Consider the following 56738-nt stretch of genomic DNA (forward strand, 5'->3'; position numbering starts at 1 on the left):
AATCGCGCGGGATTGACCAATCCGGTGAGGGCGTCGCTGTGCGCCTGGAAGGCGTGTTTGAAGACGGAGGAAAAATTGAACAACAAGTCAAACCGAATTGCGCCGGATGGCAAGCTGTTTCACGCTGACGTTGCCATTGTAGGCGGCGGTCCGGTCGGAACCCTTCTGACAATTCTTCTGGGCAAGGCCGGGAGGAAAGTCGCGCTGATCGAGCGGTGGACGGAGACTTATGGCCGCCCGCGCGCCGTTACTTACGACCATGAAATCGCCCGCATACTTGCGGTGCTGGGCATCGACAGCGAAAACGATCCGGCAATCAACTATCACGACGAGCTATATTACTGGAAGGACGCCAAGGGCGAGAACATCCAGATCGTCGACTGGCAGAGCACTTCGGCATCAGGCTGGCGTGTCCGCTACTGGTTCAACCAGCCGGACCTCGAGAAGCGCCTGACGGGGATTTCGGCGCAATATCCTGATATCACGCATATCAATGGTTTCGAGGCCTGCGGTCTCGTCCAGCACGAAAATGGTGTCACGCTGGACCTGCAGCGCAATCCCGTCGAGGATGCGGAAAGCACGGCAAAGCTGACGATTCAGGCGAAGTATGTCGTGGGCGCCGATGGTGCGAACAGCTTCGTCCGGCAGGCGCTCGGCATCGAGAACGAGGACAAGGGCTATTTCTTCGACTGGCTGATCCTCGACATGATCCCTCATGGCGAATACGTCATGCAGCCCGCCCAGTGGCAGCTCTGCGATCCACGCCGGCCGACGACGATCGTTCCCGGCGGTCCCGGGCGCCGACGTTGGGAATATATGGTGCTTCCCGGCGAAAACCCGGCCGAACTCGCGCTTGAGGACAATGCCTGGAAGCTCTTGGAGCCCTGGGGGCTGACGCGGGAAAACGCGACGCTGGAACGCAGCGCCGTCTACCGCTTCCAGGCGCGTTGGGCAAAGCAGTGGAACATGGGGCGTTGCGCGATTGCGGGCGATGCCGCGCACCTGATGCCGCCCTTCGCAGGCGAAGGCATGTGCGCCGGCTTGCGCGATGCCTTCGCGCTTGGATGGCGCCTGAACGGGATTCTGGACGGCACGCTGTCGGACAAGGTTCTCGACAGCTACACGACGGAGCGTCTGGAACACGCCAAGCACTATATCGACTTTAGCCAGCAGCTCGGCAAGATCATCTGCATCTCCGATCCTGAAGAGGCGGCCGAGCGTGACCGCCAGATGAAGGCCGAGCTGGAAGCGCGGAACTTCAAGCCACTCCCGACCGATATCTGTCAGCTTGGGGCGGGCGTTTGGTTGCCGGAATCCCATCATGCGGGCGAACTTTCGGTGCAGGGCGTGGTCGAGGCGAATGGGAAGAAGGACCGCTTTGACCAGGCGGTCGGCTTCGGCTGGATGGTGCTGGGACTCGATGCAGACCCCGCAAGTGCACTTCATCCAGATCAACTGCGAAACCTGCATAGGCTCGGCGGCCGCACCGTTCGCATCGGTGCAGCGGGAGCAGATTGCGACGCTGTCGACAGTGAAGGAACCTATGCCAAGTGGCTGAAAAGCATCGGCGCAAGCTACGTCCTTCTCCGTCCAGATTTCTACGTCGCCGCGACCGCCTCCACGCCGGAGGAGCTTCGTCATCGGTTTGAAAGTGTGCTGGAGCGCGCCTGCCTGAATGAAGTGGCGGAACGGGCGGTGGCCTGACGAGCGCGGGAGCCTAACCGTAGCCGGTCAGGCCCCTCAAGACACTTGCCGAAAGGATAAGGTCGTGGACCAGTCATTCATCTATACGGGAAATCCGGCACGGATTCTATTCGGTGCGGGCAAAAGGGCCGAGCTTGGCGCGGAAATTCGCCGCTTGGGCTGCAGCCGCGCTCTGCTGTTGTCGACTCCTTTTCAGAAGTCTGATGTCGAGGCGATAGCGGCAGGCCTTGGCGATCTTGCTGCTGGCGTTTTCGCCAATGCGGCCATGCACACCCCGGTCGAGGTGACTGAAAAAGCAATGGCCGCCTACGCCGCTGCGGGGGCGGATTGCGTGGTCGCCTTTGGTGGCGGCTCGACGATCGGGCTCGGCAAGGCCATTGCCTACCGCAACGACGCGCCGCAGATCGTCATTGCCACCACCTATGCCGGATCGGAGGTCACGCCCATTCTCGGGCAGACCGAGAATGGTGTGAAGACGACGGTCCGCGGTCCGTCGATCCTGCCGGAAACGGTCATCTACGATCCGGATCTCACGCATGCGCTTCCGGTCGCGATGAGCGTCACCTCGGGGCTTAATGCGATCGCGCATGCCGCCGAAGGTCTTTATGCGCAGGACCGCAATCCCATTGCGTCGATGATGGCGATCGAAGGTATTCGCGCCTTGAAGGCGGCTTTGCCTGATATAGTCCCCAATCCGGGCGACGCCGTGGCGCGGTCGAACGCACTCTATGGCTCCTGGCTGTGCGGCAGCGTGCTCGGCATGGTCGGAATGGCGCTGCATCACAAGATTTGTCACACGCTCGGCGGCACGTTCGACCTGCCGCATGCGGAAACGCACGCAGTCATGCTACCGCATACGGTCGCCTATACGGAAACGGCGGTTCCCGAACTGCTTTTGCCGGTGGCCGGAATTTTCGGGACGTCCACCGCGGCCAGCGGATTGTTCGACTTTTCAGCAGCCCTTGGCGCGCCGACGAGCCTGAAGGCGCTCGGTCTTGGAGCCGACGATCTCGATCGCGCCGCCGAGCTTACGACCACCAATTCCTATTGGAACCCCCGCCCCATCGAGAAGCAGGCGATCCGTGATCTCCTGCAACGCGCATGGAGCGGTTCACGACCCGAGTAATTGGCACGAAACGGGAGGAGAATGCGATGTTTACCAGAAGACAACTGCTGAAAACCACTGCCGCCGCCTATGCGGCCAGCTTCGCCATGCCGGCGCTTGCCAGCGGTACGAAGATCAAGATCGGCTATGTGACGCCTCAGTCCGGCCCACTTTCGGCCTTCGCCCAGGCGGACAGCTATATGGTCGCGAAATTCCTCGAGAGCGCCAAGGGGTTAGGCCTTAACGTCGAGGTCATCGTCAAGGACAGCCAGTCCAACCCGAACCGGACAGCCGAAGTCGCCAAGGAACTGATCAGCCGCGACGAAGTGAACCTGATCCTCGTTGCCTCGACGCCGGAAACCACCAATCCGGTCTGCGCCATCGGCGAAAGCGAGGAAGTGCCGGTCATCTCCTCCGTTGCGCCGTGGCAGCCCTGGTTCATCGGGCAGCAGGGAAATCCTGCCGATCCGGTAAGCTGGCAGGAGTTCGATTACGCCTATCACTTCTTCTGGGGACTGGAAGACAACGTTTCCGTCTTCCTCAAGATGTGGAACAGCCTCGACACCACCAAGAAGATTGGCGCACTGTGGCCGAACGACGGGGACGGCAATGCCTGGGCCTCGGATGTCGGCATGCCACCGGCGGCTAAGGCTGCGGGATATGAACTGACCGACCCGGGCCGCTACCAGAATCTGACGGATGACTTCAGCGCCCAGATCAACGCTTTCAAGCAGGCAGGCTGCGATATCTTCACCGGCATACCGATCCCGCCCGATTTCACGACCTTCTGGACGCAGGCGGCCCAGCAGGGGTTCAAGCCCAAGATCGTCTCGATTGCCAAGGCATTGCTGTTCCCGGAGAGCGTGGTAGCGCTGGGCGATCTTGGCCACAACCTGACGGCGGAAATCTACTGGTCGCCGGCATTCCCCTACAAGTCGTCTCTGACAGGCGAAAGCTCGGCTGAACTGGCCGATGGCTTCTCGAAAGCGGCCAAGCGGCAATGGACACAACCTGTTGGCTTTACCCACGCGCTATTCGAGCTTGCAGCCGATGTCTTGAAGCGAGCGTCTGACCCGACCGACAGCGAAGCGGTCGTGGAAGCCATCTCCGCCACCAACCTCGATACCGTTGTGGGCAACATCAAATGGGGCAAGGACAACCTGCCACCCTTTGCTCGCAAGAACGTGGCGAAAACACCGCTGGTCGGCGGGCAGTGGCGCCGAAAGAGCGACGGCACCTTTGATCTGGTCATCGTTGAAAACGCCAATGCGCCGGAGATTCCGCTCGGCGGCAAGCTGGAACTGCTTGCTTAACGGAGCTACCAGCCGGCTCGATCGCGCCGGCTGGCCACTCCAAGCGTCTGACGATTTATCGGAGCGAGCATGCCCATCCTAACTCTCAAAGCCGTATCGAAATCCTTCGGCGCGTTGAAGGTGACAGACGATGTCAGCTTCGATCTCAGCGACGGCGAAGCGCTCGGCATCATCGGTCCGAACGGTGCGGGAAAATCGACCCTCTTCAATCTCATCACGGGGAACTTCGCTGCCGATAGTGGCCAGATCTTTCTCGACGGGCGCGATGTAACCCGCGACAGCGCGATGAAGCGCTGCGAAAGCGGCGTCGGCCGGTCGTTCCAGATTCCGCAGCCGTTCGGCCGGCTGTCCGTTTATGAAAATCTCCTGGTCGCCGCACGGTTCGGCGGGACCGTTTCCGCCGCTGACGCGCCTGATTTCTGCATGGACATTCTCGAGCGTACCTGCTTGGCACCGCAGGCCGACCGGGAGGCCGTCGGCCTGCCCCTGCTTCAGCGCAAGCGGCTGGAACTGGCACGGGCGATGGCAACCAGGCCGCGCATCATTCTGCTCGACGAGATCGCGGGCGGGCTGACGGAGCCGGAGTGTCGGGAACTGGTCGCAACCATCGGGAAATTCACACTGCCGGCACGGCGATCATCTGGATCGAGCACGTACTGCATGCCCTCAACAGCGTCGTCGAGCGCTTGATGGTGCTGAATTTCGGCCGTGTTCTCATGGCCGGCCCGCCGGACGACGTCATGGCGTCGCGGGAGGTTCGTGAGATCTATCTGGGGATCGAGGCATGAGTGGGCATTTTCTCGAAATGAGGGGCCTCACGGCCTTTTACGGTGATTTCGAGGCGCTGTTCGGCATCGACCTGCATCTCGATGCCGGCGAGACGGTCGCGATGATCGGGGCAAACGGTGCGGGCAAGAGCACGTTGATGCGTGCGCTGACCGGGATCGTCAAGATCGGTTCCGGAGAGGTGGCGCTTGAGGGTGAGCGCATCGATCATCTGGATGCTCCAGACATTCTCCTCAAGGGCATCGCCACCGTGCCGGAAGGGCGCCGCCTGTTTCCGTCCCTGACCGTGGAGGAAAACCTGCTGATCGGCGCCCATGCCCGCAAGGGCGATGGACCCTGGAATCTGCAGAGCCTCTATGAACTTTTCCCGATCCTTCACGAACGCCGGCGCAGCCCCGGTACCGCGCTTTCCGGCGGACAGCAGCAGATGGTGGCCATCGGCCGCGCACTGATGAGCAATCCGCGCGTCCTGCTTTGCGACGAGATCTCGCTTGGTCTCGCACCTGTCGTCATCAAGGACATTTACGCGGCCGTTCCTCGCATCAAGGCGGTCGGAACGTCGATCCTCGTGGTCGAGCAGGATATCGGCCAGGCACTAAAGGTCGCGGATCGCGTCTACTGCATGGCGGAGGGCCGGATCACGCTTGAGGGGCGTCCTGATGACCTTTCCAGAGACGCCATCCATGACGCCTATTTCGGAGTGCACGCATGATAACCCTCGATACGATCATGCAGGGCATCCTGCTCGGTGGACTTTATGCCCTCTTCGCCGCCGGTCTCAGCCTCGTCTTCGGGATCATGCGGCTCGTCAACCTGGCCCACGGCGATCTGATCGTGTTGGCGGCTTATCTTATTCTCGTCATCGCCAGCGTCCTCGGATTGCATCCGTTTCTTGCTGTTCTGGTGGCCGCACCGGTGATGTTTGCCGTCGGCTGGCTGTTGCAGACCCATGTACTGAACAGGGTGCTCGGCGATGACCTACTGCCACCGCTGCTGGTAACGTTTGGCCTGTCCGTCGTCATTCAGAATGCGCTGCTGGAGGGCTTTTCTGCAAACAGCCAGAAGCTTGCCGCCGGTACCGTCGAGACGCAATCACTGCAGATCGGGTCCCTGATGGTCGGCGTGATGCCGCTGCTGACCCTTGCGACCGCCGCGATCGTCATATTCGCGCTGAACCGCCTCTTCTATACCACCGCTCTCGGCCGGGCGTTTCGAGCAACATCTGACGATGCCGTCACGGCCCGCCTGATGGGTATCCGGCCGAACCGGATCTTTGCCATCGCAACCGGACTCGCGCTCGTCGTTGCCAGCATTGCCGCTGTCTATCTAGGCATGCGCGCCAACTTCGATCCGTCGATCGGACCAGCACGCCTGCTCTACGCCTTCGAAGCAGTCATTATCGGCGGCCTCGGCAGTCTCTGGGGCACGCTTGCCGGCGGCATTGTCATCGGTCTCGCACAGACCATGGGTGCCGCGGTCAATCCGGAATGGCAGATACTGACGGGGCATATCGCCTTCGTCCTCGTTCTTCTCATCCGTCCCCGCGGCCTCTTTCCGCGCGCAAACGACTGAGGTCTGAAGCCATGAACCTTTCTTCTCTTGCAACCGGCCGTTCTTCGGTGATGATCCTGTCGGTGGTGATCGTTGCCACGCTGTTTGCGTTGCCGTTCTTCGCTCCCCGGACTGTCATCCAGGATCTGTTTGGTGTTCTGACACTGCTGGTTCTTGCCATGAACTGGAACATGCTTGCCGGATTCGCGGGTCTCGTTTCGGTCGGCCAGCAGGCATTCGTCGGCATCGGTGCCTACGCGATATTTGCAGCGGTCATTCTCTGGGGACTTGACCCACTGGTCGGCATTCTGATCGGCGGTCTCGTCGCAGCGCTGTTCGCGGTTCCGATGGCGTTTTTCACCTTCCGGCTGAACGGCGCCTACTTTGCCATCGGTACCTGGGTTGTGGCGGATATCGCCCGGTTGGCCGCCGGCCAGTGGAAGGCTCTCGGCGGCGGAACAGGTACTTCGCTGCCAAAAGGCACGACCAAGGACATGTTCGGCGTGGACGCGATCAAGCATTTGCTCGATGTCAGCACCGCCGCTGCCACCGATGCTCTGACTTATTGGATAGCCTTGGTGCTCGCCCTTGTTCTGTTCGTGGCGTCTTACCTTTTCCTGCGCTCGCGGATCGGGTTGGGGCTTCAAGCCATTCGCGACAATGCTAATGCCGCCCGTTCTGTGGGTGTCGATCCGGTTCGCATCAAAGCCGCCATCTTCATTCTATCGGGATTGGGGATCGGTTTGTGCGGTGCGCTGATGTTCCTCCAGATCACGCGCGTTACACCGGATGCTGCATTCTCAGTCATCGACTGGACGGCATTTGTAATCTTCGTCGTGGTCATCGGCGGGATCGGGACCTTGCCCGGGCCGATTGTCGGTGTTGCGGTGTTTTACTGCCTGCAGCGGCTCATGGCCGACTACGGAACGGTCTACCTCATCATCCTCGGCCTACTTGGCATCGGGATCATGCTGTTTGCGCGACGCGGGCTTTGGGGAACCTTCGTTGATCGCACCGGCCTCGATCTTCTACCTCTGCGCCACATGGCGCCAACAAGAAGTGGTCCGAGTGCCCTCCCGCCGTTGCCCGCAACGCAAACGCTCGCCTGAGACAGACGGCCCACTTCATTCATTCAGGAGTTAGTTAAGATGACCCAATATTTTACCGAAGAAGGTTCAGCCGAGGCGGTGAATGCCCGCATGGGGGCGGAAACGAACCCGCGGCTTGCCGAAGTCATGGCGTGTCTGGTCAAGCATCTCCATGCCTTCGCGAAGGAAATTCAACTGACCCAGGAAGAGTGGGAGGTCGGCATCGATTTCCTGACGAAAACCGGTCAGATCTGTAGCGGTGAACGGCAGGAGTTCATCCTCCTGTCCGACACGCTCGGCTTTTCCATGCTCGTCGATGCCATCAACAACCGTAGGCCCGCGGGGGCGACGGAAAACACTGTCTTCGGACCATTCCATGTTGTCGGTGCGCCGGTGCGGGCGATGGGCGATAGCATATCACTCGATGGCAAGGGCGAAAGCTGTCTCTTCGAAGGACGAGTCGTTGATCTTGAAGGAAACCCGATCGAAGGCGCGCGCATCGACGTCTGGTCGGACAACGCCGACGGCTTCTACGACGTCCAGCAACCCGATATCCAGCCAAAGTGGAACAATCGCGGTATCTTCGTTACCGGTCCCGATGGTCGCTACAGCTTTGTCGGGATCAAGCCGGTTTCCTACCCCATACCGGATGACGGGCCGGTTGGCCAGATGTTGGGGCATCTCGGGCGCCATCCCTATCGTCCCGCACATATGCATTACATGGTCACGGCGGACGGGTATCAGAAGCTCGTCACGCACACTTTCGTCGGCGATGACCCCTATCTGCAGTCCGACACGGTTTTCGGTGTGAAAACCACGCTTGTTGCCCCTTACGAACGCCTCAGCGACGCAGAGACGCTCTGGCGCTCGCCTTTCGAATTTGTGCTCTGCCCCATTGCGAGATAACCCATGCCCAATATGAAAATCTACGTGGACGAGACGCTTCCCGAAGCGTCCGTAACTTCCCTGAAGTCAGCTCTGTTACCCATACGGGAAATGCTGTGCGTCGAACTCAAGGTCGACACCAGCGGGTGCCAGTTCGCGGTCCTTCGGGTCGCGGGTTTGAGTGACCAGCCGCAGGTGAACGTCGAGTTGATGATCCTGCCCAAGCCCGACCGGACGCAGGAGACTATCAGAGACGTCTGCCGAAAGCTGCGCGAGATGGTCGCCGAGGCTTCCGGCCTGCGAGTCGCAGTCCGCGCCGCCGCCCTTGATCCTCAGACATACATCGCACTGAAATGATACGCTACCGTCTGAGCGCGTCCGTGAGGCAGCGCCAGATAGGCGCTCGCAAGGTCCGCAGGAAGATCCACAGGCTTCGAAGTCATGAAGCCATTCGGTCAGATTCATTCAATATTTGCAATGCGATAATGCTATCCGACCCGTAGGTTGCGATAGCCGTTCCCCCAGGTCTCTTTACGACCACAGGTCTGCCGCAGTTAGCAGGAGCGCAACTGCCAGAGTGATACCCAGGACCATCATGGTTCCGGCCGGGCCCGCGGCCTCGAGCTGGAGCGCTGCGATAGGGAGAACCGCAAGAATCGTCAAGTTGTTGAAGCTTTCGGAAACTGCCAGGACCTGACCCTTATCGTCTTCGCTGCGCCTGGCGAGCACAGATGTGCTGGTTGGAGCCGCTAACCCCAGCGAAAAGCCCCAAACTATCAAGCACACCAAGGCTCCCGCGAGCGGTAAGGGGGCGATCATAAATGTGCCAACCGATACGCACAAAAGCAGAAGTGCCGCCATCAGGGTCCGTTCGTCACCCCGAAAACGGCGGACGGCCCAACCAACACTAAGGTTTCCGACTAGAAGTCCGAGGCCAAATGCGAAGAGAATGGTGCCGACGATCCCGACGCTGAGGTCGTGACGTTGTCGCAGAACCTCACCGGCAAGAAGAAAGCCGGCAACAGCGGTTCCGTTCCAGAGGCCCTTTGCGACCCAAAAGCGTACAATGCTTCCTTTGGCGAGCCAACCAAACCGCCGCATGTTGGTTTCGGTACGGCGAGTCGTGCTCTGCGGGATCACACGATGAGCGACGGCGAATGTCAGTAGGCAGCCCACTGCGGTTACGAGGAAAGGAACGCGCCAGTCTAACGCCTCTGTCAAAATGCCAGCAATTACCGGACCAGCGATTATTCCGAACGTCATCCCCACCATGACAGCCCCCATGGCAGCAGATTGTCGGTTCGCGGGCATGATATCGGATATCAACGCAAACGCTGTTGGTATCAGCGCTGCCGATGCCAAGCCACCAAATATCCGCAGCGCAATGGCAACTGAGAAGCTTGGGGCTATTGTCAATGCGAAACCATCGATCGCGAACAAGACAAGCGACGCCAGCAAGAGGCGGCGGCGATCGATGCGGTCAGACAGGAACCCAAAGATCGGCGCTGCCACTGCATAGGAGAAGGCATAACTGGATACGAGCCAGGACGCGTGTGCTGGCGTTGTATCAAACGCCGATGCCAGAGGTGAGAGCATTGTAGAGAGCATGAATTCGGTTGCTCCTACGAAAAAGACCGCCAGAGCGAAGGTCGGCAACATTAAGCGGGACACGATTGTCCTCCGTAAATAAGGGAAGTTTGAAGTACCGACGTGCGAAATTGACGAACGCACACGCGACGTCGGAGCGAGTTGGTTTACTTTGGGGGAGAAGCGCCCCTTTGGACGTAGGAGCGGTGCGGGGTTCTGACCGGCGCAGCGCGACGCAAGTCGCGTCAGGTCGGACTGTGCTGCTCAGGCTCGGGTAGCAGGGAGGCCGAACAGTCTCCTGGGCTTTTGCGCTACTGCGCAATCACGAAGCCCAAACCTCATGCGAAAATGTATCTCGCTGTCATGCAAACTCAACTCCGATCGTAGAAGCCTCTGCCGGAAACGTCCCTTCGTTTTGAGGTTGCATGCGCGCGAGACTTACGCTGCCGGTTCAACTATCGGAACATGATCGGATAAAGAGATACTACCAGCAAAGCCGCCATGGTCAGGTTGAACACACGCAATTGGGCAGGCTTCGTTAGGAATTGCCGGATGCCGACGCCGAACGCCGCCCAGATCCCGACACACGGGGCGTTGATCACTGCCATCAACAGGGCAATAGCCACTACGGATGCCAGCGAGGGATGCGTCGGCAAGTAGGCGGCCACGGCCCCGAGCGCCATAACCCAGGCTTTCGGATTAACCCACTGAAAAGCCGCGGCCCCCAGGAAGCCCAGCGGCACACCCCTTGCGCTGTCAGGCTTGTTCGGCGCATCCGATCCGGCGATCTTGTAGGCGAGATACAAGAGATAGGCTGCGCCGACCCAGCGCAATAGGGTGTTGAGAAGGGGGTAGAGCTCAAACACTGCACCCAGGCCGATGCCAACAACAACGATCATCCCCGCAAAGCCAAAGCTGATACCGAGGATATGCGGCAGCGTTCGTCGAAGGCCGTAATTCACACCGGATGCCAGCACCATCATGTTGTTGGGCCCAGGCGTAATTGACGTCACGACCGTATACAAGATTAAGGCCAAGACGGTCTGAAGCAGTCCAAGGGAGCCTGTGGTTCCTACCAACGTGGGTGTCACGAGCAGTCCTTCATCGATTGCCGAGCGGAAAAGGTGGGTTTGGCATCTATTTTTGACACTTCATCGTAGTCTATGCGACACTTCAGGGGCTAGTGTTAAAGTGTCTCAAGACACTATTAAGGAGCGAGATGCGTGAACAGTCCCCATGGCAACCGAGAATGGCCGACGGCGCAACCCATCCTGCTGAGCGTTTGATGCAGGCGATGAGCGAGGATATCCTCGAGGGGCGCCTTTCCAGCGGCGAACGGCTGCCTGCCCATCGTGATCTGGCCTGGAGGCTTGGTATCGGCGTTGGCACGGTCACCAAGGCCTACGCCATGCTCGAGCGCCAGGGCCTGACGCGCAGCGTTAAAGGGCGAGGAACCTTCGTTGCGATGGGGATGGCACGATCGGGGCCGCTCATTGATCTTTCGATCAATACGCCACCGGCGATGATCGGTGATCGGCTATTGGCGCGTACGCTCGCGACTATCGCACGCAAGATCGACGCGACCCAACTTAACCTCTATGCGCCTTTAGCCGGCCACGAGGAACACCGGCGGCTGCTGGCCCGTTGGTTGGAGACCTTTTCGCTTGCCGTCGATCCGCGACTAATCATCCCTACCGCCGGTGCGCAACAGGCGATTTCGCTGGCTTTCGACCTCGCATGCGGGCGCGACGGTGTAATTCTCACCGAACGACTGACCTATCCTGGTGCCATCGCATTGGCGCGCCATAAAGGCTATCGCCTGCGCGGGATCGAACTCGACGAGGAAGGCATGATGCCGGACTCGTTGGCGGCAGTTCTGGATGAAGAAACCTCTGTCCCTCGCAGAGCGGTCTATGTCACGCCAACCCTGCACAATCCTACCACTGCCACAATGGGGCGTGACCGACGGCAGGTCATCGTCGAAATTTGCCGCATGCGGAATGCCGTCATTATTGAGGACGGGGTGTATGCGATGGACGACGATAGGGAGCGGCCCACCTTCGCAACCCTTTCGCCGGAGCGTGTGATCCATGTCAGCAGCCTTTCCAAGACCCTCAGCCCAGGCCTGAGGGTCGGCGTCCTCACGCTTCCGTCTGGAATGGAAGAACGGGCGGCGTCAGCATTGATGGCGCTGCCGATGGCACCTTCACCGCTATCCATGTTGGTGATGGAGGATTGGCTGGTCAATGGCGTGGTCGCGTCTGTCAGGCAGGCGATCGGCGTCGAGGCTCGCCGTCGTTCAGCGCTTGCCGTGTCTCTGCTGGGCAAGGATGCTGGCCGTTTTCATCCTGCAGCATTTCACGCCTGGCTACCCATGTCTCGCAGCAAGGCCGGGCATTTTGCGGCAGCGGCCACCGCACTCGGCGTCGCGGTGACTGCACCGGAAAGTGTTGCCGTCGATCCCCATGACGACGCGAGCGGAATTCGTCTATGTCTCGGGGGGCCTTCGCAGGATGATCTGAAAAAGGCGTTGGGCACACTGGCTGACCTAATCGGCTCCGTGGCACCCATCGCCTCTCTCTCCAGCAGCCAGAAACCGCCTTGTTGACTGGAGCCGCCGCATATACTTCCATACGTTATGGCGAACCTTCATGCAGACGATATGCGTGGATTTCAAATGGACGGCGTCACCGTGACAGGGGTTTCCTGCCGGTGTTGCAGAATACGGTCGATCAGGCCCCAATCAAGCGCTTCTTCCGCCGTCATGAAACGATCGCGATCCATCGCGCGTTCGAATTCCTCGTAGCTGCGCCCACAGTGTTCGGCGTAAAGCCGGGTCATCCGTTGTTTGGTTTTCAGGATTTCTTCGGCATGGATGAGCATGTCCGACGCTTGTCCCTGGAAACCGCCAGACGGCTGGTGGACGAGTATGCTGGCATTGGGCAAAGCAGCGCGTTGGCCGGGTTCGCCCGCCATCAACAGAAACGATCCCATCGAGCGGGCCGTTCCCATGCAAAGCGTATGCACCGGCGCGCGGATGTAGCGCATAGTGTCATACATCGCCAAGCCGGAGGTTACGACGCCACCCGGTGAGTTGATGTAGAGATGAATCGGCTTCTGCGGATTGTCCGCCTCAAGAAACAACAATTGCGCGCACACCAGAGCAGAAACGGCATCGTTCACCTCGCCGTTGAGGAATATGATGCGCTCGCGGAGAAGCCGGGAGTAGATGTCGAATGACCGCTCCCCTCTGCTGGATTGTTCTATGACCATAGGGACGAGTTGCATCGTTTCGCGCATCGGCGAGCTCCAATCTTTTCAGAATTTGTTCGGTGATATCGAGGCGTCAGGCGGCGAGCATGAAGAACGGGCTGTTGTTATTGGCCGCAGCTGTCGCGTTCTGCGCGAAGCTTGCGTTTCTCAGTTCGTGGATGATCCGCAAACTGGTTCCGCCGGCCGCGTTTGGGACGATCCTGAAGGTCACTGTACTTTCAAGGAATGGCGGTGTGCTGTCGCGCATCCTGTAGCGGACTTCCTCGCCGGGCGTGACAGAGGTCGCCTCGGGATCGGCCAACGCTTCCTTCGGCAGCCAGTTTTCCCGAAACTCCGGAATGCTGATCGCGCGCCAGACCTTTTGCGGCGGCTCAGCGAGTTCATACTCGAGTTCGATGCCGTTCTTCTGCTCTTCGTTCTTTACGTCGTTCATCGGTCCATATCCTTCAGCAAGATCTTGAGAGCTTCGATGCGCTGCGGCCAGTAGGCGCGATACTTGGCCAGCCATTGCGCGATGAGAGCGAGCCCTTCGGGATCGATCTCATAGTTCACGAAACGCCCATGACGCTCCTCACGCACCAGTTTCGCGCTCCGAAGAACTGAGAGGTGCTGAGACATCGCCGGCTGGCTGATCTCTATCCCCTCACGCAAGGCGCTGGCGTTCATGCCGCCTGCCGCCAGCTTCTCGTAGATGGCGCGGCGAGTCGGGTCGGCCAAAGCTCGGAATATGTCGTTCTCGGTCATGCCAACACATAAGCGTACACTTATGCGATTCGCAAGGCGCTTTTTGCTTCAAATTCCAAAACGCGCGGCTTTATGGGGTTGGTTCGTCGCGTGCAGTGGCTCCCGCTTCACCGCGCTGATGGCTCCGCGGTGGCACTTGCACTGACTGTTGCTGCCATTTGTCATGCTTTCGCGGCGGTCATCACACGAAGCAAATGTGCAGACGAACCCCCGAATGGCGATTGGCCTAAAAGATAGGCCCGTCACGTCACATGCCGCGGCGCAGATTCCATTCATCTTTACCAAGCATCTACTCGCGCAGAGATTTCAGGGCCATCTCTGCGAGGATGTCTGCAATTTGCTCGGCGTCCTCGACTAGGATCGAATGCCTCTGAGCGCGGCGCAGATAGGAATTTTGCGCAACCGCGAACGCCAGAACCTGACCGATAATAGCGTGCGCCTTGACGACAGATTTCTTGTCGTCAGCGCTGACCTCGTTCAGCCGTGCAACCAGAGAACTCACCCTACTGTGCAGGGGCTCAATGAAAATTTCATACAAAATGCTAAAGTTCTCGGTTGGTTGAAGCTGCTCCCTGACTATCAGAGCAGTGCGCTCTCTCGGTCTTCCCGGAGCGAGGATCATCAGCGCAAAAGCCCGCATCAGCGCCTGCAGATGGTCCCTGCAAAACAGCGGGGACATTGTACTGATGTCGCCGGCAGTTACGGCCATCAGGCCGCTGTCATCCAGACCCTGTTTCATTTCCCTGGCTGTTTCCGCTATCACGGCGGAATACACTCCTTCCTTGCCTCCGAAGTGGTAGGGAATTGCAGCTTGGTTGACGCCTGCTTCATGTGCCAGGACACGAGTACGCACACCGTCAATCCCGAATTGAGCAAAGAGTCGCAAACCTGCGTCAATCAGCTTAATTCGCGTGGTTTCCGAAGAGGTCGCAGAAGGAAGGTCAATATTATTGTTCATGCAGTTCGCCAGCGTTGGTGAGAAAACGTGTAGCGGAATTTCCGCTACACGTTTAGTATTCCTATCAACCCGCTCGCATAACATTGGTCGTGTTAGAGTTGAGCTCGATTCCGGAATCTGGTCCGACAAGGACCGTCCCGCCCAAGTTAGCCAAATGCCGGCCGAATGCACAGTTTGTTTCAAAAGCAAACGACATGCCCTGCTGCAGTCGCATATCGCGCCATGTCGTGGGGAGGCGGCCAACGGAACCATAGGCTGCTGCCTCCGGAAGCGCTTCCGGGCCAGGCGCTGTACCAAAACCTATAGGGCCGTATGGATTGATGCTGTGAATCAAGGGATGAACATGCCAGCCGCCCGAGGCTAGCAGCGGCGCTTCCATCATGTCCACAACCTCTCCGAAAGTACGCCCGGGAGTAAGGGCCTTAACGCCTTCTTCGTAGCAGGCGCGCGCTACGGCAGCAGCTCGCTCGAAATCAGGATGCGCTTTGCCCACGGTAATGGCAGGTTGGTGCTGTGTTTCATACATACCGTAAAAAGCAAACACCTCGGCGAGTACGACGTCACCTTCTTCTATTACCCGCGGAGGCTGCGCGCGATATGTCCACGTGGCCGGCCCCCATCCAACAAATTCGCGCCCGGACCCGAAAAGGATCTCCGCGGTGAAGCCTGCATTGCGCAGGCATTCTGCGGTTGTAGCCGCAACAATGTGTGCTTCGGTTACACCCGGTGCCGTCGCAGCTCTCATGGCCTCGCACATTTTTTCGCCTATATAAGCAGCGTGTCGAATGAGGGTCAGCTCTTCCTGGCTGTGGCCTGCAGTCAGCATGAAATACTCACGATAGACTGGTTTGAATTCCGCTTTTGGGAATGCTTCACGTACAGCATTCCAAATACCGAATGGCATGGCGCCGTCGAAGTAGAAGGGAGGGTAAGGCTCCAGGCCGATAACCCCGACCTTCCCCGTCAATCCTATACGATTGAGGATCGAAACGAGGTGTGCCCCAGTCTTGCCTACAAAAATTTGCTCCGGCTCAATCCATTGCTGGTCCCCACGTATACGTGCTTGCATATGGTCAGATACCGCCATCGGGGCAAATGCCAGTACCACAGGGGGGTCGTCGCCTTTGAAGATGACAATTGAGCCCAACCGGTCATTGGTGAAATAGCTGTCAGGTGAAAAGGGAGCCGGGGCGGATGATTCTCGATCCCCATAGACGATGAGCCCTTCTACCTGTGCCTTTTTCATGATTTCGCGTGCAATCTTCCACCGGCGGTCACGTTCCGTGAGCGAAAGTGTTGGCGCTTTGTCATGGTCGGGTTTCTCTGGGACGTTCGCGTCACATTTCGTCGATGCCGAAGCCCCATTGGTAGAAGGTAAGCCAGCCAATATTGCGGCAGTCGACAGTCCTAAGAGGTCTCGGCGGTTCATGTCATCCTCACATTTTTCGATATTCAATTGAATAAATCATTCAGGTGAATGATTCAAGTCTGCCACCAATTGAAGGACTTCACTCCTGGCTTGGGGGAGAGTAGGCCCGGTGCGTACGTCGCTGCGAAAACGGCCAACTGAACGAGCATTCAGCGAACGGCTACTTCGGCCTCAACGCCGCTGCGTCCGACGGTCGCCCGATGAACGCGAAAGAGACGAGCGGTTTCAGCCTCCGGTCAGCCTTCATTCAGCATGTCGATGATCTTGGAGCGCTGATCGGACGTCAGTTTGGACGACGACCACCTTTTCGCCCGCGCTCCCTGGCCGCTTGAAGTCTCGCCATGTTGCGTTCGCGCACGATGGCACGCTCGAATTCGGCGAACTGCATCATCATGCGGTCGGCCGGTGCAGAGCGCTGACCTCAGCCCCAATCCCACTCATGCAGCGAGGTGCAGGCCGATTTGAACCTGCCGAGATCCGGGTCAGGGCTCTGATGGTAGCCGCGGTGCTGACACCGCGGCCGCGAATTGTCGTCAGGCGGCACGGCCTTGAGTTGGCGATCACTTGTTCGATCTGCGCGACGATACCCACCGCGTTCACTTCGCCACGATAGTGGGAATCTTACCGGACACACAGACGAAATCGCCTGCCCAGACCGCATACAGCGCCGTGGATCGTATCAGACGCGCGAAGGTCGCTGCCAGAAATTTTGATGTTCTGCATCTGCATCCTCAAATCGAGGTCCATATAAGGAGACCTGCAGTCGACGAAGGGTCGTCTCTGCTCAATGAACCTGGCAGTCAACCGCCGCGAAGCGTGCCATTCGCCCTCGCTCGTCGATCCCTTCGAATGCAAAACTCTACGTGCTCACCGGCACACTCAGGCGACAGTCAGGCGTTCGCCGGAAGCCCGATCGAAGAGATGCAGGTGCCGAATGATGGGCTTCAGGCGGATCTGATCTCCGATACGGAGCCTCCGGTCTCCGTTTTCGATGGTGACCAGGCTGTTGCCGTCTTCGGTGCAGGCATGGATATAGGTCTGTGCGCCGGTCGGCTCTACGAGCGTGACCTTCGCCCGCAGGCCATCTTCCTCGTCGAGGAGCAAATCTTCCGGGCGGATCCCGACGACGAATTCGCCTGCCTTCAGGAATACGTCAGAATCTGGCTGAAACGTCAGGTGCTGGCTGAGAGCAACCCCACCCTTCCCGTCGGGCTTGGCATCGATGAAGTTCATTTGGGGAGACCCTATGAAGCCGGCCACGAAGGTGTTTCGGGGCCTGCGATAGAGCTCCATGGGCGTGTCGACCTGTACGATTTCGCCCTTGTCCATGATCACAATCCGGTCGGCCATGGTCATCGCTTCGATCTGGTCATGCGTGACATATATTGTTGTCGTCTTCAGGCGCTGCTGCACCTCCTTGATCTCCGTCCGCATGATGACGCGAAGCTTTGCATCAAGATTCGAAAGCGGCTCATCGAAAAGGAACACCTGTGGGTCGCGGACGATCGCACGCCCCATGGCAACGCGCTGTCGCTGTCCGCCCGACAGTTCTTTGGGACGTCGATCTAATAGCGTCTCGAGATGCAGGATGCGCGCGGCCTCCACAATCTTCGATCGGATCTCGCCGTCCGGTCGCTTCTGCATGCGAAGGCAGAAACCCAAGTTTTCCGCTACTGTCATGTGCGGATAAAGCGCGTAGCTCTGGAATACCATGGCGATATCGCGCTGTTTGGATGGTAGCTGTGTGACGTCACGCACGCCTATCCTGATTGAACCGCCGTCGGAGCTCTCCAACCCGGCAATGATCCTCAGCAGGGTTGACTTGCCACAACCCGATGGACCGACAAGAGCAACAAACTCTCCTTCCTCGACATGGAGGTTGATGTTCTTGAGCGTGTGGATGGCGCCGAAATGTTTGTTCAAACCTTCTATGTTGACTGCCGTCATCGAATACTCCTGTGGGGTGCGAGCAGGCCGCCGTAGAGTTCAGGACGCCTGTTTCGCTCAAAATTGAATTCTTCCGCCTTGCCGTTTAGGCAGTCGTCGAGATTGCAGTCCGCTACCGCGATTTCGTCGTCTACCCCGCTTGTCTCGGCGATGACGCGGCCGTCTGGATGTATGATGCAGGATCCGCCCATCAGGTCGACACCGTCTTCCCTGCCAGCCTTGGCGACGCCGACGACGAAGGTGGAGTTCTGGTAGGCGCCCGCCTGCATGCACAATCGGCTCTGGAACATGCGCAGTTCCGCCGACTGTTCGGCGCGAGGATTGTGAAGCGGCGTCGTGTATCCAAGGACAATCATCTCGACGCCGTTCAAACCCATCATCCTATAGGTCTCAGGCCACCTGCGGTCGTTGCAGATGCACATTCCTACTCGGCCACCGAAAGCATCAACCACGGGAAAGCCGAGATTGCCGACCTCGAAATAGTACTTTTCAAGATTCTGGAACGGATCTGCGGGCCGATGATCGGTATGCCCAGGCAAGTGGACCTTGCGATATTTGGCCACGATCCCGGCATCGGGGTCCACAAGGATCTGCGTATTGTAGCGATGCGTCGTCTCGTGATCGGTTGTGATTTCGGCATAGCCCAGACTGAAGCCGATGCGCCGACGTCGCGCCAGATCGAACAGCGGCTGCACATCAGCATTCGGCATATCATGCTCGTAAAAACCGTCCGCATCGGCAAGATCGGCGAGATAGGCCCTCGGAAAGAAGGTTGTCAGAGCAAGTTCCGGAAAGACCGCAAGAGTGCAGCCTTCATCCGCCGCTTGATCGAGCAGACCCATCATGCGGCCGACTGTTGCACTCCGCGGCTCACCGGAATTGACCGGACCCATTTGTGCTGCTGCGATTCTGAGGACACGCTCCATCATGCTTGCTCCGATATGGGGCCGTGGGCGCGAACGTGAGCGATCAGCGCGGCAATGCCCTGTTCCATGGAAATTCGCGGCACGAAGCCCAGATCGTTTGCGGCCGCGGCGATCGAGAAGGTCGGATGACGATCCTCGCCAGGATCTGGGCTTGCGCCGATCAGGTATTCGAAGCCCGGGATGAGGCGAGAAATTAGACCCGCCATGCTGCCAAGATCCCGTCGTTCACCCCCAGTGATTGTGTAAGTCGATCGCTTGGGTCGATCCGCCTCGAGCGCCAGAACTATCGCCGCCGCCACGTCATCAACATGCACATACTGCCTGAAGTCATGGAGGCCGTGTTCCAATATTCCCCTGCGGCCCTGAACAGCTGCATCCACAAGGTTGCGGACGGCGCAGAAGTGCCTGCGGTCAGGGCCATAGACTGTGCTGATCCGAAGCGCGATGCTGCTGAAGCCGAACTGCTGGCCATAACCGGCGACGAGGAGCTCGCCAGCCGCCTTCGAGGCGCCGTAAAGGCTCTTGGGCCGCAACAGGACATCCTCGACGACCGGGCCATCACCGGCAAGGTCACCATAAACGCTCGTCGACGAGCAGTAGATTATGCGGCGGATGCCGGCCTTCCGCCCAAGCTCCAACAGGTTCATCGTGCCGCCGACATTGACGGCCGCGATCAGTTGCGGGTTGTTCCTGGCGTCGGCGGGGCCAGAAATCGCGCCGCAGTGAACGATCGCCTCTATTCCACTGTCGGCGAGCGCGTCGGTCGCCTCGCTGTTCGTGAAATCTAGGGCCTGGCAATCGGCCGAGGCAAGGCGGTCGGTCGCCAGCACGCGGAAACCTGCGCCGCGCAGATCCCGCGCGGCGGCTTTCCCGATCAGTCCCTGGGCCCCAGTGACCAAAATCGTGGGCCTCTCCAAATCAGATTTGGTCGCATTCATTTCACAGCTCCGAATGTCAGGCCGCGGACAAGGTGGCGCTGGCCAATCCAGCCCATGACCAGTACGGGCGCGATCGCAAGCACTGCGGCGGCCGACAACTTGGCCCAGAACAGGCCCTGTGGTGCCGAGTAGGTGGCGATGAAAGCCGCGAGCGTCGCCGCCTTGGTCGTGGTGAGGTTGATGCTCCAGAACGCTTCGTTCCAGCAGAGGATGATTGACAGCAGCGCCGTGGACGCGAGCGCAGGACCGGAGAGCGGGATGAGGACGTATCGGAATTCCTCCCATAGACCGGCGCCGTCGATGCGGGCGGCCTCGAGGATGTCGCGGGGGATGTCGCGGAAGAACGAGTACAGCATCCAGACCACGATCGGCAGGTTGGCGAACATGAAGAGCAGAATCAGGCCAAGATGCGAGTCGATGAGCCCCATGTCGCGGTACAGAATGTAGATCGGAACCAACACGCCGACGGGTGGCATCATCTTTGTGGACAGAATCCAGAGCAGCGTCTGCCGCGTTTTCGCGGTCGGAAGGAACGCCATGCTGTAGGCGGCCGGAAAGCCGACTAGCAGCGCTAGCAGCGTCGCGGCGACGGACGTGTAGACGCTGTTAAGCGCGAAGGTGAGGTAATTCGATCGGGCCAGCACGGTTCGGTAATTATCCAGCGTCGGCTGGAAGATCAGTGATGCTTCCGGTGACAAGGCGTCGATCTCGGTCTTGAAGCTGGTCAGGAACATCCAAATGATTGGGAAGATGAGAAGAATCACCGCGGCCCAGCCGGCGATGAAATTCAAGACTGTCGAGGATGACGTTCCGCGCTTTTCCATGGGTCAAATCTCCAGCGAGCGGGACACTGTCTTGGCCAGGAAATAGGCGACGACATTGGCCAAGATGATCGAAATGACGCCGCCAGTGGATGCCAGACCGACGTCGAAGCGCAGCAGCGCCTGCACGTAGATCAGGAACGAAAGATTGGTCGAGGCGAGGCCTGGCCCACCCGATGTGGTCACGAATATTTCGGCGAAGACCGACAGCAGGAAGATAGTCTCGATCATCACGATAATGCCGATCGGCCGCGCGAGATGCGGCAGCACGATGAAACGAAATGTTGCGAAGGCGCCGGCGCCATCCATCGCCGCGGCTTCCTTCAGCTCATGGTCGAGAGATTGAAGAGCTGTCAGCAGGATCAGCGTCGAGAAGCCGATCCACTGCCATGCAATGATGACGATGATTGAAAACATCGGGAACGTGCCGAACCAATCCACCGCCGGCAGCCCTACAAGGCCCAGCACGGTCGCCAACAATCCGTTAACCGGATCGAGAAGCAGGTTTTTCCAGATCAGCGCTGCGACCGTCGGCATTACGAAGAAGGGCGAGATCGCCAGCACGCGGGCAATTCTGGCCCCTGTGAAGTCCCGGTCAAGCAATAGGACCAGTCCTATGCCGAGACACACGGTGATCGCGATAACGCCCAGAACCACGTAAATCGAGTTCAGCGCCGCGATCGTGAGCGAGCTCGAGCTGAAGAAGTAGAGATAGTTGGCGAAGCCGATGAATTCCCGGCCGGCGGTGTTGACCAGATTGTAGTGCTGGAAGGAGAACCAAAAGGTCATGACGGTCGGGACGGTGATCCAGACCAGCAGCACCGCGACGGAAGGCGCCACAAGATAGGTCTTCGGCCCGATGCTCTCGGCCCTGGTGGAAGACTCCATCTGGGCAATGCCGTGCTGGACGGCTGATGATGTCGAGTTCAATGTATAATCTCCGATGCCATCCGCAAGCTGCGCCCGACCAAGGTGACGGCCGAGCGCAACTCTGGGAGGAAAAGTTGTCTACTTCTTCAAGTAGCCCGACTGTTCCATCGTCTTTTCGGTGAAGGCCTGACCGGCTGCGAGCGCCTGAGCGACTGTCTGCTGGCCAGTAAGGGCCGCCGCAATCTGCTGACCGACCTCGGTGCCGATGCTCTGATACTCCGGAATTGACGCATATGTTATGCCGGTATAGGGCACAGGATCCTTGCTGGGATTGGTCGGGTCGGCCGACAGGATTGCGTCTTTGACAAAGTTCGCGAAGGGCGCCACCTTCTGGTACTCAGCCAGGTCATAGGTGGACTTCCGGGTCCCCGGTGGGATCAGAATCCAGCCCTTCTTTTCGCCGACTTCGCGGATGTATTCTTTCGAAGTTGCCCAGGCCATAAAGCTCTTTGCGACCTCGGTCTTGATCGACGATTTGGGAATCGCGAGCGCCCATGCCCACTGCAGCGCAGCGCCATTGGGAACGTCTGCGACTGGGGCCTTTGTAAATGCGACCGTGTCTGCAACCTTGCTCTCCGCTGGGTCGAAGAGGTAGCCTGCAGCGACGGTGGCATCGATCCACATGCCGCAGTTTCCGCTGGCAAAAAGTGCGCGGGTCTCGTTGTAGCCGTTGGACGTTACCCCTGGCGGGCCATACTTGTTGAGCAGATCGACATAGAGGTTTACCGCCTTATGCCAGGCTTCGCCGTTGATCTGGGGGTTCCACGTCATATCGAACCACTTGCCGCCATGTGTGTTTACCGAAGTCATGATCGGGACCATGTTCTCGCCAGAACCTGGCTTGCCGCGAAGGCAGATGCCATAGACCTTGTTATCCGGATCATGAATCTTCGCGGCAAATTCGGCGACCTGCGAATAGGTCGGCTGGTTGGGCATCGAAATGCCCGCTTTCTCGAAAAGGTCCCGACGATAATAGGTCATCGAGCTTTCGGCGTAGAACGGCAAGGCGAAGATCTTTCCGTCTACGGAAAGCCCCTTCCTCACTGTCTCGAAAATGTCCGCATAGTCATACTGCGTGCCAAGGTCCTCGACCGGAAGAAGCCAGCCGTTCTTTCCCCAAATAGGCGCCTCATAGGATCCGATGGTGATGATGTCGAACTGGCCGCCATTGGTCGAAATGTCGGTTGTGACGCGCTGGCGCAGCACATTCTCTTCCAGGACCAGCCAGTTGATGGTGTTGCCGGTCTTCTGCTCCCACACGCTGGAGTGCTCCTGCATGATCACCATGTCTTGGTTGTTCACCGTCGCGATGGTGATTTCCTCGGCGAATGCGGGCGAAAGCGCCAGCGCAGCCAGGCCGACAGCGGCGATCAAGCTCTTTGCTCCTCGCAAGCGGGCAGCTGATTGTACGTGTTTCCCTGAGACCCACATTTTCATCCCCTTTCTATGTTCTATATACAGAATGGCGTTCTGTATGCGGATCATTCAATCATTTGGAATTTTTCTGTCAAGTGGATTTTTCCCGCTGCATGCCGATATTCGCCCCGCAGGCCGACGTTCTGATACATGCCTCGCCCGTTGCTGCGCACGGCCTGACAGTTCGGTCGGTTTCGACCGGGATTAGGATCGGAAAGAATACGCATTGCAGGAGCGATGCGTCTTGCGTGTCCGGGCCGGACCGCGCGGGAGGCCGTGCGACTTGAAGCAGGCGCTCAGGAAAGTGCGAGGCGATTCCGTAATTGAGAACCGGGCAGAGGAAGAGCTAGGTCCGAATTGCCCGGTATCCTATCAGCGAAAGTCTCGCGGCAGGCGCGCCAGGGTCTGCTGGTGGATTTTCTGCACCGCCTGCCGCATGGCGGTCGATACATCTCCCTCGAGAGCGCTCATCACGTCGATGGGCGCCGAGCAGTTGATGATGAATTCCACCTCGCCGCTCTTGCCGAAGATCGGTAGGGCGAGCGCCATGAGGCCATCCGTGAACTCGGCGCGGCTTCGGGCATAGCCCCGCTGCCGTGTTGCTTGCAGTTCGCCGACGATATCCTTCTGAGTCATCAGTGTCGCAGCAGTATATTGCAGAGGCTTCCAGTCCTGGAACCAGGCCTGGATCTTCTCCTCAGGCATCCAGGCGAGGTAGGCGCGCATCTGCGCCGACGCATCCCGCGGATAGCGAAAGCCGATCGGCAGGGAAACCTCGATGCGCATCGGGTCGTGGAACTTGTCGATCAGCATGAACGTGTCGTCCGGCATGGGCTGCGACAATACGCAGGGAAGCCGGATGGCGGACACCAGGTTGGAAAGCTCGGTTCGGATGATGTCGATCATCGGAATCGCCAGGAGCTTCGAGACGCTCCCAAGGAGTCCGGGATGCAGAGCATAGGTCTTCGCCCGCTCGTCAAATCGCAGCCAGCCATGCTCCTGCAGTGTCTTCAGTATCGAATGGCAATGGCTCTTGGTGATCTCCAGCGCCGACGAAATGTTGGCAAGCGTCGCCTCGTCGTCCGGCTGCCAGTTCAGATATTCGATGATGGCGATCGCCTTATCCAAGGCTGGAACCAGGCCGAGACCCGGCTTACGTCCCTCCCCAACACTCGATGTGACCATCCAGTGGGTACCGTCATGGGTCAGTTTTTCAGGGGCCTGCAAAGGCGATTCTGGATTGGAGGCCACAGGGGGGCGAGAAGACGTCATGACGAGAACCTTGAGCGAGGGTCGAGGCCTATCACAGCTTTTCGATGTTTGTAATCGAAAGGCCGTTGACCGAGGGTAACAGGCCCCTTATGTTCTTTGCATAGTACAATGTTCTGCATAAAGAATGATATATATGATCGATCTAATTGTTGTCAACGGCACCATCGCGACGAACGCGGGGACATTCAAGGCTGATATCGGCGTCGACGACGGCCGCATCGTGCAGATAGGGGGAACATTGCCCGAGGCGCGACGCATGGTGTCGGCGGCGGGCTTGCTGGTTCTGCCTGGCGGCGTCGATGTCCATACACATCTCGATGCTCCGTCACTCAACATGATGACGGCCGACGATTTCCGCTCGGGGACAATTGCCGCGGCCTGTGGCGGCACAACATCGCTCATCGACTTCTGCCAACAGACGCCGGGCGGCACGCTCGCGGAGGGCTTGGCAAACTGGAACGGTAAGGCCGAGGGCAAGGCCGCGATCGATTTCGGCTATCACATGCTTATTCCGGACTTTAACGAGGCGATCGCTAAGGAACTGGCGACATTGCCGGAGAAAGGCATCACAAGCTTCAAGCTCTTCATGTCCGGCAAGGGTGGCGCCATGGTGGATGACCATGCGCTGATGACGGCCATGACAACGGCGCGGCAGTGCGGCGCCATGGTCATGGTCCATGCCGAAAACGGTGATGCCATCTATCATTTGCAGCAGCAATATCTGCGAGAGGGCAAGACCGGGCCGAAATACCATGCCGAAACCCGGCCGGCGCGCGCCGAGGCCGAGGCGACGGCGCGCGCTATTGCATTGGCCGAGATAACCGGTGCACCGCTCTATGTTGTCCATGTCACCTGCGCCGAGGCGCTCGAAGAAATCGTTCGCGGCAAGCTGCGCGGTGCGCCGGTTCTCGCTGAGACTTGCACGCATTACCTTTTCCTGACGAAAGAAAACCTCGACCAGCCCGGATTCGAGGGCGCGAAATATGTCTTCTCACCGCCAGCCCGGACGGAAAAGGACCGGGAGGCGCTCTGGCTCGCCCTTCGCCACAACCTGTTCGAAACGGTCTCTTCCGACCATTCCTCGACCCGCTTTTACGATCAAAAACAAGGTGGGCGAGCTGACTTCACTAAGATCCCTAACGGCCTTCCCGGCATAGAGGAACGTCTCGTGCTCCTATATCAAGGCGTCGTCCAGGGCCGCATTACGATCGAGCAGTTCGTCGATCTTGCGTCCTCGCGCCCGGCACGAACCTTCGGCCTAGCGCCACGCAAGGGCAATGTCGCGGTCGGCAGTGACGCCGACCTCGTCCTCTTCGATGCGAATGCGGAATGGACCATTCGAAATAGCGATCTTCACCATGCGGTGGACTATTCGGCCTATGAAGGCATGAATGTCAGGGGCCGTGTGGTCTCGGTCCTGCTGCGCGGGGAAGTCATCGTCGATAATGGTGAATTTTGCGGCCAACCTGGGTATGGTCGGTTTCTTCCGCGCGCGCGAGTGGAGCAATGACTATGCCGGAGTTCAAAGGCCGAACCGCACTGATCTTTGGCGGAAAATCCGGTATCGGGGCTGCCGTCCGCGATCTCTTCGAGAGATCCGGCATCCGGGTCTGTGTCGCGGATAGGTTCGAAGCTGACGAGTTGTCGTCAAGCGAAACGGCAATCCGCATCGCCTGCGATGTGACGAATGCACAAGCCGTTCGACTTGTCGTCGACAGGGCGCTGGAAACGCTTGGCCATATCGACATCCTCGTCAACAATGCCGGGACGGGCACGCCGGCACTAGATTTTCATGAGGTGCCCCTACAGGAGTGGCGGCGTGTCTTCGATGTGAATCTGGATGGCACCCTGCACGCGATACAGGCCGTGCTCCCCCATATGCTGCAACGGGGCTTTGGCCGCATCATCAACACGGCGTCGCAATTGGCCCACAAACCCGCGCCACAGCAAGCCGCGTATTGCGCCTCCAAAGCTGCACTCGTCGCCCTCAGTGTTTCGCTTGCCCAGGAGGTCGCATCTCAAGGTATCACTGTGAATTGCGTCTGCCCGGGTCCGACCGACACACCGATGTGGCATGCCAGTGACCCCGCCTGGAAGGAATGGAAAATCTCCCAGTTGCCAATTAGGCGCATTGGTACCGTCGAAGAGGTCGCCTCCGCCTACCTTTACCTTGCCAGTGACGAGGCCGCCTTCATCGTCGGGCAGAGCCTGTCCCCAAACGGCGGCGACGTTATGTGGTGATCACTTGGAGCAACATTGCATGACGGTGCAAAAGGCTCTCTTCATCGGCGAAGCGATGATCGAGATTTCGGGGGAGGCGGGTGCCCTGAAACTCGGCTTTGCCGGCGACGTCCTAAACACCGCCTGGTATATGAGGCGCCTCCTTTCGGCTGCGGACTGGGAGGTTGCATTCTTCACCGCGACCGGACGCGACATCCACTCGCAGGCCATGCGGAGCTTTATCAGGCAGAGCGGGATCGAACTTGCGGGAAGCCCGGAGCTCGAGGCCTACCTCCCCGGCCTTTACATCATCCATCAGGAAAATGGCGACCGGCGTTTCACCTACTGGCGCAAGAATTCAGCCGCACGCCACCTGGCGGACGACGGAGACGTGCTCTGGCAGGCGATGGTCGACGCGAACGTCATCTACTTCAGCGGTATCACCCTAGCAATATTGCCGCTCGCAAGGCGGCTATCCTTCCTGCGCAGCGTCAAGCGCGCTCGGCTGAGGGGCGCCCGGGTGGTGTTCGACCCGAACATTCGCCGCGAACTCTGGAGTTCGCAAAGTCAATTGCGAGCCGTCCTGTCCAATGCCGCTAGACTGGCCGATATCGTTCTGCCGAGCTTCGGCGACGAGCGTGAGCATTTCAGGGACGCCTCGCCGATCGCGTGCGCGGAGCGATACTCGAGATGGGGTGTTCCGGAGGTCATTGTGAAGAACGGTGGGAGCCTGATGGCCGTTATCTCTGAGGGCAGGACTGAGGAAATCGAGCTCGAACAAGCCATCCAAGTCGTGGACCCGACTGGCGCGGGCGATGCCTTCAATGCTGGCTATCTAGCAGCGCGTACGCTCGGAGACACAATCGTTGGCTCGGTCTACGCGGGTCACAGACTGGCTCTGGACGCGATTAGTCGTCATGGGGCTATCGGTTAGCAATATCGGCGTCCTGAGCTGGGCTAGTGCCCGTCTGTAATTGCCTGTTTTTCAGGTGCCAGGGAAGTGTTTTGCCCGCTGCAGCGATATGCTGCTTATGACAATCCGCGTGCCTTTTCCGCCGTCTTTCGCCGTACGCTCGGCCGGCCGCGTGCGCGCATCTCCGCCCGCGGGATGAAGCGGCAATTTCCGGAAAGCCGCTATTGACCTCAACTATTGTTGAGGAACTATAGGGATATGGCCTCAACCTCAACGGAGTTCGGCCATGGATCGCCATTCCCTCGCATCCCTTGTTGCGAGCCTTCTTCTTCTCTCCACCACCCCCAATGCATTTGCTGAAGATGCCGCCGACCTCGCTGCAGGCGAAAGGCTCTTCAAGCGCTGCTCGGTCTGCCACCGACCGGATGCCAACGAGAGCCGTCGCGGCCCTTTGCTTGAAGGCGTCGTCGAGCGACCAGCGGCGGCCTCTCCGGACTATCCCTATTCCGACGCCATGCGTGCCGCCGCCGCAAACGGCCTCGTCTGGACCGAGGCGGAGCTGGCGACGTTTCTGAAGCGGCCGCAGGCGATGATCAAGGGCACATGGATGGCCTTTCCCGGTTTCGGCAAGGCGAAGGATATTCGCGACATCATCGCCTATCTTAAGCGGCATCGCGACTGATGCCATTGTCGGGAAAGCATGACCATGAACATCGTCACGTTAGAACATGACCGGGACCGTCCTGAGCCCGTGATTACCAGGCCCGTCTTCCTCTCGGCCATGGCGCGCATGGCCTCTACCGTTTGCGTCGTCAGCGCCGAATGCGCCGGCTTTTGCCCCGGCCGCACGGTGACGGCGGCCTTTTCCCTTACCGCGGATCCACCAACGATCCTCGTCTCGATCACGCGGGACAGTGCGTTGGCCCAGACCATCGAAGCAAGCCAGGGCTTTTCGTTCGCCATGCTCGGCGAGGGGCAGGAGCTTATCGCCGACGCTTTCGCGGGGAAGGTTTCCCCAGAGAGCCGTTATCTCATGGGCATATGGGGATGGTGGCGGTCCGGCCGACCGCGCCTCTTCGCTTCCGCCGTTTCGTTGGATTGCATGCTTGCCGGCGCCATGCCGATTGCCGATCACATGCTTTTTGCCGGGCGCGTGACCGCAGCGGATATTTCCGAAGGCGTGCGCCCGCTCCTCTGGCATGACCGCGCCTATGCGCGGACCCGGCGATGACCGCCCCGCGCCCGGGAGCCGCCCTCGTCTTCGTCTGAGGGCGGGGCTGCGATAAGCCGTCGTGGCCCCGTCCCCTCCCGGCCGAGAATGTCATCCGGATTGCGCAGCGGACACTCCTCTAGCGAAAGACAGCCGCAACCGATGCAGCCTGTGATCTGGTCGCGCAATTGCGTCAGGCAGTCGATGCGGTCCTCGATCATCTGCCGCCAGTTTTCGGAAAGCCGCCGCCAATCCGCCTTGTCGGGAACGCGATCCTGCGGAAGGCCCCCAAGCCCATCGCGGATCGCACCGAGCTGTAGGCCCGCGCGCTGCGCAATACGAATGATAGCGATGCGCCGGAGAACGGCGCGGTGGTAGCGCCTCTGATTTCCAATTGTTCTCCAGCCTGCGATCAAGCCCTTTGCCTCGTAGAAATGTACCGTCGAGATGGCGATGCCGCTTCGGCGCGCGACGTCGCCGACCGTCAGGCTGGTCTTGGGGCAGGTTCTTTCCATCCGTGGCATCCTTCGACAAATAGACATTCGCCGCAGCTTTGCGAAATGCGCGGCTGCGGCGGTGTGTGGTGGGCTCCGACTATCGTCTCGTCGCGATGCCAGCGGTGAGAATGCCGGCGAGGGTGAGGAGGGCGATGCCCAGTGTCACGTAGCGCGCGGCCTCCAGCACCGAGTCGCCGCCCGCAGCCATCAGTGTTCCGGCGAAGGCGGAGGTGACGGAGAAGGCGATGAGCTGAGTGGTCGTGATCGCCGCTGCTGCCTTGCCGGCTTCCGCTGGGTCGCTGGTCGCGCTCATGGCAGCGACGCCGAGCAGCGGCCAGGCAAGCCCTATGCCCGCGCCGGCGACCGCCAGCACGGCGGCCCAGAGGGTGACCATCGCCAGGTCGGTTCCTTCCGCCTGCAGCAGGCCGTAGGCGATGAGGCCGGCGGTCAGCAGCAGCGGGCCGAGGCGTATGGCGCGCCGTCGTCCTGCGTCTGACGATACCGACACGACGAAGAGCTGTGCGATGACCCAGGCCAGGGAAAGCACCGCGCCAAGAAGACCCGCGGCAAGGGGGGCGAGGCCTGCGAGTTTCTGCGCAAAGAGCGGAATGAAGGTCTCGACCATGACGCCGGCGCTAAGCGCAGCGACGGTGAGGTAGACCCATTTCAGCGAATTGCCGCGCCGATAGGTTATGCGCGGCAGGATGGTGTCGTGCGCGCGCCGCTCGACGGTGACAAAGAGGACCAGAAGCACCAAGCCTGCACCCACCATTGCCAGAGTTGGCCAACCAATCGGGACGACGGCGCTGAGGCTGATCGCGACAATGGCGAGCACTAGCGGAACGAGCGAAGCAACTGGCACGGGCGCACGGTGGCGGGCCCCGGCGACCCCGCCAAAGCACCGTTGTGCAAGGATGGTGAAAACGAGCGCCGCAAAGGCCAGGGCGCCATAGGCCCAGCGCCAGAGGCCGAGTTCGGCAAAGACACCGCCGAGCGCGGGGCCAAAGAGCGTGCCGAGACCCCACATGGCCGATACGGCGCCCGTCGCGCGGGCCCAGTGCTGCTCGGGCAGGGCGGAGCGGATAACCGCATAGCCAAGGCCGGCAAGGAGGCCGCCGCCGAGTCCCTGGACGACACGGCCGGCGATTAGCAGCTCCATAGTCGGGCTCAAGGCATTGCCAGCGGCCCCAAACGCAAAGGTGAGGAAGCCCAGTACATAGGCCGCCCTTGGTCCCTTCCAATCGAGAATGCGGCTAACGAACAGCGAGGCGACAATGGCCGCGACGACGAAGGATGTCGTCACCCAAGAATAGTAGTGCTGGCCGCCGATATCGGCGACGATGGAGGGCATCAGCGCGGCCGTGAAATAGAGGTTCATGGCGTAGATCAGCACGCCGCTCGCCAGAACCGTCACGATGGCAAGATGCCGCCCGGTGAGGAGGTCCGACCATGTATCGGCCTGTGATAGGGACGCGTTCGTTCCTTCGGCCGGACCGGCCGATTGCACTGGTTCATTCATGTATCTGCTCCGAAATGAGGGGAGTGATCAAGTGGTCCTGCGCCGCGCCGCGAGGCTGAGCGCGAGGACTGTGAGGGAGACGAGGAGCACGATGGCAGGCGCCGTCGTGTGGGAGTAGTCCCCATGGGCGAGCGTGGTCAGTGTCGCCGCCGCCATCACCACGGCACCGAGCCCGGCGCCGTAGATGCGCGTACCGCTGCCGATCAGCAGAAGTGCGGCGGCAAGTTCGAGCGCCGCGGTGAGATAGTGGAACCAGTTCGGGTAGCCCCAGCGCGCATAGGCGGCCGCATAGTCGGCGGTGATGAAGGCATTTCCATAAAACCCGAACAGGAAGAAGGCCGCCAGCAGCCAAGCCAGGATAGAGGAAAATGACAAGGTCGATTTGGCCATGATACCCCGCGCCTTGAAGACGGCCGCACTGGACCTGCGGCGCGTTCCATAATAGATTGAATGTTCATTCTAATATTCCGGTCTTGCTCTATCGTCAATATAGATAGAGCGATCATTCTATTTTTGTTGGAGGCAACATGGCACGCAAACTCGTCCCTGAGCAGCACGAGGGAAAACGGCAGCAGATTCTCGAGGCTGCGCATCGCTGCTTCCTGCGGCATGGTCTGCAGGGAGCTTCGATCTCAATGATCTGCAAGGAGGCGGAGATGAGCCCGGGCCATCTCTACCACTACTTCCCCGGCAAGGAGGCGATTGTCGAGCAGATGGCCGATGATTACCTCTCCACGCTGCATAACCACTTCGAGCGGCAGCGGGAGGCGGGAGACGTAGCGACGGTGCTCCTTTCCGAAATCTGGAGCATGAAGAGCTGGGACGACGCCGCGCACTGTCGCATCCTCTTCGAGCTCCTGGCCGAGGCGGGGCGTAACGAGCGGATCCGCAACATCCTCGCTCGCAATTCGGACGGAGTGCGTCGGCTTTTATCGGATACGCTGAAAGCCGGTCAGGCGCGCGGCGAGGTCGATGCGAGTCTCGACTCCGAACATACCGCCGCCATGCTGATCGCCATCGTCGACGCCACACCCATGCTGCCCCTGATGGTTCCCGGTATCGACTTCGACGAAAGCCGCAAGCTCATCACCACCATGGTCCGGCGCTTTCTCGAGCCGAGGCAGTAGCCTATTGCCTCTACCCTCACGTCGTCCGCATACAGGATCGACGCGTTGCTGCCTGCCTTGCGGACGAGCGGGGCCAATGTTGGCACTGTGCCATCGGTAAGCTGTGAAATCCCGGCACCTATCCGGGCGCATGCGCCCGGATAGGTGCCGGTGACGTCGCATCGGATCGGACTTGCCGGAATTGGGACCGGCCAGCCCATCGGGGTTCAGACCCGTCGCAGGCTTTCTTCGATCCGCCGCCCGACGGACGAGATTAGCATGCCCGAACCCAAGAACACCAGATAGACGACCAGGAACATCTCCATGGCGAAGCTGCTCCATTCCTGGGTGTTGACTGAGGCGTTGGCTGCACCCAGAAGTTCGTAGTAGCCGTAAGTCAGGATCAACACGGTGTCCTTGAAGACCATCAGATTGATGTTCATCAGGGCCGGGAAGGACAGGATCACCACCTGCGGCAGGATGATCCGGCAGTGGATGCTGAGACGTTTCAGGTCGGGCAACTGGGCGGCCACGTTGGTCGGAAAATGATAGTGCACGCTGGCGATTTCACGCCGACGTCGGCGGCAATCTCTCGAAAGCTGAAGCAATGCACTCTGCTCGGGGACGCCCCTGATCGCATCTGTTGTATCTCTCACTGAAGCGTGCCGACTGCCACTGTAGTGAACCTCAGTAGGATTTGGGAAACACTACGTCCTGATCAACTAGGACGTTGAACTTGTAACCCGGCCGGATTTCCAGTGTCGGCTGGACGTTGAGATTTCGACTGATGGTTTGTTCCGCGACGCGACCGAAGCTCTCCGCGAAATTCCGTCTCGCCGCGTCAGATGCCGTTTCCTGCGTGGCAAGCGTCGAACTTTCCGGCAATGACGCGTCGATCCCGGTTCCAATCAGCGCGATCAGCGCCGCCGAGCCGAACGTTCTCCAATAGTGGTTGTTCACCTTGTCGTTGAAACCGCCATAGCCTTGCGCATCTGTTCCCGCCATGCCGCCGATCTGCAGCGTGGAGCCGTTCGGGAAGATGATATCCGTCCAGACGACGAGGACGCGGCTCTGACCGAACGACACCTTGCTGTCGTAGCGTCCGAATAGCTTCGCTCCTTGCGGGATTAGCAGGCGATGCCCCGTTGCACTGTCATAGACGTTCTGGCTGACCTGTGCGGTGATACGACCGGGCAGGTCCGAATTGATGCCCGAGATCAGAGTCGCCGGAATGACCGAACCGCGTTTCAGTTCAAAGGGTGATTGCTGCGGCACGACGCGATTTGGGAGATATCCGAGTTCCTTGAGATCGGCATTGAAGAAATCCTCCTTGGAGGATTGTCCGTTCGGATCGATATTCTGCCCGCCGAGACCGGCCCGTAACGCGGCGGCATAAAGATCCGAGGTGGCGCCGGTGGTCGTCGATGACGCAGTGTTTGTCGTCGTTTCGGCTGAGGTGGTCTGGTAGGCCCTCGCTTCCAGCTTGCTGCGATCGATCGCGATTGGTGCATCATAGGCGGAGTCATTCGCCTGTAACCGGGCCATGCGCTGGCGATGCCGCTCACGCAGATATTGCTCGCGCTGTTCCCGCTCGAGACGGGCGCGCCAGACCTCTTCGGGTTCCAAATCCTGCCCGCGTTGCTGTTCCTGGCGTTGTCCCGGCTGCGGCGTGAAGGGATTGTCCACCTTTTCTCCGTCCTGTTTTGTCTCGACAGGTATCGGCTGGAACGTCGTCTGCTGCTGCGGCTCTCCGATGATGCCGTCCGTCACGCCGCGCTTGATCTGGTCGGCGAAGGTCGAGGCCGGATTTCCGGAGCTCGTTTCCGGGCCGCTGTCCTTTCCGAAGTAGAGTCCGCGGGAGGCAAGCCCATAAAAAATGACGCCAAGAAAGGCCATGACCAACACGATCACCACGATGATCGGCACGCGGTTGATCCGTTTGATGCCGGAGTCTGCTTCGTCATTCGCAGCGCCACCGAGCTTGAGGGATTGGACCATCGTTGCCTCCCCTCAGCCGCGACGCATCAGCGACAGCGCGCTTGCCGGCGTTGCCCCGCTTGGGGTGGCGATGTAGGCGCGACCGAGTTCGACGCTATCGGTCGAAAGACGCGCCAGAACCTGGTCATTGAAGCGGAGAACGACATAGGCGAGCGGAATGACCTTCGTGCCGCTGTCCGTCTTCTGATCGGTGACGACGGCATAACCCCAGCCTTTCAACGCCGCCTCTAGTGCCTGCCCGAAGGGAGAGGCGTCGGGTTTGAGGGCAACCGTCGCCTTGCCGGGTCCGATCTGCTCTGCCAGGCGGCTCACCATGTCACCAGCGATAGCGCCCGCCGCTGGGCCCGAAATCTCCGGCGGCGCGTTGCTGGCGACAAGACCATCTGTCCCCATCGACTGGCATCCGGAAAGGAGCATGGCGAAGGTGCAGGTTGCGGCAAGGGCGCGGATGGGGTGGAGGTGGAAGATGCGCATCACCGCCCTCCCCTTCTGATCGTCACCTTTTCCTGTTTCCAGCCGACGCCCGAGACGAGCACCGCGCGATCGATGTGATAGTCGACCACCATCATGTCGTTCTTCATGCGGTAGTTGACGATCCGGTTCTGCCCGCCGGAGGTGACGAAGAGCACCGGCGCATCCTGTCCCGAGATCGAACGCGGGAACTGGATGTAGGTTTTCTGGCCATCGGAATAGACCCGCGTCGGCCGCCAGCCGGCCCTGCCCGAGACCGAGTAGGAAAAGTTGAGCTGCTCGGCCGGAACACCGGCGCCGGGAATGATGCTCGCTTCGAGCCGGGCATTGATATCAGCGAGCTTTGCCGAAACGTCCTCCGGATATTCGAAACCGACGCGAGCCATATATTGCGTGGAATGCGACTTGAGCTGGATATGATAGGTGCGCCGCGACGTCGTCACCACCATCGAGGTCACCAGCCCCGGTTCCGACGGTTTGACGATCAGATGGATCGCCTGGCCGCCCGCCGCCCCTGACGTGGCCGGTTCCACCTTCCACCGCACGGTGTCGCCGACCAAGACATCGCGAACCACCTCGCCGCCCTGAAGCTCGATGTCGCAGACCTGAAGCGGTGAGCAGACGACCGACGGCTGCACCTCGCCAAAAAGAAAAATCACCTTGCCATCCGCTCCCTTGGTCACCAACCCGCGCGATCCGCGCCACTGGGTAGAAATCCCCATGCCCTTCGCCTCGTTGGCGGTGACGCTGTCGGCCGCAACGACATCAATAGGTGCAAGGACGGAGAACACCAGCGCCGCTGATATGATGGCACCGGCAGTCAGCATGGCCGAATAATTCTGAAGTCGGATGTTCATGTTCGGGGCCATGCCTTTCAAAGCTGCGCTGTCCAGTCGAAGTCGCGGAGATAGAGACCGATGGGGTTGAGGCGGATGACGCCCTCGTCCTGCGGCGGAGTGAGGGTTACGGTGGCGATGCCGCGAAAACGGCGCACCGCCGTCTCCTTGCCGCGGCGGTCGCGCTCGAACTCGGTCCAGTCGACCTGATAGGACTGGTTCGACAGCGCGACGATGTTGTTGACCTCGACCGCAACCGTGGCGGTCTTCGCCTTCTCGAAGGGCGAATTGGAACGGAACCATGCGTTGACCTTCTCGGTCGCAGGATCCGAGGTCCTGAGGAGGCCGTAGGTCCGGTCGATATATTGCTTCTGCACGACCGCATCCGGCGTCACGGACCGGAAATTCGAAACGAAGCTGCCGAGCGTGGCGCGCACCACACGCGGGTCGGCATATTCGATCTGCTGCGGAAAGCCGGCATTGGATGCCGTACCGAGCTTGTCGACCTCGACGATATAAGGAACGAGCTTCACCTGCGTGCTTTGATAAAGCGCGTAGCCGAAGCCGATCACGGCCATCACCATACCGGTGACGCCGACGATGCGCCAGGCGGCGGCTGCTTTCACATAGGAGCCATAACGCTCGTTCCATTCGTTGCGCGCGGCGAGATAGGGATTGGCGATAGGGGGATTATGCGGCGGATTGCGTCCGGCCATGGGTGATCAGCCTCCAGCTATTTGTTCTCGTTGATGGGCGGGGGCGGAGGTGGAGGCGTGGCCCGGTCCGACTGCCGCGTCTGGTCGAGCTTGGCGTTGGCAAGCCCGAGCAGCGATCCGGCATAAGCCCCCGGCGAGGCGATCGCCTTGTCCTTTGCCGCTGATCCGGCAGCGTGAGCAGCATTGCCAATGCCCGATGCCATGCCGCGAAGTGCGGCGCCTGCCATCGACGATCCCCCTGCCCTCGCCGAACTTGCCGTCTGCGCCCCTTTCATCGCGGCGCTCGCACCGAGGAAAGCGCCGCCGGCGGCGAATGTCGCGGCCTGGCCGCCGTGGCGGATCGCTTCCATGCCGCCGGCGATTGAGGCGCCCTGGACCACGCCCTGGAGGATCGGCGGGACATACATGGCGATGACGAAGACCACAACCGAGATGCCGGCGATGGCGAGCGTGGTGATGAACTGCTCGGATGTCGCCGTTGGCGCCTCGGCCAAGCCTAGCAGGATGTCCGAGCCGATCTTGGCGATCATCACCAGCGACATCAGCTTCATGCCGACGGAGAAGGCGTAGACCAGATATTTGACGGCAAAGTCCTTGGTGAAGGACGAGCCGCCGAGACCGAGCATGATCATGCCGGCGAGCAGGCCGACATACATCTCGACCATGACGGCGACGAAAATGGCGGCAACCAACGAGAAGGAGACGACGACCACGACCATGGCGAAGACCGCGGCGATCGCCAGTGCATTGTCTTCCCAGAGTCCGAACTTCGCCTGTTCCGACATCTTGGTCGCCACGCGAATGCCGGCGTCGAAGATGTTTGCGGGCGAGGCCGAGCCGCCGCCGGCGCCGATCTGATAGAGGCTGTCGACCACGGCCTTCGCGAAGGACGGACCCTGGTCGAGGATGAAGGCGAAGAGGCCGATGAACATGATCCGCCGCACGAGCTCGGCGAACCAGCTATCAAGCGAGGCGGCGTTGATCGCCAGCCATACGGCGGCGATCCCGACCTCGATGCCGGCAAGGATCCAGAACAGCGACCGCGCCGCGTTCATCACCGTCGTCTCCCAGCCTTTCGCGGCCGTGACGACGGAGTTTTCCAGCGTCGTCAGGACCGACCCCTGTTGGGCAAGCGCCGGTGTCGTCACCAACAGGATGAGGCCGATCGAAATGAACGCGAGCTCCAGCTTCCGGGAGGGACGGACGATCACCATCGCGGCTTCATCTCCTGTCCTCCACGGACGTCGCGATCCGGATCGCCGCTGAAGAACTTTCCGCGATGCTCGCGGCGCTCGGTTTCGGAGGCAGGCTGCGTGGCGGTCGAGCCTGATCCGGACACGGCGGCCGGACGGGGTTGGACTAGGATCCAGGTGACGACGCCGGCCGCGACGATCCCCGCCAAAGCGAAGGCGATGACCAGACGCGGGCTCACCAGCGGGGCTCCATCGTCTGGCCGCCGCGGATGTCACGCTCAGTCGCGCTGAAGAACTGCTCGCGCCGCGCCTGGGCCAGATCCTTTTGAGCCTGCTCGGACTGGAACCATGTGCCCATCATGGTCATCTGCTGGGAGACGAGACCGCGCAGCTTCTGCATCTGCGCGACCTGCTGGGCCGCGATCTGATGCCCAACCTGCAGCGCCTTCATTTGCCCGTCGGACGACTCCGACATCGAGCGCAGCGACGACATTGTGCTCTCCTCGCTCGAGAACTGGTCGGCCGTCAGGTTTGCTGCCTTCAGTGTTCCGGCGATCGTGTCGCGATTGGTGTCGGACCACGTTTGATAGGTCGTGGAAAAGCTCGCACCTCCCGGCAGATTGCTCTTCATCTCGGAAAAACTCTGGAAACGCTGCTTGAGCACATCATCGATGTTGCCCATCGAGAAGGCGACGCCTTGTCCTTGGGCGACAACATTCTGCAGGCTCTTCAGGTCGCTTTCGACCTGTCCCCAGATGTGGTTCGGCAATTGCGCCGTGTTCTGCAGAAGGTTTTTGTAGATGTTCAGCTGGTTCTGGATCTGCTCGGCAAGCTGGGAGATCTGGGTGATTTGATTGTTCACCTGCTCCGCGGACTTGCCGACGAGTGAGACGAGCTCGGCATTGTTGGCAAGCTGCGTCCATTCGGTGGCCTGCCCGGTCACGCCACCGGCCTCAGCCGGGACTGGTAGCACGGCCGGGAGAATGATGGCGACGATGACCGCGGTGCGTGCCACCTTATTCGGCCGGGAAGAGTGTGTCGGCATGGGCGATCCCCCGTTGCTTAAGCCAGTGGAGAGGCCATGCGGCCCCGTGTTCGGAATGCAGGGCGCGAATGTGCTTCAAATCTTCCTTGCCGGATGCGCCGACAAAAGAGAGTGCAACGGGACCGAGCGCCATGTCGAAGAGCCTGCGGCCTTCGGGCGAGACAACGTAGTATTCGCGCTTCGGAAGCGCCGCCGCGACAATCTCGATCTGACGGGTGTTGAAACCGATGCGCTCATAGAACTCGCGTGTACCGGACTCACGGGCCGCGCCGTTCGGCAGGCAGATTTTGGTCGGGCAGGACTCCTTCAGCACGTCGATGATGCCCGATCGCTCCGCATCCGAGATCGACTGGGTGGCGAGCACGACGGCGCAATTGGCCTTGCGCAGCACCTTCAGCCACTCGCGGATCTTGTCCCGAAACACCGGGTGGCCGAGCATCAGCCAAGCCTCGTCGAGGATGATGAGGCTTGGGTAGCCAGTCAGGCGTTTCTCGATGCGGCGGAACAGATAGGTGAGGACGGGGACGAGATTGCGCTCGCCCATGTTCATCAGTTCCTCGATCTCGAAGCACTGAAACGCGCCGAGCGTCAGGCCATCCTCCTCGGCATCGAGAAGCTGACCCATGGGGCCATCGACGGTGTAGTGATGCAGCGCGTCCTTGATCTCGCGCATCTGCACGCCAGATACGAAGTCCGAGAGCGAGCGGCCACGCGATTCCGCCATCAGCCCGATCTGCCGGGAGATGGCGTTGCGGTAGTCCGGGGTGATGGTCACACCCTGCAGCGCCACCAGGGTCTCGATCCATTCCGACGCCCAGGCGCGGTCGCCATCGGTCGAAAGCTCGGCAAGCGGGCAGAAAGCCAGCGCCCTCCCCTCGCTTTCTGCAGAAGGGCCGATATCGCCGCCGATCTGGTAGTGATCGCCATCGAGTCCGAGCGTCAGCGGCAGCATGGAGCCGCCTTTGTCGAAGGCAAAGACCTGGGCTTGGCTGTAGCGCCGGAACTGCGCGGCGATCAGTGCCAGCAGCGTCGACTTACCCGAACCGGTCGGCCCGAAGATCAGCGTGTGCCCGACATCGTCGACATGCAGATTGAGCCGGAACGGCGTCGAGCCGCTGGCAACCTGCATCAGCGGCGGTGAGCCAGGCGGATAGAACGGGCAAGGCGCCGTCGGGCTCCCCGACCAGACGCTATTGAGCGGGATAAGATCGGCGAGATTGCGCGTATTGATCAGCGGCTCGCGGATATTGGCATAGGAAACGCCGGGCAGGCTGCCGAGAAAGGCGTCTGTCGCATTGAGCGTCTCGATCCGTGCGGCGAAGCCTTCCGCCTGGATCAGCCGGCGGACCGCCTCGCACTTTTCCTGCAGGCGGGGCTGCACCTCGTCGAAAATCACGATAACGGGCGTGTAGTAGCCGTAGGCGACGAGCTGGGAGGAGGCTTCGGCGATCGCGTCCTCGGTCTCCGCCACCATCATCATGGCGTCCTGATCGACCGAACGGCTCTGTGTCTGGAACAGTTGATCGAAAAAGGGCCTGACTTTCTGCTGCCACTTCTTGCGGGTACGCTCGAGCCTCGCCCGTGCCTCCTCGGCATCGAGGAAGACGAAACGTGATGACCAGCGATAAGTGAGCGGCATCAGGTCGAGGCTGTTGAGGATGCCCGGCCAGCTCTCAGCCGCCAGACCGTCGATCGCCACGACGCCGAGGAAACGGTTCTCGACGACGGGCGTGAGACCATGCTGCAGCTCGGCCGTCACCAGCCAGTCGAGATACATCGGGATCTCGGGCAAGCGCACCGGATGGTTCTCGCCGGTGATGCAGAAGCGGATGAACTGGAACAGTTCGTCATAGCGGGCGACCCGGAAACCGCCGCGCTCTTTGGTCTCGCGTGTCATCATCCGGCGGATCGACACAACGTTCGCGAGATATTGCTCGACCTCGCGGATCGAGGTCAGGAAGCTTTCGAGCGCCTTATCGGCGTGAGTTGCGGAACGACTGGCCGCATCCGAATAGACATAGCGGGTCAGCCCCGAGCGCCGCGGCTCCGGCGGCCGCCATGTCAGGATCAGTGCGTGCCGGCTCTCGAAATGGCCCCTCTCCTTCTGGAAATGCGCTCGCCTTTCGGCGTCGATCGCCAGCGTGACCGGATCGGGGAAGTGGCAATCATCCTCGGCCGGATAATCGCCTGTCGGAACCCGGACGGCCTCGACCTGGATCATCCATCCGGAGCCGAGCCGAGACAGGATCGCGTTGATCTGCCGCGACACCTCGTTGCGCTCGGCGTCGGTCGAGCTCTCGCTGTCCGGCCCGGCGAAATACCAGCCGGCCATCAGCGAGCCGTCCTTGAGCAGGATCACGCCGTTGTCGACCAAGCCGGCATAGGGCACCAGATCGGCAAACGACGGTCCCGAATGACGGAAAGATTTGAGGGCAACCATCTCGATCCCTCAGAACCCGCGCCAGGGTGACGGCGTCGCGCGATAGAATGTCTTGTAAGAGATGTGCCGAATATAGACCCTCCGCATGAGGGGATCGGCCTTTGCCATCATGCGCAGCGCCGCGACAGCGACCAGCCAGATTGCGATACCGAAGAGCGCCGCGTACCAGGTCAGCACGACGAAGATCAGAATGACGGCGGCAAGCGCGGTCAACAGCACGAGCTCGCGGTCAGCACCCATCAGCAGGTTCGGACGCGACAGCGCCCTGTGCACGCGCGAACGGGACAGCCTGGAGCTGGCCTCAGCCATGAGCCCCCTCCCCTTCCGTGTGAAGCGTTGCCGTCGGCTCGGTGATGTCAGGCGCCGATTGCACTTCGGCCTCGCCGATGCTGGCGCCGGTCGCACCGAAGAGGGCGACGATCTGCGTAGCGCCGAGCAGAACCCCGCCGACGAGGGCGACGTAGCAAAGCCTTCTCGCGAAATCATTGAGCTCGCCGCCGAATATGAGCATGGCGCCGGCGATTGCCACAGCTGCCAGAGCGATGAAGCCGGCAACAGGCCCGGTGATGGACTGCTGGATCTGCTGTAACGGCGACTCCCATGGGAGGCCGCCGCCACCCGAGGACGCCAATGCCGGCTCTGCCAGGGCGAGAGAGATGGCGGCGAGGCCCAAGCAGGCGAGCGTGATCTTCGTCTTATGCGACATGGCTGTCCTCATCGATCTGGGCGTAATGTTCGGTTCGGTAGCGGGCGTTATTGAACCCCTCGACATGGATCACCTCGCGGACCCGCCTGCCGTTGCTCATGCGCTCGATGGAGACGACGAGATCGACCGCCTCGCCGATCACTTCCTGCATGGGCTGCTGGCTGGCTTCAGCCGTCAGTTGCTCCAGCCGGCGCAAGGCCGACATCGCCGTGTTGGAGTGGATGGTGGTGACGCCGCCCGGATGGCCGGTGTTCCATGCCTTGAGCAGTGTCAGTGCAGCGCCGTCGCGGACCTCGCCGACGATGATGCGGTCAGGTCTCAGACGCATCGTGCTCTTCAGGAGCCGGGCCATATCGACCGTGTCGGTGGTATGCAGGCACACAGCGTTTTCCGCCGCGCATTGGATCTCGGCCGTATCTTCCAGGATGACCATGCGATCGTCCGGCGTCGTCGCGACGATCTCGGCGATGACGGCGTTTGCAAGCGTCGTCTTGCCGGACCCGGTACCGCCGGAAATGACGATGTTCATGCGCGATGCGATTGCGCTGCGCAGAACCGAGGCCTGTCCTTCGGTCATGACCTTCGACTTCACGTATTCGTCGAGTGGGATGAGCCGCGACGCCCGTCTCCGGATCGTGAACGCAGGCGCCGATACCACCGGCGGCAGCAAGCCCTCGAACCGATGCCCGCCGATCGGCAGTTCGCCGGAAATGATCGGCTGCTCATCGTCGGCTTCCGACTGTAGCGCATGGGCGACGCTGCCGATGACGACTTCGGCAGTGGCGGCACTCATCGCGCCGGCCGGGGCAACGCCGTGCCCCAGCCGTTCGATGAACAGCCTGCCGTCGGGATTGAGCATGATCTCGACCACCGTTGGATCGTCGAGTGCGAAGCAAAGCTGGTCGCCGAGGGCGTCCTGCAGTTTGCGCACAAGGCGGGGATGGGAACGGAGCTGGGTCACGCGGCGCTCCTCAAAGGACCGACGTCACTATGCTCGACGGTCGAACGGTAACCTTCCGGGCAAACCGTGTCGAAGCTGGCGCGATCAGCGGGCAAGCTACCCGCCACGGCGATGGTGTTACCGATCGCCACCGGATCGCCGAGACGGCGCATCGGCCATCCCGCACGCTTCAGGATACGTTCGAAGCGGAGATCGGTCGCTGTGACGATCTCCGTGTAACCATTTGCCATCGACCATTCGATGATGCCGGCGAACATGGTGAGCGTCACCTGATGGAGGCTCCCTCCCCTCCCCACTTCCAGGGACGTGTCGACGCAGAAGCGTGAGCTCTCGACCTTCGCTGCACGGGCATTGAGCGAGCCGCGCTCCAGCAGTTGTGGGAATGTCCGTTCCAGCATCGTTGGACCGTATCCGGGCAGCAGGCGTGCGCAGCCGACTACCTTCTGCTCGGCCGAGATCGCCAAGATGTAGGTTGGGCGGAGATCATCGTACTGATCCCGCTCTCCCTGTTCGGTGACGGTGACATCCCATTCCAGGCGGCCGCCAAACACCGCGGCCCGAAGACGGTGCATCTGATTCAAATAGTTGCGGTTAAGTGCGTAGTGATCGGGTGAGACGCTCAGAATCTGCATTGTAATCTCCGCATGACTTGATCAGGCGAAGGGAAATCATCTCGCGATGCGTGTGGCTATGTGCAGATTTGCATCCGGTGATTCTACCGAATCGGCGCTACAACTCTCGAAAATCGGGCGGAAGCCGGAATCTAAAATGTTGATAAGAGGTGCAGATCTGCATTTCCTCCGAGCCGCCGCGAACTACGGGAGTCAGGCTAACTATAAGATAATGATCGATTAATCCGAGTTCTGTTTGGATTGGGCGAAAGCTCGTTAACCTGTTGTTAACCTTAAATGTCTTGCAGCATTGTCGGAATCGGCTGATAGTTGCGCAAATGATGGCCGCGCGGCCGTTTTTTCGAAAGTGTTGCTATCTAGGAAATAGTTTGCGAAATGAGCCACCCGGAGCCCAACCGATTTGATCTCGAGATCGCCCAGCAAGGGTCAAAGATCTCGAGCGCGCTGCATATGTTGCGCAGTCAACAATATCCGCCCGACGCTCGCAAGGGGTTGAGAAAGTTTCAGCTCGGCGAAGTCGCCGAGTTCATGGGGGTAACTCAAAGCCATCTCAGGCAAATCCATTCCGAGGGCAAGGGTCCGGAGATCGAGACCATTGGCGGTCGGCGCTATTATACGGCCGAACAGATGCTCGAGCTTCGTGAATATCTGGAGGCCAACAAGAAATCGGACAAAAGGTATTACATGCCGCAGCGAAGGCCGGGGGAGCCGCTGCAGGTCTTGTCCGTCGTAAACTTCAAAGGTGGTAGCGGCAAGACCACCACTGCTGCACATTTGGCGCAGTATCTTGCCCTCACCGGCCACCGTGTCCTCTCTATCGACCTTGATCCCCAGGCATCCTTGACATCGCTCTTCGGCATCCAGCCGGAGCTAGATGAAGTAGCCTCGTTGTACGAAGCGCTCCGCTTTGACGAGGAGCGTAGATCGATCTCCGAGATCATTCAGAGGACCAATATCCCCGGCCTGGACGTCGTTCCTGCAAGCCTGATCTTGCAAGAATATGAGTATGACGTGCCACTGGCGATTTCGTCACAAAACGGCTCCGAAGGTCGACTGTTTCACATGCGTATCGTCAACGCCTTGAAGGAGGTTGACGATAAGTACGATGTGGTGGTCATCGACTGCCCTCCCCAACTTGGCTACCTGACACTGACAGCCTTGATGGCTTCGACAGGCATTCTGATCACCATCCATCCACAGATGCTGGACGTTATGTCGATGAGCCAGTTTCTGATGATGCTCGGCGGAATTATGACTCCTGTTGCCGAGGCTGGAGCGCAAATCCGCGTTGAATGGTTCCGATACCTCGTCACGCGATTTGAACCAACGGACATTCCACAGGCTCAAATGGTCGGCTTCATGCAGTCCATGTTCGCTCAGCACTTGCTCAAGAACCCTGTCTTGAAATCCACCGCGATTTCCGACGCCTCCATTAAAAAGCAGACGCTATATGAGGTCGAGAGGGGAGAGTTTGTTCGTTCGACTTATGACCGCGCCATGGAAAGTCTCAACGCCGCGAATGGCGAGATCGTGGAACTGGTCCACAGCGCATGGGGGCGGAAATGAGAAACTTGTCAGCCGTTTTTTTCGCCGTTTTTGCAAGAATAAACAGTAGCTTATCGGAGTTGAAAGCGAAGCCGGAGGCGCGTGATGTCTCGTAAGAATCCCTTTGCAACATTGGATATCGCTTCGATCTCGGCGGAAGCGGCCCCTGCCAAACCTGGTTACGGCATGACTGGCGCCGCCAAGACGGTCGTTCGCTCAATCGAGGACCTGGCTGAGAACGCCAAAAAGCTCATGGAAGGCGAAGTGATCGTGGAACTGGATCCTCGTTCACTTGACGTTTCCTTCGTAGCGGACCGTCTGTCTGATGACGATGAAGAATATCAGGAGCTGAAAGAGGCCATCAAAGCGTCAGGGCAAACGACCCCTATCCTTGTTCGGCCGAGCCCCAAGGACGCGCAGCGCTACATGGTGGTCTTCGGCCACCGCCGTCTAAAGGTCGCCCGTGAACTCGGGATACCGGTGAAAGCCGTCGTTAAGACACTCGACGACATCACGTCTGCGATTGCCCAAGGGCAAGAGAATTCTGCCCGCGCGAACCTTTCGTTCATCGAACGGGCCTACTTCGCCCAAAACCTTCTGGCCACCGGAATGAGCAAGGATGTGGTGAGGTCGTCACTCGCGATCGACGAAGCCATGCTCTCGAAGATGCTGAGCGTCATCGAGATCGTACCAGCGGCCATGCTCAAGGCGCTTGGCGCATCGAAGAAGATCGGTCGCGACAAGTGGCTCAACCTGCGCCAGATCCTTCTCAACCCCGCCCACTTGGCAGTCGCGTGCGATTACATCTCTTCGGATGAATTCATTGCGATCGCTGAAGAAAAGAGGTTCGACGACCTTCTCGGCTACTTGAAAAAGTACAAGGCCAAGTCGGCAGCGAAAAAACCCAAGCGTGACGCCGCCGAAAAGGAATGGACCGCGAGCGACAGCTCGTTGAGTTTCGTCATGAATGCGAAGTCGAAGAAGGTCGCCATCGAACTCTCAAACGCCGAGGCGCGGCCCTTCAGCGACTGGCTATCGACCCATATCGATCGTCTTTACAGCGAATACAGGCGATCAAAATCTGAAGCTGATGGAGACTAGTACGCGAAAGAAAAAGGCCCCCAAGCGGTAAAACCGTGGAAGCCCTTCTCGTTATCCGTAGCAAGATCGAGAATCGCATTTCCCGGAATCCCAGTCAAGAGTCTTTGGCACCGTTTTGGTGAGCGGATTTCTTTTGCCTAAAGAAAGGTGAGAGAAAAATGCAATCGGGAAGTGTGACGACGCCCTTCGGGCGGCGGCCGATGACGCTCGGCCAAATTTCAAGCCAGATGGCGGCAAAAGCAATCAAGCCGGACGCCGTGGCTCACAAGTGGCAGGTTTTCCAGCATATTCGTGAGGCGAGGGAACTCATCGGCGCTACAGATCGCGGGCTTGCGATCCTGAATGCATTGCTGACCTTCCATCCGGAAACCGCTCTTACAGGCGATGCCGAGCTTGTCGTCTGGCCATCCAACGAACAGCTTATGGCGCGTGCCAACGGGATGCCGCCGACGACGCTGCGTCGGCATCTTGCCGTGCTGGTCGACTGCGGTCTCATTATTCGGCGCGACAGCCCGAACGGCAAGCGCTTCGCGCGCAAGGGTAGGGGAGGGGAGATCGAGCAGGCTTACGGGTTTGATCTCTCGCCGATCGTTGCGCGAGCAGAGGAATTCCGCGACCTCGCTTTGGCGGTGCAGACCGAGAAGAAGGCATTCAGGGTCGCGAAGGAGCGCTTGACACTCGTGCGCCGCGACATCGTCAAGCTGATTGAGACCGGGATTGAGGAGCACGTTCCTGGCAATTGGGGCAGGGTCACGCAGACCTACCAGCAGATCGTGAGCCGCTTGCCACGCTCGGCGCCACGCCAGCTCGTAGAGGATGTGTGGCAGCAACTTCACGAACTCTACGTCGAAATCCGTGACGTGTTGGAATTATTCGTGAAAAACGAGAATCCGGACGCCAATGAGTCCCATTCTGGACGCCACATACAGAGTTCAAAACCAGACTCTAATTTTGAATCTGAAACCAGCTTTAGAGAAGACGTAGAAGCGGGCGGCAACGTTGCGGAAACCGACAACGTACGGAGCTTGCCGAAGCGGGAATTGCCTTTGGGGATCGTGCTGGACGCCTGCCCTGGGGTGCGAGAACTGACCACCGGCGGCGAAATCCGGCAGTGGCGGGATTTTTTGGCCGCGGCTGAGCTTGCGCGGCCGATGCTGGGGATCAGCCCGAGCGCTTGGCGGGAGGCCCGCGAGGTCCTGGGCGAGCAGCACGCGGCGATCACGCTTGCGGCGATCTACCAACGGGCTGAGCAGATCAACAACGCCGGCGGCTACCTCCGCAAGCTGACAGATCGTGCCCGGGACGGCAAATTCTCAACCTGGCCGATGATCATGGCCTTGCTCCGAGCCAAGCTCGACGCGCAGAAGTCCGTTGACACGGATGCGCCGCACCCGTCAGATCCGGTGGACGGCGTCGGGGGGATGCGCATCTCGGAAGCGCTGCTGAAAACCCTGCGAAAGCCGAGGGCTTAATGGGTGGCAGGGTCACTCCGCGGCGCGACGTACTTCGGCTTCGATCAAGCCGGATCGGCGAGCCCGGTCGATGAGGTTCTTCACCGAGGAGGGCGACCACTTCGATCCTCCGCGCGGCGTGCGCTCGTGAAGCTTTTCGAGCTGCGCAGCGATTTCGCGCAGGGTCAGGTTCGGATTGCTCGAATGAATGCCTGCGACCAGCGTCATCAGGCGATCTTCGGGAAGGCGAGGAGGGGACTTCCTCAGCAAGCTCGGATCGGCCATGTGTTCGGCCACGAGCCATTTCACTGCCCGGCGCAAGCGTTCGGGCGTCCAGTCGAAGCCACGTTGTTTCAGGACGCGAGCGATATCGTCCCAGGTGTGGTCAGGCCGCATGCGCCGGACGGTTGGCAGCCATTGGTTCGCCGTCGCCTGTACCCGATCGCCATACGCAGCCCTTTGCGCGGCCGTCATCTTTGCCAGCACCTCCGGCGTTCCTGCCCTGAGGCCCGGGTTGCCTGGCATCCGTCCTTTTGCCTTCGCCGCCTTGATGCCTGCTTTGGTTCTTTCGGAAATCAGCGCGCGCTCGAGTTGCGCCACCGCGCCGAGGACCTGCAGCGAAAACATTCCCTGCGGCGTCGCCGTGTCGATCGGATCGCGGAGCGACCGAAAATGCGCGTTCTTCGCAGTCAGATCCTCGATGACCTCGAGCAGATGGCTAACGGATCGTGCCAGACGATCGAGCCGAACGACTATGAGTGTGTCACCGGCGCTGATCTCCCGAAGCAGCCTAGACAGGGCTGGACGCGCGCGCGAGGCGCCGGACCCGTGTTCCTGAACGATGACGTCGCAGCCGGCCGAGCGGAGCTCAATCTCCTGGGCCTCGGTCGCTTGTTCGTCCGTCGAGACGCGCGCATAGCCGATCAGTCGTCCCTGAGGTCGACGGGAAGAGCGATTTTGAGCGTCACGAGCCATTTGAAGCGCCTGGGGAGGGTGTTCTGGTGCGGATTTCCAATTGCAGAAGATAAGGATAACCGATCAATTGAAAACGTCTCTAGACCCGTCTCTGCGGTGGCAGAAGACAGGGGGCTGGATCTTAGGATTCGCCAGCCTGGGATTCGTTCAGCAGTTTAACCCAACGAGTAACTAGAGGTCGAGATGAAATCAATTTTCTAGTTACGGTCTGGTTGTATAGAAGTTTGCGAATGGTGAGAGAATCGGACCACCCTCGAGAGTCGCAAACAAGTTGTCCTACATGACGCCCACACATATAAAATGGCTCCACAAAACCGACGAAGTTCTTAAAACCGCGGACGGCGCAACAGTTGAGGTTTGGGAGCTCAACCACGAAGAGGATGCCGCGGTTCTATCTGAATGGGCAAGGCATTTCCGGCAGCATTATTGCCTTGATGAGGAACTTGCTGATCTTGTTTCAGGGACGGGAAAGTCGAATGCCGAATTCCTAACCGAGATCAAGTTTCCGAGCGCCAAGGGCGGGTCGGGGCCGGCCACGCGCTCTGGTGACTTTGGAGAAATTCTTGTTGCTGACTACATCGAGTTCATTCTCGGATACTGGTGCCCCCGTGAGCACCGCTACGAGGACCGCATCAACGCGAACGTCTCCGATAACGGCACGGATGTGGTAGGCTTTCGATTTGCCAGTGAAAAGCCGAGCCCTAGGGACGAGCTTTTTGTCGTAGAGTCCAAATCCGGCCTGCGTCCGACCACGGAGAATCGACTTCAAACAGCCGTCAACGATTCTGCAAAAGATCGTCTACGAGAGGCAATGACGCTCAGCGCCCTGAAAAAGAGGCTGCTTCGCAAGAATCGGGAAGCCGCCCTCAAGGTCGAGAGGTTTCAAGACGAGGCCGATCGACCCTTCACGCGATGGAGCGGGGCAGTCGCTGTCCTCGATGCAGAAACCGCGGCAAAAATGGAACTCGAGAAGACGCAGGTCTCAGACCACCCCAACAAGGACAAACTGAAACTCATCGTGATCAAGGGCATTTCGATGATGGATCTCGTGCATGCGCTCTACGAAAGGGCAGCCAATGAAGCCTGATGCAGCTGCACAACAAGTCCTCTCGACCGTTCGAGCAACTGCAAAAATGCACGAGTTCCGTGTCGCTGCGGAGGACTTCATTGAGCTGCGGCGCGATCCTGCCACGCTCTATTCTCTTGCGGTCGGAATCCTTGGAGATGCTGCGGGCGCCATCTCCGATCATTTTGTCGAACCGGGGACGAGCGCCCATCCTCCTACCTGGGCGGAAGACACATCAATCAATGAGAACGTCCGGTTTGCCGCGACTTTCTTCGACTCTTATCTCGAGGCAAAATTAGACGGCAGCATATCCGTCGAATTCTCGCTTCTATGTGCGGCAGCCTATTATCTTTCTGACGCAATCGGAAACGCTGTGGTGGTGGTGAAGCGTTCAGATGAGCCTCCCGCTGACCTTGGAGGCGGACTAGCACTTCTTGCGAGCAGAATCCTGCAGAACCGACTGGAGCCGATTGACGTAGAAATCTTTCACTCGACATTCGCAAATCGCCTGCTCGAGTTGGTCCGTGCACATTATGCGCTTCAGGACGAGGACGAACGCGCCATTCCCGAGCTCTGCCGTGAGCTTCGCGAGACGCTGTATGAAATCGGAACCGACCGTGAGGTCCTTTACGCCGATATCGTCACGGCAATATGCGCGGGTAAAATCCAAAACTCGTCGCGCAACAGGCTTCCACCAGCTTCAGGATCGCCCCTGGCTGCCTGGTCACCGGCGCTTACGAAGCCGGGCTTCCCGATAGAACTCTGGCCGGCACAACGGCGTATCTGTGACGCCGATCTGCTAAATGGGCGCTCTGCCGTTATCCAGATGCCGACAAGTGCCGGAAAAACGCGCGCCACAGAACTTATCATCAGAGCAGCGTTCCTTGCCGGACGGACTTCCCTCGCGATGATCGTCGCGCCATTCAAGTCGCTCTGCCACGATATTCGCTCTGATCTAGTAAGAGCCTTTCAGGGCGAGAACATACTCATGGACGAAGTTTCGGATTCCTATCTGATGGACTTTGGAATTGAGCAGCTTCTTGCTCAAAATAGTGTCTTGGTCATCACGCCGGAGAAGCTGCTTTACATGCTGCGCCGGGCTCCTGAGTTGGCCGAGCGAATTGGACTGATTGTATACGACGAGGGTCATCAGTTCGAGGGTTTCACTCGTGGACCGACCTACGAGCTTCTCCTTTCGTCGCTTCGAATGATGCTAAAGCCCGCTGCGCAAATCATTTTAATTTCCGCGGTGATCGGCAATGCGGACCAGATTGCGGATTGGTTGATTGGAGACTCGTCTGCGATCGTTGGGGGAAAGGGCCTTCTGCCGACTGCGAAGAGCATTGCTTTCGCGAGCTGGCAGAAGGAGCGAGGATGGCTTCGGTATGTGAATCCGTTGGATCCTGACGAAGACGAGTATTTCGTTCCTCGAATTATTGAAGAACTTCCGCTTGAAAAGAAGAGTAAACGGGAACGCGATCGCGTCTTTCCGGATCGTAATCACTCCGCAGAAATCTCGGAGAGTGTTGACATTGGACTATACCTCGCGTTGCACCTCGGCAGCAACGGGAGTGTGGCACTGTTCTGCGGCCAAAAGGCCAGCGTTTCGAAGGTCTCCTGGCGCGTAGTCGATCTGTTCACGCGAAAGGTCGAGTTGGAGAAACCGAGCGCATGGTGTGATCAACAAGAGCTAGACCGCCTTGCGAACCTAATCGCGAGCAATCTCGGTGATGACGTCGACGTGGTCGGCGCAAGTCGCTTGGGGGTCCTTTCTCATCACGCAAGCACGCCACACGGGATTCGCCTTTGTGTCGAACATGCGATGAAGGCAGGTCACGCACGGATCGTCGCCTGTACGTCGACGCTGGCGCAGGGCGTGAATTTTCCGATCAAATACTTGGTGGTGACTGCCACGCAACAAGGCAAAGAGAAAATCAAAGTCCGTGACTTTCACAACCTCATGGGTCGAGCAGGCCGCGCCGGCATGCATACGGAAAGCAGTGTCATATTCTCTGCGCCTCCGATCTACGATGAGCGAGAAGATGAATATAAGAACTGGCGATGGGAGGCCGCGAAAAAGCTTTTAGACCAGGACGGTGCTGAACCCAGCCAGAGCAGTATCCTCCAAATTTTCGACGATTATAAACAGACAGCTGGCACTCCGATCGTCCTCACCTTCGATCTGGCTGGTGAGAATTTAGCGTTCGCAGATGAGGCGGCGATTGAGTTGATTGTCGTGGAAGTTCTCAAGCAGTTCCCAAATGTGAGCGCTTCCGAGCTCAAAGACTATCTACAGGGGAGGGCGAGGGCGATTCAAAGCATAGCAATGTACCTCGCTCAACATATCGACTTCGAAGCGGAAGACGCCGTTGAAGCCGCCGAACGCTTGGCCGCAAACACTCTGGGCTATCATCTCGCTGATGAAACAACACGACCTCGCGTGATTGCGCTCTTTCAAGCGACGGTCAAATCGATCCAGAACAATACCGACGCCGCTTACCGCTTGCTGATCAAGAAGTCCCCACTCGCGCCAGCTGCGCTTCGCAAACTCAGCGCGTGGGTCGAAACAAGCACCGAGCAGCTGACTGCAGCCGTTAAAGACGGAACCCTGTTGCCGCTTTTGATAGAGCAAGCGCTCCCACTGGCTTCAGCAAAATCACTGTCGGCGTTGAGTGATGCCGCAGTCATCCCCACCATTCTATCGGCCTGGACCGACGGAAAATCCTTCGCCGAAATACGGCAGATCCTTGTGAAGGACGATATCCGTGTGAGTGGCAATCATGCCACCGCCGATCACCTCGTAGCGATATGCGAGGATGGCTTTGGTTATCATGTTGCGATGATTTTGGCTTCGGTCGTGGACCTGCTCGAAACGATTGAGCCAGACCTAGTCGACGCCGCGACGTTACTTCAACGCCAGGTGAAAAATGGACTTCAGACAGAATCCGCGCTTGCTTTCTACGAGGCGGGCTTTGCGGACCGAGTGATCGCGCAATTGCTGGCCCAAGCGTTTCCAAATGTGAACGATCGTTATGGCGCAAAGGCAGCTTGCAGAGACAATATTGGGATAGTTGCAGCGCTGCTAGACGCTTCGCCAGAATATTTCCGAGAAGTAGCGCAAGAGCTGGCAAGCATGTGATTTGTAGGAGGGAGCGCGGCACCTGACGGGCGACTATGAGGGCTCTGGGCTTCGATAGAGGTTTTTCAGCTGCAGCAGGTCTTCCGGTGTCGGACTACAAACCCGCTGCCTTTGTCAAGTTGACGCGGAAACGATCGCGCCGCCGCTGGTAACGGCGGGTCATTTCTGCCGAGGCATGACCGAGCTGCTTCTGCACATAACGCTCATCGACCTCGGCCGACGAGGCGAGGCCGGCGCGTAGCGAATGCCCTGCAAACTTTTCGGTGCGCTCTCCTTCGCTCAGGTCGCCGCGTATGCCGGCGGCCAGCGCCGTCTTCTTGACCAGGCGCGCCACCTCCTGATCGTTGAGTCGATCCGGGCCGATGTTCTTGCCCCGACCGGTTACGCGGCGGAACAGGGGGCCTTTTGCGAGCTTGGCGAACTTGATCCAGGTTTCGACGGCGACGACCGGGCAGGTGGCGTCGGAGGAACCGCGGCCGATCTCCACCTCGCGCCAGCCGGTTTTTCCACGCAGCGTCACCAGCATGCCCTTCTCAAAAATCTCGATCCAGCCGCGTCCGTCCTCCGTCTGGTCGCGGCCAAGATCGAGCCCGGTGATTTCCGAGCGGCGCAGACCACCGGCAAAGCCGATGAGTAGCATGGCGCGGTCCCTGATGCCGCGCAGCGAACCGCGGTCGAGTGTCTCCAGCATGGCGATCAGGTCTTCCGGCAGGATGGCTTCCTTCTGCCGGGGCGGGGCAGCGTGCTTGTTGCGGATACCGGCCATCACCGTGGCAATCGCTCGGTTCTTGCGATCGAGCGGCGTCCCACGCTGCGCGCAGTTCCAGCCGATGGCGGCGAGGCGCCGCTCGATGGTCGCGACCGAATTCGGCTTGGCGCCGCGCGTAGCCGTGCCAACGGCACTGCCGGAGGCGCAGGCGGTGATGTAGAGGCCGACGACCTCCGGATCCGGGGGAAGGGCGGATAGGTTCTGGCGCCGGCACCAGGCGGAAAAATGCGTCCAGTCGCTGGCATAGGCCCTGCGGGTGTTTTGGGAACTGGCCGCCTCGACGTAGCCGCGGGCGCGATCGGTCAGATCCTGTAAATGAGCCGGCAACGCGGGGGTCGCATCGACAAGAGGGTAGGGGCGTTCGGTCGACACCTCTGCCGTGGAAACATCTTCGGAAACCGCCATGCTGTGCGGCGGCGCGGAAGGTTCCGGAGGGTGATTTTCGCTGTTTTCGGCGGCGATTCGCGTCATGTCTCTATATTGAGTAAAACGAACGATAATGCAAGCTTATCCATCATTATAGATGAAAGACAAGCCGTGCGGTTTGTGCCGCAATCTATAGCATAAACCGCGCACTCATTATAGGATGGCGGCCATGGATTCGCCCGTCACCCCTCTCGTCGCCTCGTCGGTGTTCCCGGCCGCCTTGCCCGGCTGGACCCTGCCGCGTGGCCACGAGCCGGACGCGCTTGCCGCCGCTTTCGCCGCCGGCATCGCCTTGAAATCGCTGGACGATCTTGTCCGCTCTGCGCCCGTCTGGGCCGGCTGTTGGCGGTCCCGCCAAGCCCTGAAATGTGCCGCCGTCGCGGTCCGGCTGATGGGCCGCAGCGAGGATGAGCCCGCGTTGCGGGACGCGCTTTTGCTCACCGCCGCTGGCGACGATCCCGGTCCGGCCGGAAAGGTGTTTTTGGCCTTCAAAAGGCTTTCCGCCCGAAAACCCGCCTTCTCTTCGAAGGCCGTGGCCGAGCTTGCCGATTTGTTGGGGCTCGCCTGGGACGATCGGCTCACCGCGGCCGTCGACTATGCTGACGACGCGTTGCAATCCGGCCGTCCCGCGCCGTTCGCCGCGGCGGATCTGGTCACGGCCATCCATGCGGTGCGGCCGGACGCCGAGCCGCTCGCCTGGATGCTGGCCGATCTGCTGATCGCCGCGCTGCTGAAATGGGATTTTGCCGTGCCGCTGCTGATGGCCGAGCGCTATGGGCCGTCCTTCAAGACGCTTGGGGGCAGGGGCCGCGTGCGCCCGGGGGAACCGGCCTTCGCCCGCGCCGTCTGCCTTGCCCTCACCGAGGCAACGGGCGCGGCCCTGCGCAACGCCAGCGAGATTTCTCGGCGCGCCCATGCACTGATCGCCACCGCGCCAAAGGTCCGAACGAAGGGTGCCGGCGCCGTCATCCAGGCCCTGCTGAACGAGGACGCCGTGGCAGCCTCGGCGCCCGGCAGCAATCTCTCGCGCTGGGCGGCGACCCGGCTGTTCGACAGACTGGAAGGCTTTGGCGCCGTGCGTGAACTGTCCGGTCGCAGTGCTTTCCGGATCTATGGATTGTGACGATGGTTGAACCGGACACTGCCAGCCCGCGGCGAGGCCGCAGATCGACATCGGAGGACGAAGTCCTCCTGGATCGCGAGCTGGCCGATCTGCCGCCGAAGCTGCGTTGGCGGGAATGGATGTTGCGGGTCGAGGCGGTGATCTTTGCCGCGGCCGAGCCGGTCGGCCGTGAGACCCTGGCGCGCGTCGTTGGGAAAGACTGCAGCATCGACCTGCTGATCGACGACCTGCAGGAAGAACTCCGTGACCGGCCCTATGAGATCGTCTACGTCGCCGGCGGCTGGCAACACCGAACGCGTTCGCGTTTCGCCGTTCCGATTAGAGCGTCGCAGGCCTCGACGCGCAGTGCGGCGCCGGCGCTTTCCGACTTCGAAGCCATGGTGCTGACGGCGATCGCCTATTTCCAGCCGATCACCCGCGGCGACCTGTCGAAAATCTTCGGCAAGGAGGTCAGTCGCGACACGATCGCCAGCCTGCGCAACGCCGGCTTCCTCGCCTCCGGCCCGCGCAGCCCGACGCCGGGGGCGCCCTATACCTATGTCACGACGAAACACTTCCTGTCGGCCTTCGGGTTGCAGACGTTGGGCGATCTGCCCGACATCGAGGCGCTAGAGGATGCAGGATTGGTCGGCCGACAGCTCCTGGATGAAGTAAGTCTCGTCGAGGCAGAGGATGATGGCTTGTCGGAGGGGCGGTAGTGCCAATGCGTTATTAGCAGCCCGACGCGCGTTCCGAGGGTGCAATGGTTGACTCCAACGCGGAGCGTTGGGTTGACGCAGAGCTGCGGAAGGAAATCTCCATCGTTGTTCGTCGAGCCGCGTAGCGACTTCGAGAAGCGATGAGTCTAGGGTCAATCGCAAATCCGAGGTCTAGACGCATGGACGCCAGAATCGTTCTATTCGCTTCGAAGAATGCGCGAGCTACTTTGCTCCTTCCTGCAACTGTCGTTCGGTGTGCGTGTTCCGCAGAACAAAGGCAGCGGATGTCCGCAGACCGGACGTGCAATGCGGGAAACGGTCCACCTGAAGGCAAAAAATATTAGATCACGGCGTCGACGGTGGCGCCTTTAGGGGGCCGAGAGAACGAAGATGCTCGCGCATTTTGTCGGCGGCCTCCCAATTTCTCCCTTCGAGCACCAATTCGAGAATGCGAACATGTTCGATGCAACGGGCGCGAGCAAGTTCGCGGTCCACCTGCTGTTGGTATTCGATTAATCGGCGTAGGCGGTCGACACGGCGAAGGCTCTCAATGAAGAAGGCGTTGCGGCTGCACTCTATGATGGCCTCGTGCATTTCGCTGTTTATCTCGAACAGTCGGACGGCTGAGATATCAAGGATTTCGCCTGCCACCAGTCGGCGCTGTTGTTCGAGATGCCTTTCCAAGACGGGCCGATCGAGGGCAAACCCCTTTTCTAACAGGGCAGCGGGTTCGATGGCCTGGCGGAAACTGTAGCTTTGTCGATAGGTCTCCATCGACGTCAAAACCGGAAGAAAACGCCAGCCATGGCCCGGCAGGCGCTCGGCCCAGCCTTCTTCCGACATGCGTCGCAGTAGGGCCTGAAGGCGAGCCCGGGTGATTCCGTAGCGGCGAAGAAGCTCATTTTCGCTAATCCGGTCCGGGATCTCCGCAGCGAGGCGATCGCGCGCGATTGCTAGGTAAACCTCCTCGCTACCATCGGGTGCAGGCTCTGCGTCTGTGAAAGTTTCTGCGGCACGGGGATCGGCAACCGCAAAGCCGCCTCGCTCGGCTGTTGTCAATACACCTGCGCGCTGCAATTCGCGTAAAGCCGTGCGAATAGGCGACCGCGACACGAGAAACTTTTCAGCAAGGCTACGTTCGGTAAGCGCCTCGCCGGGCGCCAGCCGCTCCGTATGCACGAAACGTGCAATCTGCTGAGCCAGAGTGCTGGCGATCTGCGTCATTTCAACTTCTCCATGTCTGCGCTCTTGTCGCACTTTTTAAAGCTTCCGCCAAGTCGTGGTATTATGAGCTTGCAAAGTGCCATCA

At 59.8% G+C, this 56738-nt stretch carries 55 protein-coding genes and 2 pseudogenes; 23 read left to right on the plus strand and 34 right to left on the minus strand.

Going from position 1 to position 56738, the window contains the following annotated elements; translation table 11 throughout:
• Positions 1 to 75 precede the first annotated feature (75 nt).
• The 9 genes and pseudogenes from mhpA (at position 76) to J2046_RS28790 (ending at position 8789) form a co-directional block, all read left to right on the plus strand.
• Positions 76 to 1704, plus strand: a complete 1629-nt coding sequence (gene mhpA, locus J2046_RS28750; RefSeq protein WP_210057655.1) for a bifunctional 3-(3-hydroxy-phenyl)propionate/3-hydroxycinnamic acid hydroxylase MhpA — start codon at positions 76 to 78, stop codon at positions 1702 to 1704.
• A gap of 64 nt (positions 1705 to 1768) precedes the next feature.
• Complete coding sequence (locus J2046_RS28755) at positions 1769 to 2830, plus strand: maleylacetate reductase (protein WP_210057657.1); 1062 nt, start codon at positions 1769 to 1771, stop codon at positions 2828 to 2830.
• 26 nt (positions 2831 to 2856) lie between these two features.
• A complete protein-coding gene (locus J2046_RS28760) occupies positions 2857 to 4122 on the plus strand; it encodes an ABC transporter substrate-binding protein (RefSeq protein WP_210057659.1) in 1266 nt (421 codons plus the stop codon).
• A gap of 69 nt (positions 4123 to 4191) precedes the next feature.
• A pseudogene (locus J2046_RS28765) lies at positions 4192 to 4910 on the plus strand (ABC transporter ATP-binding protein).
• Positions 4907 to 5620 carry an ABC transporter ATP-binding protein gene (locus J2046_RS28770; RefSeq protein ID WP_210057661.1) on the plus strand — a complete coding sequence of 238 codons (714 nt, stop codon included), beginning with the start codon at positions 4907 to 4909 and terminating at the stop codon, positions 5618 to 5620. Before J2046_RS28765 ends, J2046_RS28770 begins: the two are co-directional and overlap by 4 nt.
• Positions 5617 to 6480 carry a branched-chain amino acid ABC transporter permease gene (locus J2046_RS28775; RefSeq protein ID WP_210057663.1) on the plus strand — a complete coding sequence of 288 codons (864 nt, stop codon included), beginning with the start codon at positions 5617 to 5619 and terminating at the stop codon, positions 6478 to 6480. Before J2046_RS28770 ends, J2046_RS28775 begins: the two co-directional genes overlap by 4 nt.
• A gap of 11 nt (positions 6481 to 6491) precedes the next feature.
• Positions 6492 to 7568 carry a branched-chain amino acid ABC transporter permease gene (locus J2046_RS28780; RefSeq protein ID WP_210057665.1) on the plus strand — a complete coding sequence of 359 codons (1077 nt, stop codon included), beginning with the start codon at positions 6492 to 6494 and terminating at the stop codon, positions 7566 to 7568.
• A 39-nt stretch (positions 7569 to 7607) separates the two neighbouring features.
• Positions 7608 to 8453, plus strand: coding sequence for an intradiol ring-cleavage dioxygenase (locus J2046_RS28785; protein WP_210057667.1), 846 nt, complete (start codon positions 7608 to 7610; stop codon positions 8451 to 8453).
• A gap of 3 nt (positions 8454 to 8456) precedes the next feature.
• The gene (locus J2046_RS28790) at positions 8457 to 8789 is read left to right on the plus strand and encodes a hypothetical protein (protein ID WP_210057669.1); all 333 of its coding nucleotides are present in this window, start codon (positions 8457 to 8459) and stop codon (positions 8787 to 8789) included.
• 174 nt (positions 8790 to 8963) lie between these two features.
• On the opposite strand, the gene J2046_RS28795 is transcribed toward J2046_RS28790, so the two are convergent.
• A complete protein-coding gene (locus J2046_RS28795) occupies positions 8964 to 10103 on the minus strand; it encodes an MFS transporter (protein ID WP_325169798.1) in 1140 nt (379 codons plus the stop codon).
• A gap of 371 nt (positions 10104 to 10474) precedes the next feature.
• Complete coding sequence (locus J2046_RS28800) at positions 10475 to 11056, minus strand: LysE family translocator (RefSeq protein ID WP_267950874.1); 582 nt, start codon at positions 11054 to 11056, stop codon at positions 10475 to 10477.
• A gap of 248 nt (positions 11057 to 11304) precedes the next feature.
• Here J2046_RS28800 and J2046_RS28805 point away from each other — a divergent pair, with 248 nt between their 5' ends.
• A complete protein-coding gene (locus tag J2046_RS28805; protein ID WP_233470356.1) occupies positions 11305 to 12627 on the plus strand; it encodes an aminotransferase-like domain-containing protein in 1323 nt (440 codons plus the stop codon).
• Positions 12628 to 12692: 65 nt separating this feature from the next.
• On the opposite strand, the gene J2046_RS28810 is transcribed toward J2046_RS28805, so the two are convergent.
• From J2046_RS28810 to J2046_RS28865, 13 genes and pseudogenes are all read right to left on the minus strand, one after another.
• Positions 12693 to 13319: an ATP-dependent Clp protease proteolytic subunit gene (locus tag J2046_RS28810; RefSeq protein ID WP_210057675.1), complete on the minus strand. Its 627-nt coding sequence runs from the start codon at positions 13317 to 13319 to the stop codon at positions 12693 to 12695.
• Between the two features lie 46 nt (positions 13320 to 13365).
• A complete protein-coding gene (locus J2046_RS28815) occupies positions 13366 to 13725 on the minus strand; it encodes an SRPBCC family protein (protein ID WP_210057677.1) in 360 nt (119 codons plus the stop codon).
• Entirely contained in the window at positions 13722 to 14036 is a 315-nt protein-coding gene (locus tag J2046_RS28820) for an ArsR/SmtB family transcription factor (RefSeq protein ID WP_210057679.1), read from the minus strand. The genes J2046_RS28815 and J2046_RS28820 overlap by 4 nt, the downstream gene beginning before the upstream one ends.
• A gap of 289 nt (positions 14037 to 14325) precedes the next feature.
• Positions 14326 to 14994, minus strand: a complete 669-nt coding sequence (locus tag J2046_RS28825; protein WP_210057681.1) for a CerR family C-terminal domain-containing protein — start codon at positions 14992 to 14994, stop codon at positions 14326 to 14328.
• Between the two features lie 64 nt (positions 14995 to 15058).
• Positions 15059 to 16450 carry a M24 family metallopeptidase gene (locus tag J2046_RS28830; protein ID WP_233470357.1) on the minus strand — a complete coding sequence of 464 codons (1392 nt, stop codon included), beginning with the start codon at positions 16448 to 16450 and terminating at the stop codon, positions 15059 to 15061.
• Positions 16451 to 16712: 262 nt separating this feature from the next.
• Positions 16713 to 16802 (minus strand): annotated as a pseudogene (locus J2046_RS34405) (recombinase family protein); the annotation flags it as partial.
• A 500-nt stretch (positions 16803 to 17302) separates the two neighbouring features.
• Positions 17303 to 18370, minus strand: a complete 1068-nt coding sequence (locus J2046_RS28835) for an ABC transporter ATP-binding protein (RefSeq protein ID WP_210057683.1) — start codon at positions 18368 to 18370, stop codon at positions 17303 to 17305.
• Positions 18367 to 19299: an N-carbamoyl-D-amino-acid hydrolase gene (locus J2046_RS28840; protein WP_233470358.1), complete on the minus strand. Its 933-nt coding sequence runs from the start codon at positions 19297 to 19299 to the stop codon at positions 18367 to 18369. The genes J2046_RS28835 and J2046_RS28840 overlap by 4 nt, the downstream gene beginning before the upstream one ends.
• Positions 19296 to 20234: an NAD-dependent epimerase/dehydratase family protein gene (locus J2046_RS28845; RefSeq protein ID WP_210057684.1), complete on the minus strand. Its 939-nt coding sequence runs from the start codon at positions 20232 to 20234 to the stop codon at positions 19296 to 19298. Before J2046_RS28845 ends, J2046_RS28840 begins: the two co-directional genes overlap by 4 nt.
• Positions 20231 to 21058, minus strand: coding sequence for a carbohydrate ABC transporter permease (locus J2046_RS28850; protein WP_210057686.1), 828 nt, complete (start codon positions 21056 to 21058; stop codon positions 20231 to 20233). The genes J2046_RS28845 and J2046_RS28850 overlap by 4 nt, the downstream gene beginning before the upstream one ends.
• A gap of 3 nt (positions 21059 to 21061) precedes the next feature.
• Positions 21062 to 21943: a carbohydrate ABC transporter permease gene (locus J2046_RS28855; protein ID WP_210057775.1), complete on the minus strand. Its 882-nt coding sequence runs from the start codon at positions 21941 to 21943 to the stop codon at positions 21062 to 21064.
• Positions 21944 to 22063: 120 nt separating this feature from the next.
• The gene (locus tag J2046_RS28860; protein ID WP_210057688.1) at positions 22064 to 23416 is read right to left on the minus strand and encodes an ABC transporter substrate-binding protein; all 1353 of its coding nucleotides are present in this window, start codon (positions 23414 to 23416) and stop codon (positions 22064 to 22066) included.
• 357 nt (positions 23417 to 23773) lie between these two features.
• Positions 23774 to 24673 (minus strand): IclR family transcriptional regulator, encoded by a 900-nt coding sequence (locus J2046_RS28865; RefSeq protein WP_210057690.1) that lies wholly within the window; start codon positions 24671 to 24673, stop codon positions 23774 to 23776.
• Positions 24674 to 24806: 133 nt separating this feature from the next.
• On the opposite strand from J2046_RS28865, the gene hydA reads away from it, so the two are divergent.
• The 5 genes from hydA to J2046_RS28890 all read left to right on the plus strand — a co-directional run bounded on the left by hydA (position 24807) and on the right by J2046_RS28890 (position 29037).
• Positions 24807 to 26183: a dihydropyrimidinase gene (gene hydA / locus J2046_RS28870; protein WP_233470360.1), complete on the plus strand. Its 1377-nt coding sequence runs from the start codon at positions 24807 to 24809 to the stop codon at positions 26181 to 26183.
• A 2-nt stretch (positions 26184 to 26185) separates the two neighbouring features.
• The gene (locus tag J2046_RS28875; RefSeq protein ID WP_210057692.1) at positions 26186 to 26914 is read left to right on the plus strand and encodes an SDR family NAD(P)-dependent oxidoreductase; all 729 of its coding nucleotides are present in this window, start codon (positions 26186 to 26188) and stop codon (positions 26912 to 26914) included.
• 19 nt (positions 26915 to 26933) lie between these two features.
• Complete coding sequence (locus J2046_RS28880; RefSeq protein WP_210057694.1) at positions 26934 to 27827, plus strand: sugar kinase; 894 nt, start codon at positions 26934 to 26936, stop codon at positions 27825 to 27827.
• Positions 27828 to 28092: 265 nt separating this feature from the next.
• On the plus strand, positions 28093 to 28488 hold the full coding sequence (locus tag J2046_RS28885) for a c-type cytochrome (RefSeq protein ID WP_119258594.1): 396 nt from the start codon (positions 28093 to 28095) through the stop codon (positions 28486 to 28488).
• A gap of 24 nt (positions 28489 to 28512) precedes the next feature.
• The gene (locus tag J2046_RS28890) at positions 28513 to 29037 is read left to right on the plus strand and encodes a flavin reductase family protein (protein WP_210057695.1); all 525 of its coding nucleotides are present in this window, start codon (positions 28513 to 28515) and stop codon (positions 29035 to 29037) included.
• Here the strand turns inward: J2046_RS28890 and soxR are convergent.
• The 3 genes from soxR to J2046_RS28905 form a co-directional block, all read right to left on the minus strand.
• Positions 29016 to 29531, minus strand: a complete 516-nt coding sequence (soxR, locus tag J2046_RS28895) for a redox-sensitive transcriptional activator SoxR (protein ID WP_210057697.1) — start codon at positions 29529 to 29531, stop codon at positions 29016 to 29018. The genes J2046_RS28890 and soxR overlap by 22 nt on opposite strands.
• A 79-nt stretch (positions 29532 to 29610) precedes the next feature.
• Positions 29611 to 31032: an MFS transporter gene (locus tag J2046_RS28900; RefSeq protein ID WP_210057699.1), complete on the minus strand. Its 1422-nt coding sequence runs from the start codon at positions 31030 to 31032 to the stop codon at positions 29611 to 29613.
• Between the two features lie 27 nt (positions 31033 to 31059).
• Positions 31060 to 31422 (minus strand): DoxX family protein, encoded by a 363-nt coding sequence (locus J2046_RS28905; protein WP_210057701.1) that lies wholly within the window; start codon positions 31420 to 31422, stop codon positions 31060 to 31062.
• A gap of 137 nt (positions 31423 to 31559) precedes the next feature.
• Between J2046_RS28905 and J2046_RS28910 the strand changes: the two genes are divergently transcribed.
• Positions 31560 to 32159 carry a TetR/AcrR family transcriptional regulator gene (locus J2046_RS28910; RefSeq protein WP_119258590.1) on the plus strand — a complete coding sequence of 200 codons (600 nt, stop codon included), beginning with the start codon at positions 31560 to 31562 and terminating at the stop codon, positions 32157 to 32159.
• 206 nt (positions 32160 to 32365) lie between these two features.
• On the opposite strand, the gene J2046_RS28915 is transcribed toward J2046_RS28910, so the two are convergent.
• The 13 genes from J2046_RS28915 to traI form a co-directional block, all read right to left on the minus strand.
• Entirely contained in the window at positions 32366 to 32695 is a 330-nt protein-coding gene (locus J2046_RS28915; protein ID WP_210057703.1) for a hypothetical protein, read from the minus strand.
• A gap of 130 nt (positions 32696 to 32825) precedes the next feature.
• Entirely contained in the window at positions 32826 to 34136 is a 1311-nt protein-coding gene (trbI, locus tag J2046_RS28920) for an IncP-type conjugal transfer protein TrbI (RefSeq protein WP_210057705.1), read from the minus strand.
• A gap of 12 nt (positions 34137 to 34148) precedes the next feature.
• The gene (gene trbH, locus J2046_RS28925; RefSeq protein WP_210057707.1) at positions 34149 to 34610 is read right to left on the minus strand and encodes a conjugal transfer protein TrbH; all 462 of its coding nucleotides are present in this window, start codon (positions 34608 to 34610) and stop codon (positions 34149 to 34151) included.
• Entirely contained in the window at positions 34610 to 35464 is an 855-nt protein-coding gene (gene trbG, locus J2046_RS28930; protein ID WP_210057709.1) for a P-type conjugative transfer protein TrbG, read from the minus strand. Before trbG ends, trbH begins: the two co-directional genes overlap by 1 nt.
• 17 nt (positions 35465 to 35481) lie before the next feature.
• Positions 35482 to 36159 carry a conjugal transfer protein TrbF gene (locus tag J2046_RS28935; protein WP_210057711.1) on the minus strand — a complete coding sequence of 226 codons (678 nt, stop codon included), beginning with the start codon at positions 36157 to 36159 and terminating at the stop codon, positions 35482 to 35484.
• Positions 36160 to 36176: 17 nt separating this feature from the next.
• A complete protein-coding gene (trbL, locus tag J2046_RS28940) occupies positions 36177 to 37373 on the minus strand; it encodes a P-type conjugative transfer protein TrbL (protein ID WP_210057713.1) in 1197 nt (398 codons plus the stop codon).
• Entirely contained in the window at positions 37367 to 37591 is a 225-nt protein-coding gene (gene trbK, locus J2046_RS28945; protein ID WP_210057715.1) for an entry exclusion protein TrbK, read from the minus strand. The genes trbL and trbK overlap by 7 nt, the downstream gene beginning before the upstream one ends.
• On the minus strand, positions 37588 to 38397 hold the full coding sequence (trbJ, locus tag J2046_RS28950) for a P-type conjugative transfer protein TrbJ (protein ID WP_210057717.1): 810 nt from the start codon (positions 38395 to 38397) through the stop codon (positions 37588 to 37590). Before trbJ ends, trbK begins: the two co-directional genes overlap by 4 nt.
• Complete coding sequence (locus J2046_RS28955) at positions 38369 to 40837, minus strand: conjugal transfer protein TrbE (RefSeq protein ID WP_210057719.1); 2469 nt, start codon at positions 40835 to 40837, stop codon at positions 38369 to 38371. The genes trbJ and J2046_RS28955 overlap by 29 nt, the downstream gene beginning before the upstream one ends.
• A 9-nt stretch (positions 40838 to 40846) precedes the next feature.
• Positions 40847 to 41146, minus strand: a complete 300-nt coding sequence (locus J2046_RS28960) for a conjugal transfer protein TrbD (protein WP_210057721.1) — start codon at positions 41144 to 41146, stop codon at positions 40847 to 40849.
• On the minus strand, positions 41139 to 41543 hold the full coding sequence (gene trbC, locus J2046_RS28965; protein WP_210057723.1) for a conjugal transfer pilin TrbC: 405 nt from the start codon (positions 41541 to 41543) through the stop codon (positions 41139 to 41141). The genes J2046_RS28960 and trbC overlap by 8 nt, the downstream gene beginning before the upstream one ends.
• Entirely contained in the window at positions 41533 to 42504 is a 972-nt protein-coding gene (trbB, locus tag J2046_RS28970) for a P-type conjugative transfer ATPase TrbB (RefSeq protein WP_210057725.1), read from the minus strand. Before trbB ends, trbC begins: the two co-directional genes overlap by 11 nt.
• Positions 42501 to 43136: an acyl-homoserine-lactone synthase gene (gene traI / locus J2046_RS28975; RefSeq protein WP_210057727.1), complete on the minus strand. Its 636-nt coding sequence runs from the start codon at positions 43134 to 43136 to the stop codon at positions 42501 to 42503. Before traI ends, trbB begins: the two co-directional genes overlap by 4 nt.
• A 375-nt stretch (positions 43137 to 43511) precedes the next feature.
• Here traI and repA point away from each other — a divergent pair, with 375 nt between their 5' ends.
• The 3 genes from repA (at position 43512) to repC (ending at position 47254) form a co-directional block, all read left to right on the plus strand.
• Positions 43512 to 44702 carry a plasmid partitioning protein RepA gene (repA, locus tag J2046_RS28980; protein ID WP_210057728.1) on the plus strand — a complete coding sequence of 397 codons (1191 nt, stop codon included), beginning with the start codon at positions 43512 to 43514 and terminating at the stop codon, positions 44700 to 44702.
• A gap of 84 nt (positions 44703 to 44786) precedes the next feature.
• The gene (gene repB, locus J2046_RS28985) at positions 44787 to 45782 is read left to right on the plus strand and encodes a plasmid partitioning protein RepB (RefSeq protein ID WP_210057730.1); all 996 of its coding nucleotides are present in this window, start codon (positions 44787 to 44789) and stop codon (positions 45780 to 45782) included.
• Positions 45783 to 45940: 158 nt separating this feature from the next.
• On the plus strand, positions 45941 to 47254 hold the full coding sequence (repC, locus tag J2046_RS28990) for a plasmid replication protein RepC (protein ID WP_210057732.1): 1314 nt from the start codon (positions 45941 to 45943) through the stop codon (positions 47252 to 47254).
• Positions 47255 to 47266: 12 nt separating this feature from the next.
• Here the strand turns inward: repC and J2046_RS28995 are convergent, their stop codons facing one another.
• Complete coding sequence (locus J2046_RS28995; protein WP_210057734.1) at positions 47267 to 48208, minus strand: recombinase family protein; 942 nt, start codon at positions 48206 to 48208, stop codon at positions 47267 to 47269.
• 280 nt (positions 48209 to 48488) lie between these two features.
• Here J2046_RS28995 and J2046_RS29000 point away from each other — a divergent pair, with 280 nt between their 5' ends.
• On the plus strand, positions 48489 to 49295 hold the full coding sequence (locus tag J2046_RS29000) for a hypothetical protein (protein WP_113487244.1): 807 nt from the start codon (positions 48489 to 48491) through the stop codon (positions 49293 to 49295).
• Positions 49285 to 52413 carry a DEAD/DEAH box helicase gene (locus tag J2046_RS29005; protein WP_210057737.1) on the plus strand — a complete coding sequence of 1043 codons (3129 nt, stop codon included), beginning with the start codon at positions 49285 to 49287 and terminating at the stop codon, positions 52411 to 52413. Before J2046_RS29000 ends, J2046_RS29005 begins: the two co-directional genes overlap by 11 nt.
• Positions 52414 to 52507: 94 nt before the next feature.
• On the opposite strand, the gene J2046_RS29010 is transcribed toward J2046_RS29005, so the two are convergent.
• Positions 52508 to 53653, minus strand: a complete 1146-nt coding sequence (locus J2046_RS29010; RefSeq protein WP_210057739.1) for a site-specific integrase — start codon at positions 53651 to 53653, stop codon at positions 52508 to 52510.
• A 124-nt stretch (positions 53654 to 53777) separates the two neighbouring features.
• Here J2046_RS29010 and J2046_RS29015 point away from each other — a divergent pair, with 124 nt between their 5' ends.
• Positions 53778 to 54731, plus strand: coding sequence for a DUF1403 family protein (locus tag J2046_RS29015; protein ID WP_210057741.1), 954 nt, complete (start codon positions 53778 to 53780; stop codon positions 54729 to 54731).
• 2 nt (positions 54732 to 54733) lie between these two features.
• Positions 54734 to 55429 (plus strand): SMC-Scp complex subunit ScpB, encoded by a 696-nt coding sequence (gene scpB, locus J2046_RS29020; RefSeq protein ID WP_210057742.1) that lies wholly within the window; start codon positions 54734 to 54736, stop codon positions 55427 to 55429.
• Between the two features lie 345 nt (positions 55430 to 55774).
• Here the strand turns inward: scpB and J2046_RS29025 are convergent, their stop codons facing one another.
• Positions 55775 to 56653: a GntR family transcriptional regulator gene (locus J2046_RS29025; protein WP_210057744.1), complete on the minus strand. Its 879-nt coding sequence runs from the start codon at positions 56651 to 56653 to the stop codon at positions 55775 to 55777.
• Between the last annotated feature and the right edge of the window lie 85 nt (positions 56654 to 56738).

The organism is Neorhizobium petrolearium (assembly GCF_017873175.1).
Classification (GTDB): Bacteria; Pseudomonadota; Alphaproteobacteria; order Rhizobiales; family Rhizobiaceae; genus Neorhizobium; species Neorhizobium petrolearium.

Bases quoted from the DNA above. Each gene is read 5' to 3' on its own strand.
- J2046_RS28835 (WP_210057683.1), bottom strand. From the start codon at position 18,370: ATGACGGCAGTCAACATAGAAGGTTTGAACAAACATTTCGGCGCCATC.
- J2046_RS28770 (WP_210057661.1), top strand. From the start codon at position 4,907: ATGAGTGGGCATTTTCTCGAAATGAGGGGCCTCACGGCCTTTTACGGT.
- trbJ (WP_210057717.1), bottom strand. From the start codon at position 38,397: ATGCCGACACACTCTTCCCGGCCGAATAAGGTGGCACGCACCGCGGTC.
- J2046_RS29025 (WP_210057744.1), bottom strand. From the start codon at position 56,653: ATGACGCAGATCGCCAGCACTCTGGCTCAGCAGATTGCACGTTTCGTG.
- J2046_RS28955 (WP_210057719.1), bottom strand. From the start codon at position 40,837: ATGGTTGCCCTCAAATCTTTCCGTCATTCGGGACCGTCGTTTGCCGAT.
- trbL (WP_210057713.1), bottom strand. From the start codon at position 37,373: ATGGTGATCGTCCGTCCCTCCCGGAAGCTGGAGCTCGCGTTCATTTCG.
- J2046_RS28780 (WP_210057665.1), top strand. From the start codon at position 6,492: ATGAACCTTTCTTCTCTTGCAACCGGCCGTTCTTCGGTGATGATCCTG.
- J2046_RS29005 (WP_210057737.1), top strand. From the start codon at position 49,285: ATGAAGCCTGATGCAGCTGCACAACAAGTCCTCTCGACCGTTCGAGCA.
- J2046_RS29000 (WP_113487244.1), top strand. From the start codon at position 48,489: ATGACGCCCACACATATAAAATGGCTCCACAAAACCGACGAAGTTCTT.
- trbH (WP_210057707.1), bottom strand. From the start codon at position 34,610: ATGCGCATCTTCCACCTCCACCCCATCCGCGCCCTTGCCGCAACCTGC.
- J2046_RS28820 (WP_210057679.1), bottom strand. From the start codon at position 14,036: ATGACCGAGAACGACATATTCCGAGCTTTGGCCGACCCGACTCGCCGC.
- J2046_RS28935 (WP_210057711.1), bottom strand. From the start codon at position 36,159: ATGGCCGGACGCAATCCGCCGCATAATCCCCCTATCGCCAATCCCTAT.
- scpB (WP_210057742.1), top strand. From the start codon at position 54,734: ATGGTTGAACCGGACACTGCCAGCCCGCGGCGAGGCCGCAGATCGACA.
- hydA (WP_233470360.1), top strand. From the start codon at position 24,807: ATGATCGATCTAATTGTTGTCAACGGCACCATCGCGACGAACGCGGGG.
- J2046_RS28790 (WP_210057669.1), top strand. From the start codon at position 8,457: ATGCCCAATATGAAAATCTACGTGGACGAGACGCTTCCCGAAGCGTCC.
- repB (WP_210057730.1), top strand. From the start codon at position 44,787: ATGTCTCGTAAGAATCCCTTTGCAACATTGGATATCGCTTCGATCTCG.
- J2046_RS28960 (WP_210057721.1), bottom strand. From the start codon at position 41,146: ATGGCTGAGGCCAGCTCCAGGCTGTCCCGTTCGCGCGTGCACAGGGCG.
- J2046_RS28905 (WP_210057701.1), bottom strand. From the start codon at position 31,422: ATGGCCAAATCGACCTTGTCATTTTCCTCTATCCTGGCTTGGCTGCTG.
- J2046_RS28890 (WP_210057695.1), top strand. From the start codon at position 28,513: ATGAACATCGTCACGTTAGAACATGACCGGGACCGTCCTGAGCCCGTG.
- J2046_RS28850 (WP_210057686.1), bottom strand. From the start codon at position 21,058: ATGGAAAAGCGCGGAACGTCATCCTCGACAGTCTTGAATTTCATCGCC.
- J2046_RS29015 (WP_210057741.1), top strand. From the start codon at position 53,778: ATGGATTCGCCCGTCACCCCTCTCGTCGCCTCGTCGGTGTTCCCGGCC.
- repC (WP_210057732.1), top strand. From the start codon at position 45,941: ATGCAATCGGGAAGTGTGACGACGCCCTTCGGGCGGCGGCCGATGACG.
- J2046_RS28825 (WP_210057681.1), bottom strand. From the start codon at position 14,994: ATGAACAATAATATTGACCTTCCTTCTGCGACCTCTTCGGAAACCACG.
- J2046_RS28880 (WP_210057694.1), top strand. From the start codon at position 26,934: ATGACGGTGCAAAAGGCTCTCTTCATCGGCGAAGCGATGATCGAGATT.
- J2046_RS28860 (WP_210057688.1), bottom strand. From the start codon at position 23,416: ATGTGGGTCTCAGGGAAACACGTACAATCAGCTGCCCGCTTGCGAGGA.
- J2046_RS28855 (WP_210057775.1), bottom strand. From the start codon at position 21,943: ATGGAGTCTTCCACCAGGGCCGAGAGCATCGGGCCGAAGACCTATCTT.
- J2046_RS28785 (WP_210057667.1), top strand. From the start codon at position 7,608: ATGACCCAATATTTTACCGAAGAAGGTTCAGCCGAGGCGGTGAATGCC.
- J2046_RS28900 (WP_210057699.1), bottom strand. From the start codon at position 31,032: ATGAATGAACCAGTGCAATCGGCCGGTCCGGCCGAAGGAACGAACGCG.
- J2046_RS28840 (WP_233470358.1), bottom strand. From the start codon at position 19,299: ATGATGGAGCGTGTCCTCAGAATCGCAGCAGCACAAATGGGTCCGGTC.
- J2046_RS28805 (WP_233470356.1), top strand. From the start codon at position 11,305: ATGCAGGCGATGAGCGAGGATATCCTCGAGGGGCGCCTTTCCAGCGGC.
- J2046_RS28875 (WP_210057692.1), top strand. From the start codon at position 26,186: ATGCCGGAGTTCAAAGGCCGAACCGCACTGATCTTTGGCGGAAAATCC.
- J2046_RS28995 (WP_210057734.1), bottom strand. From the start codon at position 48,208: ATGGCTCGTGACGCTCAAAATCGCTCTTCCCGTCGACCTCAGGGACGA.
- J2046_RS29010 (WP_210057739.1), bottom strand. From the start codon at position 53,653: ATGACGCGAATCGCCGCCGAAAACAGCGAAAATCACCCTCCGGAACCT.
- trbG (WP_210057709.1), bottom strand. From the start codon at position 35,464: ATGAACATCCGACTTCAGAATTATTCGGCCATGCTGACTGCCGGTGCC.
- J2046_RS28775 (WP_210057663.1), top strand. From the start codon at position 5,617: ATGATAACCCTCGATACGATCATGCAGGGCATCCTGCTCGGTGGACTT.
- J2046_RS28810 (WP_210057675.1), bottom strand. From the start codon at position 13,319: ATGCGCGAAACGATGCAACTCGTCCCTATGGTCATAGAACAATCCAGC.
- J2046_RS28815 (WP_210057677.1), bottom strand. From the start codon at position 13,725: ATGAACGACGTAAAGAACGAAGAGCAGAAGAACGGCATCGAACTCGAG.
- soxR (WP_210057697.1), bottom strand. From the start codon at position 29,531: ATGGAAAGAACCTGCCCCAAGACCAGCCTGACGGTCGGCGACGTCGCG.
- J2046_RS28845 (WP_210057684.1), bottom strand. From the start codon at position 20,234: ATGAATGCGACCAAATCTGATTTGGAGAGGCCCACGATTTTGGTCACT.
- traI (WP_210057727.1), bottom strand. From the start codon at position 43,136: ATGCAGATTCTGAGCGTCTCACCCGATCACTACGCACTTAACCGCAAC.
- trbI (WP_210057705.1), bottom strand. From the start codon at position 34,136: ATGGTCCAATCCCTCAAGCTCGGTGGCGCTGCGAATGACGAAGCAGAC.
- J2046_RS28910 (WP_119258590.1), top strand. From the start codon at position 31,560: ATGGCACGCAAACTCGTCCCTGAGCAGCACGAGGGAAAACGGCAGCAG.
- repA (WP_210057728.1), top strand. From the start codon at position 43,512: ATGAGCCACCCGGAGCCCAACCGATTTGATCTCGAGATCGCCCAGCAA.
- J2046_RS28760 (WP_210057659.1), top strand. From the start codon at position 2,857: ATGTTTACCAGAAGACAACTGCTGAAAACCACTGCCGCCGCCTATGCG.
- trbC (WP_210057723.1), bottom strand. From the start codon at position 41,543: ATGTCGCATAAGACGAAGATCACGCTCGCCTGCTTGGGCCTCGCCGCC.
- J2046_RS28865 (WP_210057690.1), bottom strand. From the start codon at position 24,673: ATGACGTCTTCTCGCCCCCCTGTGGCCTCCAATCCAGAATCGCCTTTG.
- J2046_RS28885 (WP_119258594.1), top strand. From the start codon at position 28,093: ATGGATCGCCATTCCCTCGCATCCCTTGTTGCGAGCCTTCTTCTTCTC.